Genomic DNA, 56735 nt, shown 5'->3' on the forward strand with positions numbered 1-56735 from the left:
TTCTTCTCTCTTCAGATAGGAACGTCATTTTTTATGGCGACACTACCAATGCGACTTCTTCCTGCTTGGTTGTGAGTTCAGGTTCACGGTCCTTAAGTGTATCCTCATACTCTGCCTTATTTATGCAGCCCGTGCAATATCTCCGAAGAATTAGGTAATTGCGCATCTGAAACAAAGCGTCCATGGTAGCCACATTCTCACACAATGTGCAGTATCTAGGCAAACGTTTTGATTCGGTGGGTTTTATTAGATAAGGTCTTAACATGATTCCTAATATACAGATTTGACTAAATGCATTGCACCCAGACAGCTCCTATTTGTGGTCCTTTCGACTAATCTATCGCATAAAGCGGTTTTTTGGTTCTCATTGACCAAGGTACTGACGTATGGCGCGCACACACATATGGAGTAATTGCATTTGAAAAGAAACATTCTAGCGGCGGTTTAGGGAGGAAGGATAAATGCTAATGTGTTTGCCAAAAGAGAGCATTAGCATAGACTATAACGTAGTTACGGTTATGCCCTGAATAGCGCAGAGGCTCATTTCACATTTGGAGTAGCAGAAGACAAGCTGCAATAGTGATATAACGCATATGCAGAGAAATCAGACCTTTGTCTTGCTGTTGTTGTCATCATCGGTCTTTTTCTGTTCTCGCCTCAAGGTGTGACGTCTAATGATTTCCTTATCTATTTCCTCATGTTTTATCTGTTCACCCCTCCTTCCAGGTGTTTTCATACCCTGCTGTTTGACCTCATTTCTCTCGATTTCTAACTCGCTATCGCGGTCATCTTGTTTTTTCTTTTTCAACTCGCCCGCATACCTTTCGCGAAAATGTTTTTCCTCTTGAGTGTCATCAACCATGTTATCTATTCGCCATATGTAGATTTACTCAAAGAGCAATTTATAAGAAACTATTTCTACTTTTGTATCTTGCCAAATAATTCTTTCTACACGAGCGCATCAAGAGGAGAGACAATGGGCCGGAAACCAAGATTATCATGAGCCACGCAAGTCCTCCTCAACCATCACCACCGCCGACACTTGTCTTGCATTTCATAGTTATTTTCTTATTTTAGAGAAAACTTGGAATAAGCCAGAACATACGTAGGATAGGATAAACATTTTATCTCCACACAAGCTACCGGTCTACAAATGCCCATAGTTACAGTTGCCATGTACAGCGGAAGAACCCAAGCTGAAAAGGACAGACTAGCAGAGGCAATTACAGAGGATATTGTAAAGATATTAAAGGTGCAGAAAAAAGACGTTACTGTAGTCTTTCAAGAAGCAGATCACGGGAACTGGTATAACTCCGGAGTCCGGTTGTAATGCTAGAATAGATTGTCTATACCTTGACTTTGAGGACAGAATCATCGAGAAGAATGCGAGTGTTCATTTGAATATCGCCGGCAACTTTTTCTTCAAATTCACCAATAACTATGATTGAGGGTTGGTTAGCCGGGCCCTAATTTCCATCGCCTATTAAGAGAGAATCGAGTCTCAAAATAAAATTTTTGTAGTGGCATAGGAAGGAGTATGTTTTTCTATAGACAGAAGGAGCGTAAATACCAAGCCATCGCCTCCTCTCCTCCAAAAAGTCACCAGGATATCCCCGAGAGTCTACAAAGCATGTGTGGGCGCGTCGGGATATGCGTGAAATAGAGCTGGTGATAGTAGCAGTTTTACTCAACCAATTCTTGACTATGAGAAAAAATATCGAGCCCGGTTCATGTTGAAAAGTAGTTGTAACTTCCTCCTGCAAAAACAAAGCCGCGATCATGGTCATTGACAATGACTTTGGAAACATGCAGGTCTTGACTGTGTGTACCTACGGTAAGTATCAGGGTGACAGCAGAAGTTTTTGAGCAGTTTGAATCTTGTTTTGAAACCGAGCGAAGTCGGCATCTGGATAAGAAAGCAACAGCGAACCTGACCTTTAAGGTTCTACAAGTATGTGATTGCAGAACATTCAAGACTTTCCTTGACGCTTCTTAGGATAGATTGGAAATGAAAGCTCCTATCGTCGTCAACATGAGGGAGGATGGCTACGAAGTCTATATCGGCCGCCCGTCAAAATGGGGCAATCCCTTTGTCATCGGCAAGGACGGCTCCCGGGAGGAGGTCATGGCCAAGTATCGCGAGTATATCCTGACCCGCAAGGATCTGCTTGACAGCCTGCATGAGCTAGAAGGTAAGCGCCTTGGATGCTTTTGTGCTCCATTGTCTTGCCATGGCGATGTGTTAATCGAACTTGTCTCACAACGTCGGTAAGACCGGCCTCTACTTCTAGCCTTCTTTTATGCGAGGCGCTCTCCAGCCCTGTGTAGGATCAGGATGAAATCGCAAAGGCAAGATTCACAGAGATGGTGCTCAGAAGGCCTGTGCATATATACGCAGCTATCATCCGTATCTACAGGTACCCGTTAGGTAGGAAGAAATCTCTTCAACAGGATGATGTCAGAAGCAAAAACGTGCCCAAGGCTTTTGAGGGACCCTGGAAAAGACACTACCGACGCCATTCTTATGTCGCTAAATCTAGATCGGCAAAAGATGATGGCAAAACAAATAACATCTGCAGAATAGTAGGGCCGATTGACATTCTGGAACTGATTAGAGATACTATTAGGTCCCGGATGGTGAAAAGACCATAACAAGAAGCAATTCGGTTCAAAAGATCAATTAAGACGCAGACATAATGCCATAGGGATTTAGCGAAGATCGGGGTAATGTCAAGTCGAACAAATGAACCTAACAGGAAGACGCATGAGCAATTGACTCAAACTGACGATTTTGTGCAGCAGGCCAACGTAGAAAGAATAACAAAAGAGATTTACGACTCTCTCAAAGTCTTTGGAGTAAATGTTGTCGCATTGAAAAACTTGCATTTATCGTTCAACGAACTGGGGTATTTGTACCTCCAGGTCATGCATCTGGTTAACAGAGAAAATGGACTGATGGGACCGCCAAACTAATGAAACACAATAACCTATGTGAGAGTATGGACACACCATACACAATTCCATAGACCGTCACCATATGCCCCGGTTGCGAATGCTGCTTAAATTGCACCGGGTATACGAGATACGACGATGGCGTCTGCTGTCCTTTTTGTAATGGTGCCAGAATACATGTTATTGCCTTCCGAAATGAAGAGAACAATCAAGCTTCGTACGGATGTAAAACATGCAAAGGCAGCGGCAAGTTAGTCAGATTCCTTCTTGGTACTTGGGGTACTTTGTGCGTTCAACTGAAAATTAGGAACCACTCACTAACACTATAGAATTCTAGCCTCGGCCGGCAGGCCAGTTTTTTGGATGACTGTAATCCTCTAATTCTATCCTTCAACTCGATAGAGCATCTGCACACTCTCTATGCAAATTCACATTGTATGGGTTTTTCTGGCCTTTGACAGTCGGGCCCATGAATATACGCCTCGTCCTGCAGTTTGCAATGCCGCAAAACCCAAAAATAATTGAATGTGCCAACCACAATCGTGGCCATGAGCGGACCTGCCGGCGAGGTGGAGATACGCATTATAAGCGAGAAGGACATTCCCGGCATCATTAAACTCCAACAAGAATCATTCCCACACATGGCAAAGGATGGGACTATATGGAACGCGCGCCACCTGAAAAGCCATATCCAGATTTTTCCAGAGGGACAGTTCGTGGCAGAATTTGAAGGAGTCTTAGTTGGCTCATCGAGCAGCTTTATAGTCACCCTAAGCCCTGACTATGCCCAGCACACCTACACACAGATAACTGGCGCAGGCATGTTCACAACTCATGACCCGAAAGGCGACAGCCTATACGGGGCCGACGTGTCGACTCACCCTGAGATGAGAAGGTTGGGAATTGCGACCGCACTATATGATGCAAGAAGGAAGCTTGCAATAAGGCTAAACCTGCGCCGCATAATCGCCGGCGGCAGGCTTTTCAACTACTGCGAGCATGTGAAAGAGATGTCTGCCGAAGAGTACGCGAGAAAGGTGGTCGCCGAGGAATTGTCGGATCCCGCGCTTTCATTTCAACTCAAAAACGGCTTTCGGTTCATTAAAATACTCCCGAACTACCTAAAGGACAGGCGCTCGCTCAACTATGCGGCCTTCATTGAGTGGAAAAATCCGGAGTACAACGCTAGATGAGGATAATCGACTGTCACGTCCACCTCAACCACTACGACGGCACGCCGTTCAAGCCCCTTGAAGAGCGTGTGCAGGACCTTGTCAACACGATGCATGCAAGCGCAGTAGATTCTGCAATAGTCTTGACGTCATATGTCGTGAACGAAGACAGACCTTCACTTACAAAGGTACTCGAGGCAACAAAAAAACACGACAACATCGGAGTAGTCGCAGGATACTCTATAGACAACCATACCGACGAGGACATCCGGTTGTGCAAAGATTGTCTGAAGGATGGCCGAATAAAGGGAATGAAACTGTACTGCGGCTATGAGCACTACTACCCTTACGACAAACGTTATCAGAGAATTTATGACATGTGTGTGGAGTACGACGTGCCTGCGATGTTCCATACTGGCGACACGTTCAGCGCCAGGGGAAAAGTGCGATATTCTCATCCGCTCAATATCGATGAGGTAGCAGTAGACAACCCTGCCCTCAAGATAGTGATGTGCCATTTGGGCAATCCCTGGATTCTTGACTGCCAGGAAGTGATATACAAGAACAAGAATGTTTACGCTGATATATCCGGGTTCGTGTTGGGAGATTTTACACAATTTTATGAGGAATTCATGGCGGACAAGATAATCGAGCTCTTGAACTATGCCGGCGAACCGCGGTACTTACTTTACGGCACGGACTGGCCCATATCCAACATGGAATCGTACCTAAAGTTCGTTGCCGGCCTAAATCTGTCGGAGCACACACGTGAGCTTCTGATGTACAAGAACGCGGCAAGTCTATTCAAGATATGATACGAGAATCGGGATGTATAAGTTAGTAAGGTAGGATATGAGCATGCTGTCTATACCGTCAGTACTTGCGTAATGTATAGAAAGTTTAGCGGAAAATGTCGCAAGTGTTTTTACAGCTTAGCTAGAAAATCATTTTGGCTGCATTTTGACCAGAATTTCAAGGAGATAGTTATTTACCCGTTTCTAAAGCCGTTCGGTTTATCGAACATGAATGACCAGTCATGTGTATGGGCACGATTAATTAAGTTAAGTTCAATGTATATAGTCGGTGGTTGTATTGTGAATATGGCCACTGAGAATGTCGCTTCAGTCGTTCCTGAACAGTCCCGCAGCAGTAGCGTAGGGCAAGTTACGGGGACTGGAACACCTGCGGAAGATAGGGAAGAAGAAAGAGCACTATACAGTTTGTGGAATCTTAAAGAGGACGCGAAATGGGGCAAAGATGTTGACACGCAGAAGAAAGCCATTCGGGATTTAGCAAGAATTGGTACTCCTGCTAGGAGTTACTTGGAGGAAGTCTTGTCAGTTCTTACTCAGGGCGACACAAGGGACTATTGCCAAGAGGCCATAAACAACGTCACCCGCCTTGAGCTAAGTGAAACCAAAAAGAACGTCAAGGCTGTCAGGTAAAATCCCTGCATCCTGTCGTCCTACTATGCCATATTTTTCCATTGACAGCCAGTGTGGTGGCCGGCGAAAAGACCACCAGACGGCAAAATCGATCCAAAGGACCAAAAAGGACGCAGATATAGTGCCGCAAACACATATCATCCATAGAGGCCCAAGATGCGGAGGCAGACTGAATATTGCCTTCCTACCCTAAATTATCAATTCCTGAGACAGGCCTCACCAGCCTGTTACTCATCTCAACGGGTCCGGTCATCCCTCGGTGTGTATGAGCAGTTATGCAATCACAGCAGCAAATGTGCCATCCACTGCGCTTCGAACATTCATCAGGTCAGAACCTACGGGCAGAAATCTTGCTATGCCTCAAGAATTCGAAATGTCAAGCTCTTCTTGCAGAAGTTGCTTCTTGCCACACCCTAAATACATCCTGATTTGCTTCAATTCTGGTTTGTGTCTTTTCTAGAGTTACCAATTCTTGTCAAGGCGGGAATCGTGTCTTTCCATAAGTGATGCAATCCGGCGATGAAAATCCTCAAGATCGTGTAACGCAAGGTTCATTTTCTGTACGGCGTCGACATTTATCCCCCACGCCGCGAGCTTGTCGTAAAGCTCCTCAACTCTTTGTTTCTCCTGGATCGATAGTGTCATTATTACTCAACCATACTTCCACGGACGCCGTTTATCAGACATGAATACGAAGGGAAGATCTCGTTAAATATCATCATGCTCTGCACCAAGCAAACAGTCATCACAATATCGCTGAACCACTATGCAATTTGTCAGTTGGAATAAGACATCTGCAGTAGCTGCGTTTGAACATGTTGAGCAAGAGTAAGACATCTTATTTTTCTTAAGCTTTGCAGGTATGACCTGATAGGGTTTTAGCACGACTATTAGTGGGTTATCTTCGGTAAATGATTTGGGACCGAATCATGGGGCGGACAGGTCTTTTGGCTCACACTATGTGCTATGAGTTGGTTTTTTGCACCACGCGTTTTGGCGACCTGAGTTGCGAGAAGGGAAAAAGATAACGAGACCATAATTGAGAGAAATATGAGCATATGGTAGATTACTACTGGTATGGATTCAGTTGCTTGATATTTTATTGTCTGCTATCAAAACATTCAAACAATTTCACATTGAAAAGAAATCTGGACTTGGCTGTAAAACAAAGCCGCGCTCATTACTGACAATGGCAGAGGGAACACGCAGGCCTCGACCATTGAACTTGCAAGACAATTCAAGACTAGACCGGCAGAACCAGACAGAGGCAACTTTCCTTCATTATCTAGTCTTTTGTTTCGAAAAACAAACTGCTTGAAGCAATCGCTAGGGTAAATGCAAAGTTAGAGAAGGAAATACAAGAGCGGGGAGTACAATCTATGAAAGGCAGGGAATGGGGGAGAACAGCAATTAGAGGCCAAGACTTGGAAAAGCTAGTCCGAGCGTGATATCCTTCGGGCCGAGCTTGATGCACAGGATTGGTTGAGAAAATATCGTTAGGAGAAGATGGCAAAAAGACTACAAAAAGCAGCAATAGGGTTCAAAAGACCACCAGGACGTGGATTTCAAGCCATAGTCATTTAGCAGATAATGAGATAAGAGAACTTGGAGAGAAAAGAGAATGAAATTAAGGCCGACAGGGATAGCATTACTAGCCATAGGCATACCGTTGACAATTTACGGAGTCATAACTTATTCGAACATCGTAAACCAAGTAAATGCGGGCTATTGCTCTCTCAACCCAGTGTCGAATCTTCCAATGTGCGAAGATGCTACGGGTTATGGAGTGGTATTTGTAGTAGGTTTGGTAATCCTTGCCGGCGGGATCGTATCTTTGGCGATGTCTAGGAAACGCGCCGCGGTAACAACTATGTAGGTTTTTGTTGATTAGAATGTACCACGGCCGGTTAAAGCAAGACACCATTTCAGGCCTGATTTTAACAGGGATGCGGAGAGATGGAAAGAAAAACCATTTGAATTCTGATTCGCAAACATACAGGAGGTTCAGATATTGAGTTGGCTGATAAAGCAAGCCATTCTAACTCGAAGCGGATTTTTGTAAGCTATAAAGAGATTTCAGTTTCTGAAGACTCGCTTACGGCTGCCGAGATATTGATAAGAACGGGCTTTCACCCTGCAGCATACGAGCTTTCTTTCTCGGATACCGGAAAGAGAGTTAACTATGATAGAGAATTGAAAATAAGAGACGGCATGAAGATGGAAGCCACCGTAAAGTCGTAGGAGCCGATTATTTGGGGGGTCCCCAGTAGGGAGACTCTGCTAAAGGCTTTTCTCGCTTGCAGCTGCCAGTAGTATACTAGTCCTTTCTTGTCCGGGCCAGTCATCTTCTGATAGTGAGGTTCATCCTTCGGCGTGTCTTTGAACCCATTAATGATTATCTCGTCATAATTTTCGTATCGATGGTGTAGTCGACAAGCACGTCCATCAGTCGACCCTTCGGCGCCAGCCGGAGTATTTCGAAGAAACCCCAAATGGGACTCGCTAGATTTACCTCTTCAGCCTGTAATGGCCAGAGAGCCATTCTCATAAAATTCCACAGACAGAAGTCACAATAATGGAAACTACACACGGTGTCAAATTGGCCGCTAATATGACCGTTTGGAGAAGAAAATTGGGTCAAAGGACCAGAGAGGAGATAGATATCATGCCGCAAACATTTATCCTCCTATAGCGCAATTAAAGCGAAGGCAGATTCAGCACTGCCTTTCTACCCTAAATCAATCCCCGGGATTGGCCTCTCCCGCCTGGTACGCATTCCGACGGGACCGGCCATTCTTTGGGGTATGATTGGCTACAAAGAATTCCAAATTGCTCTTTCCTTCACTTCGATGGACTCACGAGAATAAGACCTACTGGCGATGAAACGCTGCCATGGATCTCCCTTGTCTTTTACCATCCATTCCTATTTCCTATTTGCTTCGACTCTAAATAATGCTTTTCAAGTAAGCATGCAATAACTATTGTCAGAGTGTAGGGGCCATGCCTTTAGGAAAGAGAATCTCGCGGTGAAAATTCACTAATTTCCATATTGAACAAGTTTGTCAATGATGTCCGGCGACACCGACATTTTCTTCCCGATCCAGTCCACAATCTCACTCCATATTACGTCCCGTACTCCCTCCATCGCCTTCACCTCCTCGAGCAAATCAAGCAGTTCTTTATTGTCCCTGACTATTACCTCTACCCGCAAGTCGATGGTGTGTTCCCCCACGCTTCTTGCAGCGTAAACTACGTTATCCCTTGAGAGCAGTTTCTTTGCCAGCGAGACGGTGGTCCCGCACGTTGTATAGATAAACAGGTCTATTCTTCTGTACCCCAAGCCATCAAGCTTCAGCCCGCATGAATGAGTCAGATAACTCGCATTCAATAAATGGAGTCTTTCGTGGATTTCTTTGGTAGAAATTCCAAGTTCTGTCGCAAGTGCTTCCGGTGAAACCTTGCAATCACCAAGTACGCGTTTTAGAATCTTTCTATCTAGATCGCATAATTGCATCATATATTATATATCCTAATAACATATGCACGCTCGCCTTATACATAGATGCGTATTTGCGCACACGCATCATCTCCCCTTTTCTAGAGATTGTCTATTATCTCGCTTGGGATTGACCTCTTTACCCCGATAACCTCGACAGTCTCGCTCCACACCACGTCCCTCACCCCGTTCATGGCCTTTATCTCTTCGGTCAGGTTGAGCAGCTCTGCGTTGTCCTTGACTATCACCTCCACCTTCAAGTCGATGGTATGCTCTCCGATGGCCCGGGCAACGTAAACCACCGGGACCCGCTTGAGTAGTTCTTTTCCAATCGAGACCGTATTACCACCCTGGGCAAATATCAGCAGTTCCACGCGCCTGAACCCCAGCGATTTCAGATTTAACGTGTATGCTATGGAAAGCAACTCCTTTTCCAGAAACTTCCGCCTTCGTTGCACTGTAGTGCGAGGAAGCCCAGTCAACTTGGCCAATTTGTGGGACGACATTCTGCCGTCTGGATCAAGCAGGACATTGAGTATCATCTTATCCGCCCGCGAGAGAACGTACGGAGGAATCTTTTCCTCATCATTCGCACTAGTGCTTGACACTTGTACGATATCACATGTATGTGGCTATTAAGATGATCGCATGAACGTAAAGAAATAACTCTGACAAAACACTAGGGCTCACGATATCAAGGGATAATGCCGAAGAAAGAGAGGTAGAGAATCAAAGTATTATGATAGGGCGCTTTCAAGATTTGGCATGCAACGACACGGCTATGGAAAATCCCTTGATGCGGTCCTAACAGCTCGGAAGAATTTTGTAGCCATTGCAGAGCTGTTTTTTCTATCTTGTGTGAATCAGATAGTATCTCGTTATCCTGTCGTCGGTATGCCGGAGAACGCCCTTCGCATCAAGACTGTCCAGAACCCGCTCCACTAACCCCCTCTTCTTCAATCCAGTATGCAGGGCAATTTCATGAGGAGTTGAACGGGAACGAATCTTCAGGAAATCTATGACTAGCTGCTCATCTGGTGTAAACAGTTGCTTCATTTACTACCGGTACATATCAGTAAGGACGGCTTGCTCTTATATTGTGTCAGGTAAGTAAAATGGACTATTGACAAGAAGGGCACTAGATAAGGTTAAGGCGCTGAATAACACAAGTATAGCATACACATGATATTCGGCCGCCTGTTCAAGAAAGGAGCATTGCATACGACCGCAAACGGTCCCCTTATCCTTGTAAATGAGGATAATGTTTCATACCAAGTGGATAAAGATGATGCTGCACTATGGAATCTATGTACGGGCATTACATTTGAGCAGTTGCGCGATAGCATCTCCACTAAACTTGGTTGGCAAATCCCTGCAGATGTCCTGTCTCATCTTGAAAGATATGTAAACTGGTGCATTTGGGCAAAATTGATAGAAGTTAGGGACTTTACGTCCGATCAGTTTACAGAGCTGGTGCAGCAGAATAAGGCAGACTCGGATACATTCAGAAAATTGATGCTGTCGACGCAGGAGAAAATCCAACTTTAGCGAAGACAGTCAGATCGGGCAAGACGGTCAATTGACCTTATTTTTCCACACATATTGAGAAAATATTAGAAGACGCCTTTACCCTTGCACAGTTTTATCCAAGTAATTCCTGCAACAAACGTCGGTACAGAAATATAGTGAGCCTTGTGTTGCCGTTGTATATGCCACTCCATTAACAAAGTCTTGGAACTCCTTACCGCATGATTTGCAATTTCTAATCATTTTTCATTATTGTGTAGTGTCTTCTGTCATAAAAGGGATCTGTTTTATTTCGCGCAGCAAAGAGCGACGATGGACATATGCATATATCGATGTTAGCATATTAAATAACAGAGAATGTTCTACAATGGCAAAAATTAGAATATACAAGAGAAATTCAACCTTCGTCGATCTGGCCGACCTTGTGGAGGGTATTGGCGAGATGGGATTGACAGAGACTTTGAAAAAGTATTACAACCAACCATTTGAGCATGATGCCAAGAGCATCGTTGCAGGGCCAAGCTTTATGCAATACCTGAACCGATTGTTCAAGACCCAGATCGCGGCTGGAGATGTACTACAGTTTGAATCAGGCGATCACGGCAAGTACTTTATGTTCTCGCTAACGGGAACATGGGATGAGATAATCAAGCTACAGTAAAAATGTGAAAATTATTGCAAGGCTCTAATCTCTTCCGATAGCAGGGTTGTACTTGATGATGCAACCCTAAAGTCAAATCCAGCTGATTAATAAGGGCGAGATGGCTACAGTTACATAGTTACATCCAAATGCCTATTTCCAAAGACGAATTTGACAAAGGTCGAAGGGAAGATCCAATAATTGACAAAATCCAGGACTTCCTGGGGTCAAATGGAGAAGAGGCATTTACAGAGGATGAGATCCTCAGACGTCTTTATCCAGACCACACGGCATGGCCAGGTGATCGTATTGGTTTCAATAGCGCGATACTCATCTTGGCCTACGCAGGGAAGATTGAGACAAGATTAGTCACTACTCGTGCCGGCGTCGAAATTTACTTTAGAGCAAAATAAGCACGCGCATATCTACCCTTTTCCGAAGCATTTAATGAGAAATAAGATGGATCCAGATTTACTCGTCGATACACCCATCAGTCAGACCTCTTGTTTTACCAGTTAAGTACCAGATACACGCATTGAACCATTATGAGCGACAAAGAAGCTGAACAAGAGGAAATGAAAGACGAAGTTCATGACGTGGAAGATAAGGAACAAGAAGAGGAAGAAGAGGAAAGGGTAGAAGAAGAGGAAGAATAACCAAATTTCCCTTGCCCGAAGTGCTCTAATGAGTCAAGAGAAGTTGGTGAGTGGTTGCGTCTATAGCCTTTATGCTATCCATCATGCGCAAATTATCAAAACACCAAAGACTTGCAACTTCCTCTTATTCGTTACACAATGTCCCAAGTCAGTGACAGATGTGGGAGCTATTCGTTGTTTGGTATTGTACGCATTTTGCGCCGATGACATTTATCCTTACATAATGCAATATCCACATATGCCCATACCAACGAAAGCTAAAACCGACATCAGCAATCCAAATTGCAGAAAAGGTAAGCGAATACGGGATGGTTTCTTGCCTGTTCATATGATGTCGAAAGGCCACTTACACCATGAGGACTTCAAGTTAAAATGCAATCGCTGCTTGGACGACTGTCAATAAACACAGCTGATAACACAAGATGCCACTCATCTGCATGAAATGTGGTAATCCACCAGAAAGTGCATTAAGATGTGTAAAATGCAAGCAAATTACAGGTAGCTGCGCAATTTGTGGTAATAAATGGGAATGTTGGTGCGAAATCCGTAAGATGCGACTAAAGGATTAAAGTTTTGCAATCTGCATATGTTCTAATTCTGCATTGACATTCTTCCCTAGTTCTCTAAAGAAGAGTCGGCAGACCTTATCCAAAGTGGCATTTCTGTCCTCGTCACGAACCTTTGCCTTTTATTCCGATCTGATCCTTCTAGAGACGAGGCAAGATGTACAAGAAGATTCTGGTGCCATATGACATGTCAATGCTCTCTGACAAGGCTCTTGAGCACGCTGTAAGACTATCAATGGTAATCAATAACGACATGGCCGAAGTAATACTATTGCATGTAGTTGCCGAAATACCCATGTATCCTCTAATAGGCATAAAAGAATCTTCATCTCAGGCTCCCAGAGTTGCACAGTTGGTAAAGCATATCGAGAAGGTTCATGACGAGGCCATCAAATACATTGTTCAGATGATCGAGAAAAAGGGAAAGGAAAAGGACGTATTGTCAGGAATTGCCTTTAGGGTAGACGTGCTGAAAGGCATTCCTGTCGAGAAAATATTAGAATATGCAGAAAAAGAAAAAGTCGATCTGATAGTCTTGGGGAGTGAAGGCTGGGGAGAAATCTCAAAATCAAAGACTCTAGGCAGCATCGCAAGAGGCGTGGTTGAGAAAGCGCATTGCCCAGTGACGGTTGTTCATTAGTAAGGCCCCAACAATCTCTCACCAGCTATGAAGCCCGTAGCAGGTTTGTTAAGCCTTGTTAGTTTAAAGGATAGATGCAAGCATAAATTACTATATGAGAGAAACAGTAGGAGAAATAGAAATAGAGACGGTCAGGATGCAAGCCAGACTTTTTGCAAGTTTTAGGGAGCAACTTGTACGTCAGGCTGCTCGATATCATGGCCGAGGCAGATCAGAGCTTGAAGAAATACTGCAGGAGGCCCTTCATTCCGACTAACTCCGCGCTCTACTTCTACATGGTTTTCTCTCCTATTTCCCTGACGCTTGTTTTGACCTTCCCCTGCTCTTGACATCATAAAAAGACATATCTCCTCCCTACTTTGCACTTGCGAAGTAGTTCACCAAGATCATCAGGATGATCTTTCAGAATAATTATTTCTGACCATTGAATGTAAATCATAAACAAGAGGTTTCCGAATTAGTTAACGCGATTCATCTTACGACCAGTACGGGACAGGGCGAATATGCCAGTACACCTGCTGCGACGCTACCTAGAAATAATTTTTCAAGCTCTGATTTGCCTCTTGAACCAACCACAATAAGGTCGATCTTATCCTCTTTGGCATATCTTGTTATTTCTGCAGGAATTGATTCTGCGGTCTCTTTCATTCTGGAACCAATATCAACTCCATTTTCCTTCCCTCGCCTCTGAATTTCTGCAAGCCATCCGCCAGTATCCTTATGAATATCATCTATAAACTCCTTGTACCACACAGAGCGCGGATAGAGGCTCTCGCCAAAAGGTATGTGAATAACGTAGAGAGCGGTCAATGTGGAGTTGTATTTTTTTGCCAACGATATGGCTACGTCAACAGCCCTTAGAGATTGAGAAGATCCATCGGCTGCCACAAGGATTTTCTCGAATTCTTTTGTCATTGTCATTGCAGGATAATGATGTTAGTCGCTATACTAAAAAGTAGTACCCCATACTCTAAATAGAATTGATGATTTTGTCTTCGATGGTTTCTAGGGCCCTTCGGACATATGCATTTGTAAACATCGAGGGCAAGGTCAATCTTATTCCCTTTGGTAATGAACTGTTCAATGTCTGTAGCATAGCAACACGTGTATCAATGTTCGATGCCTCCCTAGCGGCAGAAATTTGAATTAGGATATCCTGTCTTAAATTTATCATTGTACCATTTGTACGTCGAATCTCGCTTATAAGCAGAAGCACCAACAGCTTGATCGCTGCTGGTTTTCAAGTAGTTAGGCGGAAGAAACAGGACCACTCAGTTTATTTTGCACATCTTTTGGCAAAGTCTCGAACTGTGATTTTGCTAGTGTTGCAATCTGACTTTCTTCGATCTTGGCTGAGCGCAATAGAGTTGTTCTTACGTCTGTGTTTGCATCGTTGTATTTTGTTGCTGCTGTTTGTGTTTGTGACATATGCATTGTTAGATAACATTGTATTGCACTTAATACTTCCTCTATCAAATAATAGCCTGCATACCAACTAACTGGGTTATACATACATGAGAGCGCAGGAGAAGTAGAGTTGCGCCTCCGTCCATATTCAACCAAGTTAAATGTGTGGAAGAGAAGGAGGCAGGCGATATCTCTCATGCGCGACATTGCCGGAACCAAAGTGCAGATTGGCAAGGCGCCAATGTGCTTTGCCGCAACAGTCCTGTACATAGCCTGCAGAAAAAGCTGCAGTGGCATAACCCAGAGGACCATTGCAGAAGCAGCAGGTGTGACGGAGGTCAGCATCAGAAACAGGGTTAGGGAATTCACAAAAGAACTCGACTCCATCGACACTGTTGTTGTTATCTCTCCCAGTATGCTTGACCTGACATAACGATCTCCCCTCGTATTCATTAGCTGGGGTTATAAGCGGGCCTACGCTACACCTTCATCGGTAAGTAAATTTTCTTTGCAAAATAGTTTTCCGATGAAAGAACGGCATGTGGAACACATGCAAAAGACTGTTGTAAAGTACGTAAAGGGCCTGTCCGAAAACGCTTCTTCCTTTGAGAAAAGCCGGTAGTTTACGAGAATTGAAACAGCTAGAGCGATGCCTCTCACATGTACAGAGTAATTTGTTAATCTGTTCCGGAAGAAGATCCTAGTCGTACAGGCTCTGCACATGCGACGTTCTCGGGCTTGTGGAGTTGCCTCAAAGCACATTGAGGCTTTGCAGCCCTATATTTCGATCCACACATTGGCGCGCATGCGATGTACATATAATACCTGCAAGCATGATGTTCGCAGAGAAAAATAGATGAAATATCACAAAAAAATCTACTTTGTAAATCTTGCTTTCAATGGCTACCCTTTAACAATCTAGAAACGTCACATTACAACAACTATTCTACTAGATCCAGAGCAAATTTCAGGTCGTCAATTTCCTTCTGGATAATCTGTCTTTCCGATTCGTCACCATATTTCAAGAGACGTTCGCATGCTTGAAGCTCTGCAATCATTATCTCCTTTCTGTCAAGACAGAGTGCGTGGTATGTATCTACAAAGGAATATGCCACCCTGCCAGAAGCCGTGCAGCCGCACGTTTTTGCGATAAGAATATGGTTTACCTCAGAATCCCCGATGTTCATCGAAAGAGCACTGGTCTCATGGCATATACGACGTTCTGGATAAAAGTTAAGTACCACTAACCTATTTTACATTATTTGCACATAAGAAACTCGTATGCCACTTGTTAGCAGGGTTATTTATATACTCGAATCACGTATTTAAAACTACTAATACGTAACATGTTCTGAGAAGTTAATTCTTCTCCTCACCCGTCATTGTAATGCAAACTTCAACCCTATGTTGTATGTGTAACAGCGGACGCATGATTACAGACACAGAATGTGGCGAGATCATATGTAGCAGTTGCGGCCTCGTATCGCAGGATATGATGACAGATGGCCGCGCAGAATGGAGAGTCTTTGGCTCGGATGGTGATAATAATAACAACCGGCAAAGGGTCGGCGCGCCAAATTCCCTTGCATTCCACGATATGGGGCTGTCCACAATCATCGGAACGGACCGCAGAGACTCTACTGGACACAAATTAGACACATCAATGAATTCTGCGATGCAAAGGTTACGGACATGGGATTTCAGGAGTCTGGCTCGTTCCTCTGCCCAAAGAAATCGGATGACGGCCTTTAGCGAACTTGGCAGATTGAAGGACAAGCTTGGCTTATCGGCTGCAATAGTGGAAAAGACGGCTTATATTTACAGAAAGGCCCAAGAGAAGCAGCTGATAAAAGGAAGAACCATCTCATCCATATTGGCCGCAGCCCTATACATGGCATGCAGGGAGATGGGCGCTCCAAGGTCACTCCGCGAGACTGCCGAGATCACCAATGTCAAGACCAAAGCGCTTTCACATCACTACAGGCTACTAGCTCGTGAGCTCGACATCAAAGTTCCATTGATAGACCCGGCGAGATATATTGCAAAGATAGCGAGTAAGACAAGGATCAACGAAAAGACGCAGAGAATTGCAATTGATACAATGAAAGAGATTATCAAAAGAGAATTATCGGCCGGAAAGAACCCCGTGGGACTTGCAGCAGCGGTTTTGTATAGCTCTTGTTTGAGCAACAATGAGAAGATAACCCAAAAAGAGATAGCGGATGCGGCGGGCATAACAGAGATAACTGTCAGAAACAGATTCAAGGATCTGAAGGTCAACCTCTCCATTTTGAATTAGATGAGGTGGATGACAAATGCCCATGCTGATGTTAAAGTGCAAGAGTTGCGGAGAAGTGTTCCCAGGGATTTACGTGCCAGAAGGGAGCACCGCGAATTTTAAGTCAATTGCTACAAGCTCGGATACCTCACATGTTTGCTCCAGAGGACACGAGAACGCGTATCTTACAGAAGATTACATGGATTGGTCCTAGAAAGTTGTCGTCCTCTCCCTCGTCACATCAACCTTCCTTCTCATCTAGCAAGCCCATGAAACCTGTAGTTCTTGTAAGCTATCCGGATGTCTTTACGGTAGAAGAAGCAAAAAGCCTTGTAGATTCCTCAGGTCGTGCTATCGCCAGGGCGTTTACTCAAAAATATCTGAACCATTCGCGATATGGGATTGGATCGGGTAAAGCGGAGGAGATAAAAGAATTTGTAAAGGAATCCAAAGCAGAACAGATAGTAGTTGACGAACATCTTACATCGAGACAGATATACAATTTGGAAAAGCTTGCCGGTGTGCAGGTGATTGACAGGGAGCGCCTAATACTTGACATATTTTATTCTCGGGCCACTTCGACGGAGGCAAAGCTGCAGATTGAACTTGCGGAAATAGAGTACGAAATGCCACGGGTCAGAGAAAACGCCAAACTGACTTCTGGCGGAGAGCGTGCCGGCAAGGGTGGCATGGGAGAGTATGTAGTAGATGTACGATTCCGCGACTTGAAGAGACGCATGACTTTTGTAAAAGAGAAATTGAAGAATGCTCAGCGAAAACGCGAACTCTACCATCAACAGAGAATGAGGACGGGGATGCCGATTGTTTCTCTAGTGGGATATACCAGTTCAGGCAAGACTACATTATTCAATCTGCTGACGGGCGAACACGGGCAAACTTCTGGCAGTTTGTTTACGACCCTCTCAACGACAACCAGATCATTAAGAATCCACAATGAGCATCAAGTCTTGCTCACCGATACTGTCGGCTTTATCAGCAGGCTTCCGACCTACATGATAGACGCATTCAAATCAACGCTGGAAGAATCACTGGCGGCTGATCTGATTCTGCTCCTCATAGATGCATCAGAAGGCATTCGGGAAATTAGAATAAAGTACGCTGCTTGCAAAAGCGTACTTGAAGAGCTAAAAGCGGATAGTTCAAAGGTGCTTGTCGTGTTTACAAAGTATGACCTGCTACTAAATCCAGAAGAGACGATGAAGCAGATTGCGGAGGATTTAGGAATGTCGAATCCGGTTGCTATATCCTCGAAGAGTGGCTATGGGATTAGGAAGCTTGGGGCTATTCTCAGCCAGCATCCCTATGTTGTCAGTGCAAGTAAGTGACTGATATGAGAGATATTGTAGCTTTGAAGCGACATTACGCTAAATGGCTGCTAAATTAAGATAGCTTTTACACGTTTACAGGTTGTTTGTGCATTTTCTTTTATCTAAGGTTAAGAGTCGACATTTGGAACCCAAATCAGATTAATTATTGCCAGTATATGGCGATTTGTACGTGCTCATTTTGCTCGCCATACGCCCAATGTTTATGGCCTTTCTAGAGTCTGCGACTCGATAATGAGAGAAAGGGGGGAGAGAGAATAGCATCACTGTAAAGCTGGTGCATGTATAGTCATACACTTAAGCGCGGTGTGTGTATCTATGATTGGTCTTTAACATAGGAAAGCGAAGAGTACTCAATGAAGCTCAGTTAAAAGAAATGATGGTGCCCGGCCAGGGTCAACTTTTTGGACGCGTGATAAAGTTGGTCGGAGGAGATAATATCGTAGTTAAATGCACCGACGGCAAGGTAAGGACTTGCAGGATCAGAGGCAAGATAAAGCGTAGGATGTGGATACGCGACAACGACCTCGTGCTCATCGCGCCGTGGGATTTCCAGTCGGAAAGAGCGGATATCCTCTGGCGCTACATCTCAGCGCACGCAGAGAAGATAAAGCAAGATGGTCATCTAGCAGGTCTTGATACATAGTTATGTCATCGCTATCTTTGGTAGGAAACACAAGGGAGGGTATTCCAGTAGTTTTATTGAAGGAAGGGACTTCAGATACAAGGGGAAGAGACGCTCTCAGGAATAACATAGAGGCAGCAAAAATCATTGCATCGATGCTAAAGTCTGTCCTTGGGCCGCGGGGCATGGACAAGATGCTTGTAGATTCTACTGGAAATGTAACAATAACAAACGACGGTGCTACTATTCTAAAGGAAATGGACGTGCAGCACCCGGCGGCAAAGATGATGGTTGAAATAGCCAAAGCAGTAGATGATGAGGTTGGCGATGGAACCACCTCTTCCGTGATCATCGCCGGTGCCTTGCTGGAAAAAGCGGAAGAGCTAATCAAGCAAGGAATTCATCCAACCATAATTGTGGATGGTTATCGCAAGGCAATGAGACAGTCTGTCGACATCATGAACAAGATCGCCGAAGATGTAAAGGTTGACGATCATGTGGCTCTCAAGAATGTGGCAAGAACCAGTATGGAATCAAAAATCGTTTCTGTTGACAGCGACGTTCTTTCTGACCTTGCCGTAAAAGCCATACTTGCAGTGGTAGAGAAGCCAGGGCATATTGAAACCCAAAAGGACAATTATTTCATGCCGGTAGATCTTGATAACGTAAAAGTACAAAAGAAGCCAGGGGGTGCAATGCGTGATTCAAGCATCATCGAAGGCATCATAGTTGACAAGGAAATCGCCCACCCGGGAATGCCGCGAGTGATCAAAGACGCCAAGATTCTTCTTATAAATTCTCCACTCGAGATCGAAAAGACCGAATTTGAGGCTAAAATCATGATAGACCGCCCAGAACAGATGAAGATGTTTCTTGAAGAAGAAAGCACCATGATAAGAACGATGGTGGAGAAAATAGCAAGGACAGGTGCGAATATCATAATTTGCCAAAAAGGGATAGATGATCTGGCTTTAGGGTATATGGCAAAGGCAAACATTTCGGCATTAAAGAGAGTAAAGGAATCAGACATCGCTGCACTGGAAAAGGCGACGGGGGCAAGGGCAGTTACAAATCTAGACGATCTATCCCCAAAAGATCTTGGATTTGCGCAGTTGGTCGAGGAAAGGAAGGTAGAGACAGACAAATGGGTCTTTGTCGAAAAATGCAAGGATCCTAAAGCTGTGTCGATACTTATCAGAGGTGGTTCGGAGAGAGTAGTTGATGAAGCAGAACGGTCCATGCACGACGCGCTCATGGTTGTAAAAGATGTCGTTGAGAAACCAGCAGTTGTTGCAGGCGGAGGATCTCCGGAGACATATGTGGCACAGAAGCTTAGAGCATGGGCAACTAGCGTTTCGGGAAGAGAACACTACGCCATCTTGGCATTTGCAGATGCCCTCGAATCGATTCCAATTGCATTAGCGGAAAATGCAGGCATGGACGTAATCGACACTCTCGCGGCAATACGGTCAAGGCAATTGTCTGAAAACAATCCCCGGATAGGAGTAGATGTAAAAGAATTAAAGATTGCAGATATGAGCAAGATACACATCATAGAACCGCTCAGGGTCAAAGAACAGGTGTTAAAATCGGCTACGGAGACAGCCGCGATGCTATTAAGGATAGACGACATACTTTCGGCATCACGCACTGGTGCAGGGCAGTAAAGACTTCAGCATATGCCAGTAGACGGGACAATAATTTAGCCGGCCAACAGTAACTGAATCAATTTACAATAGTGAGAGGCAGATTTGCATATGCTTAGAGGCCGGCCACATTTAAGAAGAAGACGACGACCTTGATTACCTATCGGTACTGTGACATCACTGCCTTCCCGTCTGGCTTCATTTCTCTTTCTTTTTTGATTTTCTTTACAGCCTCCTCAAAGTGACGCATGGTTATCTCTGCCTCGGATATATGCTTCGTCGCCTCTGCAGGCGTAGGATACTTTGCAAGATACTCTTGAACTACTATTGATACCGCCGTGTTTACTACCGCACTCATATCCGCACCGCTAAATCCATCTGTCAGGCTCACAATCTTTTCTAGATCTATTTCAGGTGCCACATTTTTCCCCTTTACGTGAATGTGTAGGATGCTCAATCTCGTCTTGCTATCGGGGTTTGGAACAAAGACTATCTTGTCGAATCTTCCTGGCCTCAACAAAGCCTTGTCAATCATATCTGGCCTGTTGGTGGCAGCTATCACAACGACGCCTTGAAGTTCATTGATGCCATCCAATTCCGTCAATATCTGTGACACCACTCCTCCAATACCGATAGAGTCTTCACCTCCCCTGGCTGCTGCTATTGAATCTATCTCGTCAAAAAAGATTACACATGGAGATGCCTGTCTGGCTCTGCGGAATACCTCCCGGATCCCTCTTTCCGATTCCCCCACCCATTTACTTATCAATTCCGGACCGCGGACGCTGATAAAGTTAGCTTCTGATTCGGTCGCCACTGCCTTTGCAAGCAGGGTTTTTCCAGTACCTGAAGGTCCATAAAGGATGATGCCTCTTGGCACACGGTAGCCAAGTGTAGAATACAGGTCGGGATACCTTAAGGGCCATTCCACTGCCTCTTGCAATTCTTGTTTTACCTCGTCGAGCCCGCCGACATCATTCCAATTCACATCTGGAGAATCCAAAAAGACTTCTCTCATTGCTGAAGGCAAGACATCTTTTATGGCTTGTTCAAAGTCCGCCTTGGTTATTATCAGCCGGTCAAGATTTTCTGAAGATACTTTTTCATCCTCCAAGTCGAGCTCCGGCAACATCCTGCGCAGGCATTTCATGGCCGCCTCTTTGCAAAGATACTCCAGGTCGGCACCAACGAATCCGTGAGTAATTGCAGCGACCTTGGATAGGTCCACGTCTTCATATAGTGGCATATTGTGAGCGTGGATCTGGAGGATTTCTAGACGTCCGCGCTTGTCTGGCACCCTGATCTCTATCTCTCTGTCAAACCTTCCGGGGCGCCTCAAGGCTGGATCCAATGCATTTTGCCTGTTGGTTGCGGCAATCACGATGACTTTGCCCCTCGCTTCAAGGCCGTCCATCAGCGACAAGAGCTGAGACACGACGCGCCTTTCAACTTCTCCCATCACCTCTTCTCTTTTTGGAGCAATCGAATCGATCTCATCGAAAAAGATGATAGAGGGCGCCTTGTCCCTTGCCTCCTTAAATATTTCTCTCAATCGAGCTTCCGACTCTCCATAGAACTTGCTCATGATCTCGGGGCCCGAGATGCTGAGAAAGTGTGCATTGGTCTCATTGGCCACCACCTTGGCAAGCAATGTCTTGCCTGTTCCAGGGGGCCCGTACAGCAGGACGCCTTTTGGAGCCTCTATCCCCAGTTTTTCAAAGATTTCGGGGTGCCGGAGAGGGAGCTCTATCATTTCACGGACTTTTTGTATCTCATCCTTCAGGCCGCCAATGTCCTCGAATGTAACATGTGCGATCCCACTCCGGACCACTTCGCTTTCGGTAATGTGAAATATCGTCCCTTTGTTAGATAGAGTTGGAACAGATGCAGGTGTTACGGCTATTACTTCAAAGGTAAGCCTTCCTCCAAAATATGGTACCGTGACCTTGTCACCCTTGACAATTGGGATATTGTCCAGCGCGTCTGTAAGGTACTGCTCGTCAATCTGGGGCACTGATTCCACAGCAGCCAGTGTTACCTTCTCAGCAGCAACCGCCTTTACCTTTGTTATGGTTACAGCATCGCCTATGGCTACTCCGGAATTGCTTCTCGCCAGGCCGTCTATTCTAATCACTTGCCTGCCTTCATCGCTTGGGTAAAGGGGCATGCATTTGGCAATGATCAGTCGCTTTCCACCTGCTATTTCTATGATATCGCCGGCGGACGCCTTAAGCGAATCCAATGCCTCATAATCGATGCGAGCGATGCCACGTCCTACATCCCTCGTATACGCCTCAAGGATCTTTAATGAAAAACCAGTTTTTTTCACAACAGTAATCGAATATACTGGACATGAACAGACCCTTAAAGCCTCGTATTTGCGATCTGGATACGCCTGACGCATCAGATCCTAAATTATGAGGCAACTCAGGATTCGATGAAAAAAGACTGCAAGCCAAAGATTAAGAGCCTGAGAAGATGCACATGCTCTTAGAGGAGTAGAAAAGAAGCATATGGATGAACGAGAATACGATCAGCTAGATGCGCTCGCTTCAAGTACTACAATGGAAATTAGCAGATTAAGCCTCATAGTAAGGAACTTGAGGGAGCGAATCGAGTCATTAGAAAGGAATCAGACGGAATTGATGGACAAAATCAACAAACTGGAAAAAGAAAAAGAAGCAAGTAATGACGAAGACGATAACGAGTGATAAACAGTTTCTACAGATACAAAAAGATCTACTTGATTAGAAGCACTGGAATGAGGCATATGGCATGCATACGAAAAGGTTTAGCATACGGGTCGAAAAACTCGCGGTACAGTGCTCAAAGACCAGCAGTGCAGGGATTTTGTGATTCCCCGCATTTCGAAGCTGGATGTGACCCCCTCGACTCTCTCTACTTCTTGGCAAGTTCTTCAGGGAAGTATTCCTGGCAGATAACACACTCTCTGTCCAGCTCCTTTACTCCTCCTCTAAAGTCTGCATGTTCAGCCAAGTGCACCACCACGAATTCAAGATTCTCCCTTAGCTCATCTGAGCTGAAATTACTCAGTTCGGCCATGGAAAGTCTATTTGCAAGCATGACATTTGAAACTATCGCAGTTTGCCACTTTTACAAAGTGACAGAGAGAATTTACAGACAATAAAAGGAGAAGTTAGAGCTTGGCAAGCTCATCGGCAAAGTAGTTCTGACAGATTGTGCATTCCTTGTCAAGCTGCATTATCTTGCCTCTAAAGTCAGCATGGGAGGAGACATGTCTGATTACAACTTCAATTCCTATCTTGGCTGCCTGAATGTCTGCACCTGTTACTTTTGACATGTCTATAAGAAACGCATCAATAATTTTAGAGACTATCGGTCGTCCTCCCCTTGCGGCCATTGCCTCTTCAATCCTGTTGTCCATTTCCTCTATCTATCTTCCTCTCAAATTCCTTGTGAATCTCCTTCTTTAGCTCATCACGCAATTTGGATTCCATGCCCAACTTGGACTGGAGTTCCTTCACTTCCGCCCGCAGCTTATTCTCTGTAAAGATTGTCAGATGGTCAATTGCCTTCACGTATTCCAGCTGGATGTCCTGCTCTGTTGGCCTGTAGTAGCTGCTGCTCTTCAAGCCCACAATCTTCTGCAGTTACATCTTTACAACATTTCTTCCTTTTCGCAGATGACAGGCAGATGCCGAGACTCTCCTCTCTCTCTTTTTCTTTTCCCCATGCACTGCACGACAGAAAGGCGCATTCGCGCTATTGCCTCTTCTTCCAGAGGAATGGAATTATGTAGGCAGCAAGACCGGAAATCTGTATAGCCTGTATGCCAGTGCACCGCAATGAAGGTTTTTTTGATGCACAACTCTTCTCGTACACACTAGTCGAAACATGAAATAGAAGATTCCGGAACTTGTAGATATTATTATGCCATAGTTAATTCGTCTGGTCTTTCCTTACATAATTACTTTATTGTATTAAGCTCTAGTGAGAGGCACCACCATGCAAGCCTCTTCAAATGTACATGTGATTGCAGGCAGTATGACGCTGATGGTACTGGTCTTGGGTGGATCCATGGCTTACTCGCTCTCTACTTACTTTGCGATGTGGAAAAGTGAACAAGCCGAAGGTGCCAAAGCCCAAAATCTCACCATAGGAGCGGTCTTGCAATCAAACGGCAAACCGATAAGCGTACCTGTCGAAATTCGATCCGCCGACCAAGGTCACCAATTACTAAAGAAAGGAAACACCCCAATCGTCTTTTTGGGTGCAGAAAACACGAACTATGTCGTCAAGGTAGGTGACACTTTCCAGTTCGCGTTCGTCAAGTGGATGTCCGGAGATAGTACTAGCAGTGTTAGCAGTAATAGTAATAGCGATAACGTCAAGCAGGTCAGGCTTTTCAAATCAGTGCCTGCCATGGAATTGACCGCTTTTTTCAAAAATAAAGATCCAAGGCCATCTCCCACACCACCATCACCATCAACATTCCATCCGACATCCAAACTGTCAGTAAGTGCCTTCACGGCTAACGGTGAGCCATTACACATGCCTGCAACTATCCAATCAGGCAAAGCAATCGTAAAAGCCGGACTGCTAACCCCATTTACATTTCGAGGGACACCCGGTAAGACATACACGTTGACACTCCACGAAATCAACAATGACAGAGGCAAAGGTGTCGGATCGGCAGCGGCAGCATCGTTGTTTTCGCCACCACCATCATCGCCATCATCATCACCGCCACTACATGTCTTACCTCTTGGCAAACCTTTTAGCGACTCGAAGGATCACCGTAAACCCCTTCCACCTCTAAGTACGATATTCAATCATTGGCAGGACGACTCCGGCAACACGAATAGAGTACGCACTATTACACTGCCCGCAAACAGCGATGGAGTGCTGAACCTAGTTGGAATCTATAACAAAGGTGACAGGGTAACTTTAGAAGACCTGGGCATATTGCAGCTTGTGTCACATGACTTGTACAATACGATTCGAGACGGGCCTAACCCTGGCAGCATAGAAGACGAGAGGCTTAACCTCAGCACTTTACTTGACCACGGACAAGATCAGATAATTCAAGGCGGAGAGCCAAGGAATAGTGAAAATATAGCCATCCATACCGTGGCAGTAAACCTTGGCAGGATGTACCTGGGCCTAATTGCCGGTGGAGTCGAACCAGACGAAGCGAGAGAAAAGACTGTCAAGGTGTACCTGGCGATGCTCAAAAAGGCATACATCAATGCTTTCCATGAACCACTTCCTGCGGCAGCACCCAATCCCCATGACGAAAAGCCGGACGGCTCTGAGAACCTCACGGGCGACTTGTCATTGAGGGCCGTGCATTCGTACGTGCCGGGTCACATTATCGTAAATGGAGTGGACATGCCGATCCTCGACCCGTCACTCAGAGGCAAGACTCTCTCAGCCAAGGACATGCAGCAGCTGTCAAAGCCGCTTGATGGGACGTTTGATCCTGTATTTAGAAACGTCACCATATTCCTCCCGCCGCCAAACCCGCCGCCAAACCTCTTTACAATCGACCTCTTTGAGAGAGACAGCAGCTTTGCAAAGCAGTTTGGGACCGACGTTTCGTTCGAGGAGTTTATGGACGAGCTCAAGGACGGGCGTTTTAACCGGAACGAACAGGTAATGAACTATCTGAGAGAAGACATAGCGGCGGGTCTCCAGACTTCCTCCGGGGAGGATGGATGAGTAGAGACGCAGGGAAAGAGGAGAAGAAGTAGGACAAAAGGAGGAAAGAGAGGAAAGAGCGAGAGTGGCAGCCACGATCCCAAGTTTGAGAATAAGCTCGTATTCTACCTAAATCAAACGGATGGATTAAATTCGCAACCGTACCTGTAGATAGGGATACAATCCTTCTTTGAGTTGAAGAAAATATTTGAAAATAAAAAAGAAGTCGGGCCACGGCATGACGATGGTGGCGTGGCTACGACGGTATGGCATTTTACGTTCTTGGCTTGAGGGACTTTTCTTTCATCCTCTGCCCCCAAACCCGGACAGCACTATTCATTGTCCGTTAAACGTGGACAAGGATATGCCTGTATCGTCTCCTACGTTCTTCCAACCCAGGTATAGCTGTCCTTCGAATGTTGCCAAGGCCGGTTCGTCTGAAGTATCCTTGTCGTCCAGGACGTGATGTCTGGACCATTCCTCCCCGTCAAATGATGCCAGGGAAATTGCCGTGTCATCTCCTCCATGCTTCCAGACCATGTACAGCTTGCCTTGGTATTCAGCCAAAGCCGGCTGGTTCGTAGTTTCGGTGTTGTCCAGGACGTGATGTCTGGACCATTCCTCCCCGTCAAATGACGCCCAGGATATTCTTGTATCGCCCTTCGTACCCATCCACGCCATGTACAGCTTGCCCCCAAATGTCGCAAAAGCTGGAGCGTCGTCCGTTTCGGTATGGCGCTGTACCTCCGGTTCAGACCATTCCTTTCCGTCAAAGGTTGCTAGCGATATTCTTGCACCATCTTCTGTACCCATCCAGCCCATGTACAAAGTTCCATTGTATGCAACCAATGCCGGCTCATCTTTACTTGCGGCACCGTCCAGTTCTTCCGGATCCGACCACGATTTTCCGTCAAATGACGCCCAGGATATCGCCGTGTCATCTCCTTCATGCTTCCAGGCCATGTACAGCTTGCCTTGGTATTCAGCCAGTGCAGGGTTGTTTGACGTTTCGGTATCGTCCAGTACCTGCACTTCAGACCATTCCTTTCCGTCAAAACTTGACAATGATATTCTTGTATCATCATCTCTACCCATCCATGCCATGTACAGCTTTCCATCAAATGTTGCCAGAGTGGGAGCGTCCGCGGTAGTTCTTTCGTCAAATACCTCCGGCTCTGACCAGCCGCCGTTGGAGGAGCTTGCAAAAGCTCTTTGCGGAGTCAGAGCGCTAGGTGAAATTACCATTCCAATTGACAGCAAAGTGATAACTGAAAAAGCTACCACTAGTTTTTGTGCAGCAGAATGTTCTAACGCCATATGCATTCCCTGTTGAGAACTTTTGTCGCATTATAAATTTGCTACAAATTCACTCTATTAGTATTTATTATTAAAGAAAATGGTAATAATCAAAGTTTTTGCATTCTATCTAAATCTTATATTAAAATCATGTACGCGACATCCTTTTGCATTCAGATTCAAACGTTTAAGCTAACAGTACCTTTTCGGTCTCTGTTAGCTAACGTCGGCTAAAGGATCGTCTCAAGAACGTTTTGGCCGATGATAGGTTAACAGTATCGATTTTCGCACCCCTCGCCCTCAAGATTAATTAGGTTAGGATGAGGACGTTATGACTAGTTGAGAGCCAATTTTATAGATATTTTAGAACTTTTGAAATTAGCGAAGTCGCTTGGCCCCATCGTCGCAAGTAAAGAAGGTGCCAATAGTGCGTACAAAAACCTTACACAATCAAGGTTATTTGCAAATCACAATTTGAATGAGCTTTCAGAAACAGAGGCTGCAGAATTGGTTTCTAAAACTGGCATTCAAGAAATAGACATTGGTTCGCCTGAATTTCTCGGCTTTTATGCTGCCGAACCAACCGCACAACAATTTGGTACCAAGTCACTATTCAACAAGAATCAAACTTTGCCGTTGTTATGCAAGTTATCTGAGATTGGGCAGCATAGCAACCTCAACTATGTGCAAGCAGTCAAGAACAACGAATTTGCATTTCATGTCCTGAAAATGCAAGGCAAATTCTACAAGGCGCAGCCAGAAGACTTGATAGAACTAAGCATATTGCTCTTGCCAGATTCGATAAGAGAAATATTGAAGAAATTTGGTATGACCGACGACGCGCTTCGCAAAATGCTTGCAAGCAAACTTAAGGGTACAGATTGAGGAGTGCTCAGGTCTAGTAACGGATTCTCAATTGATAAGATAATGACGTTGGCTTGAGCGGGACAATAACATGTCCTATGAACAGCTTTGTTCTCATGCTGTCTCTAGTTGGCAGTAGTTCTAGTCTTGGCGCGTGATGCTTAGCATCAAAGGCATAGGAAAATTTACAGAGTTACAAAGTTCTTGCTTTTCTGACACAGAGAGGCAAAATTCATGTCCTTAACGCAATTTGTGACGTAAAGTGGTTTATTATATCCTTATTTGCTGCTAAAAATGCATGTTTTGGGGCATGTGGTGCTCAATATTCATTTTTATAACAATTGCGTACCATCTTCTATCAGGTGCACCACAGGGCTTGCATCTGACTCCAAGACAGAGAATAGCCACGAATGCCCTGCCGTGAATACCCCTCTTGCGGCAGGGCCGCTGCAACTGAATCACACTCGGACCATGTACGGGGCTGTCATTGCGCCCTCGCCCGCTCTCATGCATGACTTCTAAATGATTGCCCGGGCGAGGGCCATTATCCGTTGATTATATATGCGTCTAGCAGCAGGCTCGACTGTTTTACTTGCTCATTTTCGTCATAGAAGAAGAAGGCTTCTTTGCGCCGACTGTGATCAAGCCAATAGGTTAGGGCGAACCGCAGATTTTGCAGTAGACGTGGCAGCTAACTTTTCGCCAAGTTTCATAAAGACTTGTTCTTCCTGTTCAATCTTGTCGAAAACTTCTCTTGGAAGGCCGCAGCCGCGACACGAGCCTAGTGAATATTCGTTAGGCTTGCCACAATTGGGGCAATCAATCGCTTTGTATTCAACCATAGAGCATGTACTATCTCATAGTATAGAAGCATAGCGGTTCATGTTATAGAAGTTGCAACAGTATTTGTAAGATTTACACGATTTATTAGATTGACACACTCGAAATACATTACGCTGCGAACTAGATCTGTCAATGAGAGTACCAGACAAGATAGATTGCCTTTGCGAAAAGTTCGTTTTTGACCAGTTTATTGTTATGACAAACATGTTCTATAATACTTCGTCAGGTGTGTGTGCCTTAATACATCTGAGCGTTAGGTGTCTTGTAAGCCCTCGCCGGCCTTGTTGTTTCGACGGCGAGGGCCAAACTTACTCTTGTAGTCTAGTATAGACACATCATGGCAGAGGGCTATTCAACATCAAGGTTTGTGACTGTTGGCAGTTCAAATAGAGCGCGATAAAACCAACTTACCTGCTCTATAATACAATTATTGACCATTAATGCGTCCTAAGTGCAGTTGGGCTATGACAAGTGTGCGCAACAGCCATTTCTATAACTCTGAGGTAGCATTACACTATCTGGTACACAATTGCGCCTTGTCATCAGGCTTCGTCATGGCTACACCTGCAAGCGTCTAATCAAGCGCCCCCTCGTTTGCTACCCCGCAGCGAGGAGGAGGGCTTTTAATCAGTAATCAAGCAGGCGGAGTTGTCTGTCTGTCCGTCTGGACGTCTGACTCTTTAAACAATGTCGTTGCAACTAATTGACAGCAAAATCTTCTATCATCAAGGTCTCAAAATCAGTCCATATGTTGTTGCTGTTGTTGCTGCTGCCATTAAAGACAAAGACATGAAAATGAAGATGCGGGACAAAGGTAAATCCAGTCATGCCAGTCTGGGCGATGAGCTGCCCTGCTTGAACTTGTTGGCCAACACGGACTTTGGCGCTCATGTGTGCGAGGTGATCGTAACGAGAATACTCTCCGTGCAAGTGTTGTAAGACTATAAAGTTGCTATCAAACCAGTAGTTCATGGTTGGGCCGCCTTTTCGAGAGTCACTTTTGACATATGTGACTATACCATCAGCTGCGGCTAGAACTGGCGTATTCTCGGGAACAAGAAAGTCAACTGCATTTCGGAGTTTGCCTATATGGGCAGGGGATGATGTCCTATCTATGGCAATCAAAGCATCTTTTGGGACTGGCAATCGATACCTGTTACGCGACTTCATCAAGAGTTCACCAGTACGGCTCATCTGTCGTGTTTAAGCGTTATATAGCTAGAATGAATCATAATTGAAGAGCTTGAAGTCCTAAAGATACTGCCGGCAAGTCCCTGCCGTCTCAGCCACGAAATGCTGTACACAGCAGGTACTAGAGTATTATTAACTGCCACCGCGGCTTTATGAATACACAATCCGCACATTCTTTACCCTCCGACTAGAACATTACGTGTAATGTTGTACTCTTGCTCTCCAAGCAACTCGGCATGCGAGTGGGGAGTCCTTCCAAGGCTCTGAAAGTATTTCTCTGACTCAACACTGCTAACTGCAACCAAGTCATCGTCGGGTCCGGGGATTAATGGACTTCCTCCGAAGTCGTGTAGCCAGTCGCCGGCAATCGTGTAGTATTTTACGTTTGGATTCATTTGTGCTTTGGTTGCGTTGGCTCCTGTTCGGATGTCCAGTGTAGCAGGCATGCATATGTTTGCAGAGTCAGCAAGCGGGCTGCCTGCATTTGGCGTTCCAAGCATAACAAGATTTGATACATCCTTGGTTCCGTTGGCGAGATATACCCGTGCGTCAATTCCTCCTTTGCTGTGTCCTACAATATTTACTCTGTCTGAGCCGGTCTGCTTTTTGATTGTTTGAATCTGTTCGCCTAATTCTGTAGCATGTCCAAGTGCCGCTCCGCATTTGTCATCTGACTTTTGAAAAGTAATGGGATAAAAGGAAATGCCATCTTTTTTGAGCAATTCCTCCCATTTGCCCCATATTGATGCATCTTCATTCCATCCGTGAACTAGCAAGACCGGAAGGTGTGTGCTGTTAGTAGTAATAGTAATAGTATTAGGCGAGGAAGCAGCAGAAGCAATTGCAGGGGTCTCGAGAATAGTCGAACGAACAGCCACAATAAAAGAGGTATTATAAACAACACTAATACTGATAGCAACTGCCAGCGTAAACGCTACTGCTACCGTTGTGGCAATAACGACACTATTTTTCTTAATGCTCACAGCATATCAGCTTGCAAGCAATTAATGTCACTTTCGCCATATAATTATGGTATTTTGATCGGTTGAAAACTGTATGTAATCGTTCTCTCTTGCATTACTATATCCTGCTTTAGAAAAATACCGGCCATTAATCTCCTTCATTATCATATGGATTGTAATCTCTTGCTAGCTGCAGAATGGTATGTTAGATTCTCTTGCATACATTCTACCATCCAGATTTTTTACACCCAGTAGCATCGAGGCGACGCACAACTCACTGTGCGCCGATGCTATCCTTTCTGTCCAGAACCTCTTACGGTCGGCGCTGAGGTAGATTTCTTTCTTGTACGTTGGAGCTAGAAGAAAGAAGGCATCCGCTACCGACATTTCCCGCTCGTCTTGCGATCCTTTTGCCTTTGCATCGGCAGACTCTTTTGCTCCCACCGCGTATGGTTCAAGTAGGCGTTATTTTTCTGCTGCCTTCTACACTAGGATGTCCATCCTCCCAATTACTTTCGAGCGGGAAACAGAATCTTCTTTTTATCTATGAAGAAAGAAAAAGTCCCTTTACGAATCCCATTATTATTTCCTCTACGAAAATGATCCTATGTCAAGCGAGAATAACGCATTAGATTTTGTAGACTGGAAGGAACTGAAGGGAAAAGAGGCTCGAGGAGTCGACAAAAAAGTTGACCTTGGAGAAATTCAAGGCATTGGAAGGACATATGTCGTAACCAAGAAGGGACTTGTAAGCAAGGACAAATTCTATATCCCAAAAGCACTAGCTGAAAAATACGATGGTAAGACAGTATGGTTCAATGTAACAGAAGCGCTGAAGCAGCAATTCATCCGCGAAAATCCACCGGCAGACGAGGAGATGGCAAAGTACAGGACGGCACAATCGCCAACATATGTTGATGACAAAATAGTGATAGTGTCAGAGAGTCCAGTTGTGGAGGAAGGAGCATTAGCGGCTCAGAGCAGAGAAGAACTGCCCATACGAGACTGGAGTAGAATAGTCCACAAGAATGTCCGTACCATGGATGGCGAGCCCATTGGCAATATTGTCGCAATATACCCCGATTCATTCCATGTGGAAACCCCCGGGTCACAGATGGCATATGACATCCCGAAAACTGAAGTCGAAGGGTTTGACGGAGGAGAGGTGCGGCTGAAGGCGCCGATAGCAGACCTGGAGCGGTATGTAAAAAAGCGGTAGGAAGGAATCCCTCTAATCTACAGATTCCTTTACCTTTTCCTTTCGATATTCTGCATCAATATCCTTACCTGAATCCTTGACCTTGTTTGCCACCGCTTTGGCTGCCGCAGTGACACTATTTGCAGCCCTTTCCACATCGTCCAAATTGCCAGAGGCCGCGTCCTTTGCATCTTCTTTCATTTTCTCCATCTGGTATTCGGCCTTTAGGTCATTAGGGGCATCTGCAATCTTGTTTGCAGCCGCCTTTGCACCGGCCTTGACTTTGTCTTCGGTATCTACCATATCCGGCTTTCTTACTCACGATGAAATAATAATGAATTTCGGATTTATTGATCGAGCCTTAAAAGAGAGATAGTGACGCACCAGACAAGGTTGTTGTTTTTGTTGCCATTCTCTGCTCTAATGAGTAGAATCTAACGTAATAATTAGCAGGAGCGCCGATGCGGTGTGAATAATAACAAACTACGCAATAACACAAACTACAGCAAGTGACTTCACAATATCCGCGCTCCTCCTAAGTATACTCTGGACAGGCATCTCTTATGGGGCGCGGATATCTTACTTCAGAATCCCTTTATTTAGAATTGATAGAGAGGCCTCTAGGCTATGATGACCTTCTAAGTTTTGCATACTCAGAGATTATTTACCTTGTCTTTCTTGCAAATATCTCTCGTAAAAAAGAAGCGAGCACATCTACCCGCGAGCGCTTCCTCCGCATGCCTCCGATAGAACTCTGTCTTGTTGGAGGGGCGTGGAGGGGCCGCGGGTAGTATATCTCACAACAGCTGACAGGAGAAAAGAAGAAGAAGGAGGTCAGAAGGGTTCTGGTGCTTTTACAAGGCCTCTGCCCGCAAACCCGGCCCATTTCTGATCCCGGGTTCACTTGATGCTGCGCGCAATTTTGAATGCTCTGCTCTCTTTTTCTCGCATTCTTGCGATTGTAATAATCTGTAATGATATACTGCAATACCTGACCGGGGCGCATAACCTTAACTCCATCTTGAAATTGATAAAACAAGCCACTCTCGACCGTATTTACCGAGTATTCTCAGTCTTTTGAAGAGCATTTTTGTAAAGCGCAAGTTGGCAAGTGACTATTTGGCGCTTAATTCTTTTTGTAACTTTGAAATCTGACCTACGCCTTTAATGCTAGCATTATCGACTAGCCTTTTTGTAATAGTTCAATTTATTCTGCTGGCTGGTACGTGCCTTCAAATTAGAAATACTGCATTGTATGCCGATCTTGATTACTTCGCAAATTTGCTGTGCGTTTTCTCTGCCCAACCACTTTTGCAATGGTTTTTCAATGTCATTAATTGAGTAGTAGCACTCGGCATGAAAGACCAAGCCGTTTGCCTGCAGTATCTTTGCAATTACTCTGCTGAATTCCTCTCCCCATAAGGTCGTCTAACGCCTTTTGTAGAACGTCGCCACGAACTGGCTGTGCAGAAACCTTGACTCTGACCAAATGTATGTGTGCGCGCGAAAACACTTCGCATCTTTTAGTCTCATAAGTCTTACGCATCTAAAATTCACGCTTTTTTCTAATTATGAGAATTTGTCTAAACTTGGCTTTTCACCGGTCACATGCGCCCTTGCTCTTTCCAACACATTGCTTTGTTCGTTTGACAAGCCTGCAGTCATTTCTTTGAATTCGAGTGCGTTTACAACTGCCTTACCCGCGTAGTGATTGTTAAAGTAAATTCGCAGAGTTTTGATTTGTTCTCTAATGGCTTTTACCTTCTCTGCCCAAAGTTCTAACTCGTTCTTGTCATACAGATAATTATACCAAAAGCCTTTGTTTCTGCCATGAATTCTGATGAAGGCATGATTCGCTGTTATTGCCGTCTCTGACAAGAATTCGATTTGTTTTTCTGGCGAGTCCGTCATTACGCATGCGATATTGTGCTGCCTCAGCAATTCTAATGCGCCTTCTGTCTGCCAGCTTGCATGGCGAAATTCTAGCGCATAGTCATAGTCCGAAGGCAATCTTTCCAAGAATTTTTCAAGATTTGAATAATCCTCTATCGTAAAGTTTGGCGACATTTGAAATAGAACCGCGCCGAGCTTTTTGTTTTGTTTCAAGCGCGATATTCGCTCCAAGACCTCGTCAAAGGCAGACATAGCGCCCAAATCAATGCGTAGTTTCTTTTCTTTGGTAATAGTTTCAGGCACTTTAACCGAGAACTCGAAATTGGCTGGCGTGGCGTTTATCATACCGGCGAACGTGCTTCGGCCCATTTTTGAGTAGAATTCTTTGTAATAAATCGCGTCAAACTCGGCTGTGTTAAAGAACCGAGAGTAATATGGCAGCTTTTTAGTCGTTGAATTTGGGTAAAATGAGCCTACCCAGCCACCCTTTTCTGCTTTGTCGCCATATGACCAGCCAGAGCAGCCTACTAGAACTTTGCCCATTCAATGTCCACCGTATGCTGACAGTACCTCTCTCATATCGCCCTCTTGAACTTTACAGCCGAACGGCAACTTGCTCGATCTTAACTTTTACAATCCCTCTTTCTTGATAAGAAAGACCTGCCAGCCCCAGTTTGCAACCATGAAGGCAAAGAAAAGCAAAATGATTATCTTAGATTGCCATACCCGTTAAGTTATGTGTACCGAATTAGCGCCTTTCTTTGTATCTCATAGTGGTAAAGACAAGGCAATACTTGACGGTGTAATAGAGGCGTTTGATTTTTACAACAAGACCCAAGCATGCACCCCTCATAATAAGCGGCATTATATCATAATGAATGAAGATAGGTTGAAAGCTAGTCAAGAACCCTATTGGCAACAAATCAAGAATCAAATCGAAAGGTCTGATGCACTGATATTAATTATTTCAGAAGGCATAACTCAAAAAGAATTCACGCAGAACTGGGTAGCTTTTGAGGTCGGCGTGGCTGCTGGTTGCAACCCGCCAAAGCCGGTAATTGCAATTCAAGGTCAGGCTGTGCGCGTACCAATACCTTACGTTACCCATTACTTCTCCTATTCTAATACTCTGCCGCCTTCGAATGTAAAGAAGCCAGAATCATGGCGGGGGCAATTCAACATTCTCATTTACACGCTGTTTGCTAACACCGAATACAAGCCAGAACAGCCAATAATACACTGCCCTATGTGCAATTCAAAATACCACTATCATGGGCCAGAACTCATTATCAAATGCCCGTGCTGCCCATGCATTATTCAAAAGAAGTTGACACCAGACGCTGAAAGAGAATTGACTTACGAAAAATGGTGTGCTGACGGCAAGCGATAGTTAATAACGCCTGCTTGCATCTCGTATTCAAACGGCGTCGTAGCCGAATTGCTTAGTATTTTTGCCAAGTCTACTTTGAGGCTCGAGATTCGTACATTTTTTTGTCTTCTTTGCATAAGAAAAGCTCAGTGAAGACACACATGTGTGTCTAATAGTAGATAACTCGTTTATCTTTTCATTGCGAAGATTTGGTTGTGAGGTTAGGAGTTGTTTTTCTTTTACCGGCGACCGCATTTTTGGCGCTTTTTCTAACGGTCTCGGCAAGTGACAACAACAATGCCTATGCTGATTGTCTCTTTTATGACAATAACGAATTGGCGAACTGCAAATCTGACCAAACGGTCTTGAATGCACCCGTGATTGCACCAGCATCTAACATTTACGAACCCCTATTAGCACTTTCAATAGCTGGCATGGCGTGCGCATCGGTAGCGGCCTCGGCCGTAGTAATCTACGGGCAAATAAGTCACAAGTCTGACGGCCAATGTTCATTATGAAGAATCAAGTGCACACGTCGCTAATAGAAAAAGAGTTAATGTGCTAGCGCGTAGAGCTAATTAAATGGATTCACTCGTCGAAACAGGTCAGGACAAGTTTATCTCATTATGTAAGTAAAGCTAGCGCGGCGGCAAAACTGTGATTGTGCCTCGCAGCCAAGGGTACGGCTCGCTATGATAGCCGAACGTACCGGGCTTTGTAAAAACGAACTCGAATGTCTGATTCGGCAGCAAAGCCGTTGCGTTAGTTGTTGTTGCAGCATAAAAGTCAGGGTCTGTTGTATTATTGTCTGCTTTAATTGTCACTGCAGCAATGTCTTTGTTAACCCATACTACCATATTATTTTGCCCTATCATAACCGTCAATGATGCCGGTTCAAAATTCTTGCTTGAATTTTGAGTCGAAGCGCCAGAAGGTATAGTCACGTACGAAATGTCTTTGTGTGCATATTTGCTCTGAAAAGAAGGGCCAGCGTCAAGAATGTAGAATGCGACAACCAAAGCGATGCCCACAAAAAGACCTGCGGCAATTGCAGGCGCAATACTAGCCATTGGCCATATTTGGCGATTCGAAGTTATCAAGTTTGTCTGAATTTGACAGAAAGAGACTTTGCACACAGCGTACAAATTGAACGATCATAGTATTTGTGACAAAACAGGTGACAAGAAGGATAACTTCCTCAGCCTGGTAAAGAATAAGGGCTATAACACAGAAAATTAACTGCCGAATTGAAAACTTGATGGCTCCGCCGGATGTGAAATACGGGGGCTACGGAGACAGCACCGGCGGAGCGAGCGAAACGATCTGTCGGCATTTGATATTCGTCGGCGCGAAATTAAACAGTCTAGTGTACATTGCAACTGGATGCAGGGCAGAGTTTACCTCTAGAATGTCGTCTTAAACCCTTTAATGAAATTTGTACTTATCTAATCTAGAGTAAAAATGGGATTGTTGACTTGGGTCCTAATCGCGGTAATAGTCCTAGTGATAATTGGGATAGGTGCCAGCACGTTCTTTTCAGGTCTTTGGACGGGAGCGCAAAAAGTCGGCAACAATCCAGTTGTTCAGAATCTTACCGACCAAGGCAAGCAGTTTGCCAGAGAAGCAGTTCAGAACGCTACAAGCAAGATTCAGAATACTACAATTGGGATACCGAAGTAGTCAAATCATAGGATCCGAGTTTTTCGAATATTCGTATATATTGCGTATTTGCATATTTGAATATGGGAGTGTATTAGGGGGTTTTAAACGATAATGGGCTCGGTAATGTTTTGCCAACAGTCGATGCAATAATCCCCTTCGGCTTGAAATATCTGAGCTTCTTTTCCACAGTCATCGCATTTGAATTCCCATTCGAGGAGTTGCATGTGCTCTAGTCTTGGTATACTTCGCGAATATTACATTTAACAGTGCACGTTTCTAATGCAATCAAAAGCATTTGCTTGTTTTATTTGTGTGTACTAGACTATACTCCGATAGCTAGCCAAGGTAGGAAATTAAGTAAACAGAGCCCGCAAGGTTAGAGGTCCTTTATGAGTTTGATAATGCAGGAATAATGCATTGCCTATGGGAGAGTTGCTTCAAGCAAATGCAAAACTCATTAAGATAATGGCTGGGAAAGCTGGCCGGACGATTTGGGTTGTCGTAATGTATGCGAAAGACATCCTGATGCCACGCAAAAGCTCGCTAACTATTCTACAGGCTGGTGGTGCAGGCTATGCGAAAGATCTTTTACCATAGGACCGCGCTGTCCTTGCTGTGGAATGTTAATGAGAGCCGCGCCTAGACGCGCCAAGGGAAGGATGAAAGACCATGTCCCCGATTTTTTGCGCGAAATGTCAGCTCTGCATTTTAGTGCAGAGGCTAGCTCATGATGCCAAGACAGTGAATAAGCTCTGCCTATCCTTTCAAAGCCAGCTTGACGGGGCAGGGCGTAGCGGTGCAGCTCTTCTTGTGGGCCTCCAACCTGTCTAATAGTTTGAATAATACCTTATCAAGAATCGCTTCTTTCTGCGCTGCTGTTCTGCCGGCGCATTCAAAATCTAATGCACTTGGAGAAGTTTCTCTAAAGATGCCCTCTCCGTACTGGCCGGAAAGCGCGGAAAGGACTCGCCTAAGGATGAGTATAGGGACCTTCTTGAATGTCGGCACGTTCTCTCCGTTTTGGAAGGTCTGACGCTTTGGAGATTCCCTTTTCGGTCGTTTTGGCCGAATCGTCAGAAATTGTCTTTCTATCGCTGTAGCGTGAAAGCAAGACCAAGGCATCTTCTAATGATATGGTCAGGTTGAAGGATACATTAACTTCTTTTGGGACCATCCGTCAAAAATTGTCTGCGGAAAAATGGAATAATCGAATGTGATAGAGGCCGATGCGAATAAAACATCCATACGGGACCCCTAAACTCGGGATCCCAGCCTTTCGGTCGATTTCTTGTCTATACTTGCTCCCTCATTCTCGACGAACGGTCTGTAAGCTCTCTCGATGTACGTGCTACATTAGATACCGTGTCGGCATACACCCGTGCCATCTCTCTAGCGCTTTCTCTGAATTGATCGAGACTAAGTGATGCCGCCTCCAGGTTTGCGAATATGGTTCTGTTAGCCGCCTTCGACGCGACAATTGCTGCATCAGCGAATGAGGTGGCCATCCTTGAATATTGTTCTGCTGCAGCCTCTGGAGACATGGGGAAACCCCACCATGATTCCATCTGTCGTATATTCTGGTTCCATGTGGATTGCATAGAATTTATTGCACTCTTTTGAGAATCGAAATAGCTCTCTGCAACATCTCGTGAGACATTGATACTCTTTGTTTGGTAATCCTTTGCTACCTGAGTATATCTTGGAATTTCCTGTTCTGCTTCGTTAAGGCTCCTTCTAATATTTTCTTTGCTTTCGTCGAAAGACCTAGAAATTGCGTTGCTCTGCTCTCGGCCGATCTCCTCTAAACGTCGAGAAGGTTCACTTCCGCTTTCTGGTTTCACGGGGGAAGCAGCTGTATCTTTTTTTTCATCTTTTCTTGATGCCATGACTATGCTTCTCACGCTTATCTGTTAATACAGTTTTGATTAGAATTTACCTTTTTAAGGTAATCAAGGGAGGGAGTATTAATCAGTAACATCTGACAAGGTCATTTTTTCCTGTCAGATTTATCCTAGTCCGGGTAATAGGCCTACTACAAATGTAACTTCTGATTAGTGACAGGAAATGTTAGGAGAAAATCGACTTCGCGGACAAGGCTACCGGAGGGCACCTAGCGTGTCCATACGCCAATTCTGAACGGGAAACGGACGATGGACAAAATCTTGTCCGCTGACAAAACACTAACTTTGTCCGTCCGTCCGCATGATTTTCTCCAAACCTTGCACATAGTACATAGTACATAGTACAGTGAAACCTCTTATCACCTCTTCAGAATGCATTTGGAAGGCGAAAAGAATTCTTTTCAAGACAATTAGACTAGAATATCAAGTTAGTCGTACGACGAATCTCATTATAATTATGAAAGGGGAAAGTAGCCATGACTGATGATAGCCCGATAGACCACGTAGACTGGAAGGAGCTCAGAGGAAAGGAAGCCAGAGGAGTCGATAAGAACGTGGATTTGGGTGAAATTCAGGAAATTGGGACTTCATATGTAATCACACAAAAAGGGCGTGTGAGCAGAGACAAGTTCTACATTCCGAAATACCTTGCGCAAAGATATGATGGGAAAAAGGTATGGTTCAACGTAACTGATGCAATGATGGCGGAATTCAAACGAGAAAGCCCCCCTATTGCCGAAGAATATACACGATACAAAAAGCCTGATACGCCCATGGATATCGAAGATAGACTCGTTGTCGTTTCACAGGTACCTGTAAGTACCGAAGGAATAAAGGAGGTGGAGACAATTGAAGAAATAACCATACCAGCCAAGGCGACGACAACAACAACGACGACACCTGCTACTTCCGACTCGCCAAGAGATCTACCAGTGCTGGAATGGGAAAATACTCTTCACAAGGGTGTTCGTACTATGGATGGTGAACCGGTAGGAAACGTGATAGCTCTCTATCCCGATTCAATCCACGTTGAAAGTGAAGGTTCAAAAATCAAATATGATATACCCAAGAACGAAGTCTCAGGATTTGACGGAGCAGAAGTACGATTGAAGGCTCCGATTGTGGATTTGGAAAGGTACGTTACTGAGCGTTAACGTGATACTGTCCAGGCCTTGCTGCTTATTAGAGGATTGGATGTACAACAAAACCCATTACCACAGTAAGCATGTTATAAAAATTCAAGTCTAAAAAATTGTGTTTAGGACTCAGCGAAGTGGCTATTCCTATCTTTGTTTAGATTCTGAATCAAGAACTCTGTAATCTCTGAAACCAATTCTTCATGGTAGTACGGAGCCCTGATCATTACGGCCAAAGTTGCCTTTCTCCCATAGTCTACGATATATCTCGACATAGGAAAGAAGTACATGTCAAAATAATCAAAATACAAGCTGAATAGTTTGGGTTGTCCAAAAAAATCAGCATTACTCTCTGTCATACTGGCGATGATCTCTGTCTGCAAAAATAGAGCCTTGAACTTCTGCTCATCAGGAATGGGCGTTTCGTCGCGTGCGTACATTGCAAGCAGATTGGCATTCTCAATTATGCCTACTCCCATTATGTTATCCCGTAGATTGCATATGTCTCTACACAACTGGAAGTTATCCAACACGATGATTCCTCCAGATCACAATATCCGGTATGATCTACGTTCCCCGTTTATATCAATAGGACTCGTTAAGAAACAGTGTCTTGCCCAAAAAATGGACAAAGAACGGGGGCGGAAACCATCATGACCATCGTAGCCGTGATGTTACCACCCCTCTTCCAGCATACAAACTTGAAATTGCGCTGATAGAAAGCTTGGATGTATTGGGTGAGAAGAGCATTCTAGGCATCTTGATCGAACTCGCGTTGAATGGTATCAACCTTTCAGACCCTTCCGCATACTATTCCTTGGAACAACTTGAGCCTGTTATCCACAAAGTGTTAGGTCGACAAGCTACTCCTATTCTGCTAGAAAGGATCACACAAGAGCTGGATAGACAGGAAGAAGCTGACGAATAGTATTTGTCCAAAGTCCTGTCCAGAGTGACCCTCAAGTACACACACCAACGAACTCATTACCACAGTAAGCATGTTACAGAAATCGGATTTCCTCTATAAGTCGCCGATATACTATCGGTTCATCGCTCTGCCCGCCTTCTTATACATCGTTTGAAGTCTGTTAATCGCCTCCATACATGCTTGACGCGTTTCTTCTTGCGTGCTGACAGTTCTTATCTCTTCTAAATAGGGAATGGCCTTTTCTCCATACCCTGCCAATAACTCGAGCGATATCGTCTGGATGTCGGGGCTTTCTCCCCATTTTACATCTTCAGCGAGAGCTTTGAGGTAGCTTTCTTCGCTCACCGTCTACAATACTCAATTTTAATAATAATGGGTTTAGCCATTTTAGTTTCGCTATCTTTTGAATGAGCGGACAGGCAGACACAAAGGCACTGTTTTACATTATTTCTGTCCAAGCAATAACCCTGCAAGACAGCAGCTTGGGTTTCGGCTCCGTTCGCCAGAACTCGCTATTACGTCAGAGGAGAAAGGCCAAACATGAAGCTGGCCGATAAGAGCCCATCTGCCTGGAGGAGTTTTTGCATAATCGTTGTTTCATGACTAACTTTAGGCAGATCCCTTTCTTGATTGTGGGCGCACTTTACCTATGCGTAGTAGATTTTGATTCTGGTTCAAACTTGTGGCCATTCTCGCTATAAGCAGTCTTGAAATCTTGAAGCATGGATTGCTTGAGATTGTCAGCAAGTTCTGCTAGCTCGTGCTGATCATTAAGTTCCGACTTGCGCCTCGGATCCAGCCCAAGCGACCGCAAGTCATCTAGGATTTTCCCTTCTATCTCCTTCTGATCCGGACGTGACATGGAGGGTTTTGCGCAATCACAGCTGATAAAAGTTGCTTAACCATCGCTAAAAACTTGTGTTGTCAGCCTTTAATGTCTCTTAACCATCTGTCCTAACGCGGTTCCGCAAGACTCTCTATCGCTCTTGTCTGCAGCCGCCTTTGCACCGGCCTTGACCTTGTCCTCAATGTCTCTACCATATCCGGCTTTTTCTTATCTACAAATAAATAATAAGAAATTTTGGCGTTATTGGTGAGCGAGCAGCAAAGAGGAGATAGTGACACACCAGACAAGGTCGTTGTTGCCATTTTAATCAAAGTAATCCATCATAGTATTGGAATTGATTTTCCCGTTCCCATTGCAAGTCTTGCATATTCTACCGTATTCGTACCCACCACGACATAGCCCCTCCCTTTGCAATTCTGACACTTTTCTTTCTCCATGGGCCGCGTATGAAAATTGATGTGTTATTTTATTGAGGCTCCGAGTTTGCGCGCAGAGTAATAGAAAAGTAAGACGTCAGCTATCTGGTGAGCCAAGGTTTATGATCATGATTTCCTTCAAGAAAATGGGGAGTTGCAGCCTCTGGCTACCAAGTCACTTTCCAGAAGGTGCCTCGACATTGAATCGTGCCGTTGCCGTTACATTGGATTCATCCTTCGCGCTAATGGTATGGCCGCCTTGCGTTACATTACTTGGAAGTGTTGCATTGGCGAGAAATGCGCCGGCTGCATCCGTCTTAGCAGTAGGAATCGCATTCTGGGTCGCATTGTCCAGCATAAAAGTCACCTGCTGGCTCTTGCCAAAATCAGATCCTGCAAGAGTTAGATTTCCACCCGGCTGAACTGACTGGGGCGTAATGATTAACGACGCATTGGTATTAGGTACAAGTGCAGTTTGGTTTTCAGATAGAGATAGACCTCCTGCTGCGGTTCCATTCCCTGTAGCGTTAGTACTGTTGTTGCCCGATCCTTGCGCTAGCGCTTGCGATGGAGCGGTTGCTGCCCAAAGAGCGATTGCCAGTCCTAGAGCCAGGATAGATGAGGCCAATATTTTGCCTATTCTTAGATTGTTTGACATCATGAGATTACCGTATTAAGGATTGAAATGAGTTGGGAGTACAGTGCAACCAACTTGGGGAAAAAAATTTGTATTTCAACCTGCAAGGGCCCCGCCCTCCCGAGCCGCGCTGCACACCCAAAGATGGAGGACGGGGTAAACAGACCTTGCTAGTCAAAGACACACACAGTAGCTTCGTGCACACGGGTAGCTGCAAGCCACGAAGGTGCGGGTAAACGGATACGGGCGTTAAGTCTCTACCTAGCGCATACGTAACCGACGGCCTTCATGCGTTTTTAATCTTCTTCAGATAAGCTGCACTGATGGATATTCTCTTCTCTTGCAGGTTGGAAAGGTTTTTGTTTTTAGTCTCGCCTAGTTGTTCATCTTCTTGAAAATAGCGAAGCTCATTATTACTTTGACGGCGAAGGTCTATCTAAAAAAATATGCTCTCATGCCCTGATTGTGGCTTACTTTTGGAAAAAGGCTCATTGGACGCTGAAGATCTAACATATTTCTGGAAATGCGATTCATGTCAGAGAGGGAGTTCAAGTTGGACCAGTTGAAACAACGAATTGCTGATGCCTAGAGGTCGCCATGGTAACGACCAGCATACTTGAAGCTGAAGTGTAGTCTCACTCTCTCTCTTTCTCTATCTCTTTCTCCATCTATCTATATATCTTGCACCATATGGTGCGAGCTGAATTAGATGATATGATGACCCATTTAATTGTGGAATTTTATTCTGTACTCAGATGTAGTAAGTTACTTTTTGCATTGATAACGACGAGGCCAGGCTAAGCAGGATCTCCATCGCAATACCCCATATCGGACACGACAACATTCCACCTCTGCTCCCGTTGGCCCTTCTTTATTCGTCTAATCATAGCAAAGAGGGAGAGCTGCGGGAGAGAACGAATTACTGCCTTTTTCCCATTCCTTTCGGAGTAGATTTCTTTTTACCAGTCTTCCGGGTTGAAGTGCTCCGCTTGTTTGATTCCTTCGAGGGTTTCTTTGCGCCGGATTTACTGCTCTTCTTTGCCATTCCTCGAGAAGGCTTCTTTTGATTTCTTGTCTTTGGTTGTGCAGCTCTATTCTTCTCCCCTTCTCGAGTGATGTCTCTTATTACAGTTTCAACTTCTTTACGAATGTCATCCTGAGCGGTTATAGTCCTTACCTCTTCCAAGGCTGGAATCGCCTCTTTACCATGCGAGCCTAATTCCTCTATTGACTGTTTTTGTGTCTCAGGGTCGGATGCCCATTTGGCTTCCCTTGTCAAATCTTTAACGGAGTCTGTAGATTCACTCACAAGGCATATTCACGTTCAGAAACTAATAATGAGTTACGTTAATTGTCCAATATGATGTCGGGTGACATCATGAGCCAGGATACAGGCCATCAAACAATCAGTTTCGTCAATTTTCCCTGACCTCCGTATCCATTTCAATGCGTTTAGCTCAACCCTCAAAATTTCCCACTCTGGAAACTTGATTTCATTATTGAACGTCTTCTGCTTCATTGCAATCTCTATTAGCAGTTTGTTGATGCTGTGGGGTGCTGTTTTTCTGCCACTTTCCAATAATCCATCCGCAGGGCTCGCCAATAAGCATTGAACTTCGGACTGATGCTTCTTTCTTATTACACCACGCTGGTAGCACTTTTTCCAAAGTACGCCTTGACATGCGGTCTGTACAGATAGTAGATAACTACACCAGCTATGATGATGTTGACTATCGCTCCAAAGTTCCCACCTACTAGAGATACAATTCCCATGATGACGCTGATGGCTGAGAGGATAATAGTGACCGTCCAAGCCCATCCTTTTCCCTTGAATAGGCCCCATGCCACTATGAAGGAGACTATGCCTAGTACGATGAGAACTGCCCCTACTGCTGCAGCGCCTCCACCCAAGAGTCCTACAAGGGCCATCTGTCAGCCTGCGTTTGGATTGACAGTACTCATGGTCGGGAGTGCAGAACCTACCGCCGCCAATCCTACTCCGCCTATCAGCATGATAATGCCGCTGATGACGTTCAGGATGGCGATTATGCTCACGCCTAAAGGTCTCGTTCCCGTTCCCGTTGTCGTTCTCATGATGATATAGCGATTTTATGATATTAATGAGATTGGCTTTATTTCAGGATACAATTCTCACGAGAGCCCCAAAGTGAGGAGGACTGTTGTTTCGGCTGTCCGTCTGTGTGACACTACCATAAATAGAGAAAAACAACACGGGCAAAAAGCAGAATCAATGCTGCGCTCTGTCTCCTGTTTGCTTGCTCGGTTCATGGGGCAGGGCCGTTAATCAAGTAGAACCTGTAGAACCCTTCTTTTCAAGATATTGTAAACTCATCAGCTGATGGAGTTATTCCTCCGAACGAAATGAACGTGATCAGCTGCAGAGTAAACTATCAGCTACAGTATTCTTATAAGTTAGAATACTTCTTACGATATTCGGGTTATTGTTATGCCACAAATCAATAACGACATTCTAGCCGATGCCATCTTGCATGAAATGCAGTCATTCTTAGGTCGCATAGTATACGATGTTGTAATGACTAGAATAATAGACGATTACTTGGGTGGTGATGCGGACTTGCGGAAAGCAATATTGCAAAAACCAGAAGCATTCGAGAGTGCATTTCTCGGTTTGCTAGGAGATATGGGCGTTATTCTACTTTCCAAGACTTTAGGCCAAATTGAATTCAGAAGCAATCATGCATCTTATTCTAAACAAGGTGATTTTGCGCGATATGTTACCGCAATAAAGCTGCACAAGTAAAAGCATTCATTACTCTCATCATGTCTACATTTACACCATTATTTCTCAATGATTAGGTAGTAGTCATTCTTCGGCAGAATCTTGATGACTTTTCAAGATAAACACATCTTGAGAGGGAGAGAATCCTTTAACCCGTTGTTTATCAATTTGATATTCGAGACCGTTTCTTTCACGACCGGCGCCGTATGTCAACACGAGGGCATGCGTATATAGTGTGCCGCAAAGATATGGTCTTTAGTATCATGGCTGCCAAGCTGTACTTGGCGAGATATCAAAATGGCGAAACTGACCGTCCACCGGAAAGGACATACAAGAAAGGCGTATACCGCAAAGCGGGGCGGCAAGACGGTAAAAGTTGGCAAATCGCATGTTAAACCTTCAACGTTCAAGGCTAATGACCGCGGAAAGAAAGGCAGAGGCCCAAAAGTCGTGCCACCACTTGAGAAAGGCGCGCTGGGCGGGCCGGGCTTTTTCGACCGCTCAAACGCGGAGCAGGAACAAATAGTGTTTGAGCGCGCAAAGGAGCTTGGCGAAAAAAAGGTGGTAGGCGAACTGCGTGCCTTGCAGGTCTTCTTTAAAACAACCGACTCTCAGAAATCAAAACGCGCCTTGGAATTGAGCAAGAGGGTTGCTGGCAGCTTTAAGGGCAAGCAAGAGGTCGGGTATCCAGAGGGCTTTAGCAAGAAGCAATAGCTAGCTCCTTCTACTGACTATGAACAAGATAGCACATATGACTTCCTGAGCACGAAAAGCTGACAACCTTCGTAAAGCGTAAAGCTCGATAGATAATTAATGGCAGCAGCTTAACCTTCTGCTTCTTAAAGATTGATGGCGCAAACATGTCAGGCTCTGCTTCTGGTATACATTGCATTTGAAGAGATTACCTTTTCCGCAATTCTCGAAAGATGAGGCCCTTTCTGACCAAGACAAGAAAGGTCAGGTATTCTGCATCTTCATAGACCATGATCCAAGACGACCAAACAAGCATACCTTTTGAAACGTGGTCGGTATACGCTGTGAGAAACTCGAATTCGTTCAAGAATGAACCATGGTAATTAGGTTCGATTGATGCTTCAATGTTGTCATTGTACCGCGCATAGCCTCTATCTATCGCGATCATCATCACGATTGCAACGATGGTAATGGCGATGCTTATCCACTGAAACTTTCGGGAAAACCAGTATCTTAACACCCGCTTGAATCTCTTGTCATGCTTCTTTCCATAGCTACTCTTGAGGAAGATAGTGACTATTAGAAATGTCATTCCCAATGCACCTAGACTGCCCATCCAATGAAGGCTGTACAAGATGATACGAAGAGTAAGCGATATGCCGAGCCAGAACCCTAGTACTACCACCTTATCCTGAAGGGATATAGTTTCAGTACTAGCCTCGCGCATTGGCTCTTCTGGCCCGAAAGTACTACACACAATCATATTCTATATGCCGTATGGGCGATTTTCACTCCGAATACAGCGGTCTCCTTGACATGATAGATAGGAAATCTGTGCAGAAGGATTTGATGATGCCAGACTTGACATGGGGCAGGATAGAGAAGATGGGATGTGAGTGAGAGAGTGAGAGTGAGAGAACTGTAATATCTTGGAAGAGGCTATTTCATGCATGGAAAATTCTGTCGAGGCAGCAATGTCAAACAATATAGAGACAATAAGCATCTCCGACACTGCAGAGCAGGCTGCAAAGAAAATGCGCGACTCAAAAGTAGGCTCGCTGTTTGTGGTCGACAAGAGCAAAGGCGAGCAACAACAACCTGTCGGAGTGATAACCGAGAGGGATTTGGTTAGGAGGGTGTGCGCTGAAGGAATAAGCAGCAAGGATATCGGAATTGAGCGCCTGATGTCCTCGCCTATCGCAACAATTGAGCGCAAAGCGACGCTTGGCTCGGCTGCCAGCCTGATGTCATCTAACAAATCAAGACACCTGCTCGTGGTAAATAACGGGGAAGACAGGCTGCCCGTCGGAGTAATCAGCAGCACGGACCTTGTTAGATACCTCAAGGCAAACATGGACGTCAATGAAGTAAACGCGCGGATTCTCGAGGCGCTGATGGAAGACGAGGAGCTGCCGCAGCCTTGACAGAGAGGCTTTTGGGGGAAGCGGCTTGTCCCGGCCAGAGGCCATTTGGAAGGCAAATAGCGCGCATGTATGTATGCATGCATGCATGCAGGTATGCTGGCCATGTTCCAATGGTTGATGGCTCCACGGGAACAACTGCTCGTACAGCAGAGCATCACCGGTCATTCTTTACATTTCTGGCCCGATATTGAGCATAATTCTAACGCATAGATGTTTGTTGATGTCGTCGTATTGTTTTCCTCTCCCTCTGTAACTTGTTTCCTCCTACTCTCCCTCTCCCCGGGGTGTTTGCTAGATTATATCTGGCAGATTTCAGAGCATGTCATGGCATGTCGCAACATGTGCGCAAGAATGGAAGGGACTTCAAATCATTGTTTCCCATCTCCCTATCAGTCAGGATATGCATACTGCCAGAAGTGTACCGTGTATATAAAGTCCGAAGAGAGGCGTTGTCCTTGCTGTCACATCAAACTTAGACGAAGAGCCAGAGGCTCCGCAAGAACCAAGACTTGGATTCCATAGAGTTGGGCATGACTGCTTACCATTAGCAGCTCACCCACCCTGCCACACACCTCGCACCCTAACGGAGGATGAGCAATTCTACCTTGTCCGGATTGGAGCATATAAGATGCCGAGGAACTACCCGGAATAGAGCCCGTCGCAAATCATCCCAGGATATATGCCCCTACTTCTCCTAGAGATGTACATCGCCATGATGCTTGGCCTTGTTTTTGTGCCGTTCGAGTGAGTCCTTAGTTGTGAAAGCCATTTTGCATACCTTGCATTTGAAGCCTTCAGAGTCCTTAGCACGACTAAATGGGTTTTTCATGATTGGGTAAGTGCTGATTGACAGGGGTTATAAAATATCACTAAACAGGGTTAAGTGAAGTGCCCAGTGCCTTAACTCTGTCGATATAGAAGCGCCTAATTTCGAACACCGCCTGATTTGCGATGAGGCTCATGGTGTAGAAAAAATGCTTGAGGAAATTATGGTTGATGCCAATTTGAAGCATTTGGATGGCTTGCGTTTAACGGCATTGCTAAAACTCACACTAGGGAAATTAATGTAAGGGAATTAGCTAATTTCCTGCAACTAGTCCTCATTTTACCTATCTTTTTTGCAACTATTAGTTATATAACACTCCTCAATTGCTTCTGAAGGGATGCAAAAACCAATCACTGTCAAGCCAATAACGCGTGAAACGGGAAGACTACTGCCAGGATGCTTTACGTGTGGCGGTTATGCCACCATGGAGGCGCACTTTGAAGCAGGGAGCTGTATCGTGCTGCATCGCTACTGCGAGGACTGTATTCAAACTGCAGAATATGATGATGATGCTTCCTAGCACCAGCTCTTCAGAGCATGGTTCCCAAGCACATCTCGTCTTAATCGTGACTTTTGGAGGAGAAACGAGTGCATAAACCCGGGATGTGAAATTTAATGGATTGCGAATCCAACAGATTTGAAACTATCACACTTAATCTTTCTCGACATTCTCTACTCTTATCGGGCATATCGGCGTTGCATCCCCATATACGCCCGATGACAAGTGTCATAGAATAACCCCGCTGTCAACTTGACCTTGATGGCGGGGTTGTTTAATGACTTCCGCTCTTTCAAGACGCAAAATCTCAAGAAATTAACGCGTTATCGATATTCTGCCTCTTATAGCAGAAGATTTCTCCATGATTACTAGAGGATACTACTGATGGCTTGCAGAGGCATCTGCGATAGACACAAGGCAAAGAAACCTGAAGATGGCGCTCGATATGCAGACGGGCAGCGAAGGTGCCAGACTTGCTCGCTCTTTCTAAACTGGTCGGGAATTTACTGTCCTTGCTGTGGATACAAGCTCAGAAGTACTCCAAGGAACAAAGTGTTCAAGAAGCGGTTCAAGGAGCTGATCAACGAACAAAGACGTGGGCCTCCCATCAGAATACTTTGATTTGGCTTAGCTCGCAGAACTGAGAATACGCAATTTTCTATCATGTCGACCGGCCCGATCTAAACAATTCAAAGGAGCCAAAAACCACTAATGACTGACCGGGAAAGTTCTACGAGGTCTCTCCCTAGTGACCGATTCGACCAGCATTTTATAAAACTCTCAAGAAGAATGCTCATGCAAAAGCCAATCAAGGTAACAAAGTTGCAATGGAAACCTGGTCGAGGTTTCCCATATTGCCAAGATTGTGGTGCATACGCCCGCTCCGAAGCGTTGTTCGACTTGGGAGTCTATATCGTTGCAAGGAGATATTGTGAAGAGTGCTTGCCAACCGCTCAGTGTGGCAACTAATGCACCTGTATTTAGCACATTTTGAAGCGTCCGTTGATAGCCTTACATAATCTGAAACAAGTTGCCAGGTGATTCAGAATGCGCACGGAATCGCTTGACGGCAAGTGTCATAAAAGAGCCCCGCCGCCTGCTCGCCACCGGCGACGGGGTTTCTCATGACCTTCAATTTTTTTTCACTAATGGATGCGGCAACTTCCATGACAGTGACACAAAACACATCTCTTTTAAGCAACTATCGCCACATAATTCCTCGCCTTGAGGATACTCGTAGCTGAAGACGAAAAGAATATCCTTTTGATGTACAGAGTGTTTCTCGAAGGTGAAGGGCATGAAGTTACGACTGCCCGCGATGGTGAAGAATGTCTCCATGGATACATGCTTTCTGATCATCAGGACAAGCCCTTTGATGTTGTCATTTTGGACTACAGGATGCCAAACAAAAATGGTCGCGATGTTGCCAGGGAAATACTTGCCAAACATCCCGGACAGACAATAATCATGATAACGGCCTTTAGCAAGGAGCTTACTGATTTCTCTGGAATAGAGAAAATCGAAGTTCTGCAAAAGCCATTTGAACTTGAGGACCTGACAAGGTTGTTGATAAAATTGTTTGAACCAAAGATTCACTCTGAAATACCTTCGAAAAAATCTGAATCAGTTTAGCCTTTCCTCCTCTACTCTAAATAGCCTAAAAGAGTCTTGAACGCATTGCACCAATTTTTTTATTACAACTCGGAATTCCGAATTCGAATTATCAGTCTAATCTATTCTAGGGTGTCCACTCTGCTAGAGGAAGAACATATCGACCTCCAAAAGAGACTCTATCTTATGATCTTAAGAATTGAATAACCTTGTCCAAAAGCTGTCGAAAGACCTGAAAAGCAATATTGCAAACGCGATTACCATGATGCCGATAGACCGGGCATCTATGTACCACCTTCCAAAGAGCAAGAACAGTAAGACGTTCATTATTACAAACAGCCCAGCTGCCAGTGCAGTGCACTGAGCAAATATCGTCAGGATCAGATTCCAGTTAAGCGTTGTGTCGCTGACCATGCCTTCGTACGAAGTGCTTTTCAGCAATCCAGGTTTTCGCTTCCAGACACGCCAAAAGATCGTGACATTCATGACCACAAATGCGATTATGCTGGTAAGCGTAGAAAGCAACAGCCAGTTAACTTCGTCTTCGCCCAAATCCGGCCACACCTACTAGTAATATCCAATAGAAGTATTAAAACAATATGTTGTCGCATGTTTGAACATGTTATAACATAATATTGATATATACATGCTTGAACAGTATAAACACATGTCTTCACATGTCCACAAGAGGAGATTGGTAGTAGCATGGTAAAACGCGGAGGCAAGGAAGTAGTAACAGTCGAGATCTTCAAGCAGACGTATGACCTCATGAAGTCTACTGCGGAAAAGATGCACTGGAACACCAAGGAGTACATCAACTCGGTGCTTGTTGACGCAATAGAGCGCGACAAGTTCCTGCAGAGCTACGCGCCCTACCTCTCAAAGATTGGCTATCAAGACAACATACTGTTCATCCGCGACGCAAAGGCAAGCAAGACTGCAGAGGTGTTTCTGAAGGACAGGACGCTCTACTGCGGGCTGTGCGAATCCAAGGACTGCAGCCACATACACTATGCCTTTGTGCTGCCCGAAGTGTCCAAGATGTTTCTGAAAAAGCCGAGGCAACAGTAGGCAGATAAATATCCCAGCGCCATGTAAGAGACGTTATTGCTCCTTGGCACCTGCGGGTGGAGTTACCAAGAATGGGTAGGGCTTTTCTACCCGAACAACAGGGTCGCCAAGCTCCCGTTTTACGCCAAGGTTTTTGACACTGTCGAAGTGGATTCGTCGTTCTACCGCATGCCGACCAAGGCTATGGTGAGAGGATGGGAAAAGGCGACCGGCCCCTCATTTCAGTTTTCTCTGAAACTCCCAAAGACGATAACGCACGACAAACACCTTGCAGGCGCAGAAGAGGATTTGCAGAAATTCTTGGATGTTGTCAAGCCGCTGGAGGACGCAGGCAAGCTCGGCTGCTTGCTTGTGCAGCTCGCGCCCAGCTTTTCCTACGATGAGGCAGGCAGACTGGAGGCATTTCTGAGGCTGCTGCCCCTACACATGCGCTTTGCAGTCGAGTTCCGGCACGAATCGTGGGACAGGAAGGAGACGTGGGACCTGCTGAGGAAATACAATGTCGCAAACACGATAACCGAGTCACCGATAGAGTTTCTGTCAAGGCCGGTCGTGACTTCGTCTACCCACGCGTACGTGAGATGGCACGGCAGGGGCAGGCCCATCTGGTACGAATACACCTATTCGGAAAAAGAATTGCAGCCCTGGGTCGACAGGCTGCAAGAGATAGAGGCTCAGGCCCCTGTAACGTATGCCTACTTTAACAACCACTACAGCGCCGGCGCGCCGCGCAACGCGCTCCAGTTCCTAGCCATGAGAGGCGAGCTTACAGAAATGCAGGAAAAAACAAAGGTGAGGATCGAGCGCAGACCCCGCAAGAGGCCGTCAAGGATAACGGACTTCGTTTAAGTAATTTATGATCACGATTAGGCGCGCATCCCAAGTGCTCGTTTGCGATAGAGTTGAGGGTGTATCCCAAGCACACGAACGGCTTTGGTATCATAATGGGCTATGGCGCGTCCGACACCGCGGCAGTCGCGCTGGAGCAGGTGCCCTGTGTCGACCTTGCAACCATACCGAAAAATAATAACAGCAGCGGAAAAGATAGAGCTGCCCAAGTAGGGCCCTCTCTACTTTTATCTTTTTTATAGGCTCGGACTACAGAAAAGGTATATCTATTCTTTTGAATCCGTCGCCATGCCAAACCTAGGCAAGATGCAGACGATAGCACCGATAACGGTTGTTGCGTCGATTCTTGTGGGGTACGTCGCAGTGGCATCTTTTACGTCGCAAAAGCTCTCGGCCAGCGAAGCGCTGCTCGGGATGCCTTCTGCTGACGCTGCCAGCGTCGACTACTTCCTAAAGATAGACGGCATTGAAGGGGAATCAACAAGTGACAGGCACAAGGGCGAGATAAACATCGAATCGTTCAGCTGGGGCGCATCCAACGCAGGCTCGTCAAGCGCGGGCGGCGGTGCAGGCGCGGGAAAGGTGTCGTTCCAAGACATCAGTTTCACCAAGGCAATTGACAAGTCGTCTCCAAAGCTGGTGCTTGCGACGGCGACAGGCCAGCACATCAAACAGGTTGTGCTCACAGGCGAGGTGAGTGGCAAAAAGGGTCAGCAGTTCCTCCAGATAAAGCTGACAGACGTTTTCATATCCTCGTACCAGCAGGGAGGCAGTTCGGGAGCAGTCCCCATAGACAGCTTTTCACTCAACTTTGCCAAAATAGAATTCACGTACTATCCTACGAATCCCGACGGCTCGCTTGGCGCGCCGGCGACCGGAGGTTGGGACGTAAAAGAGAACAAAAAAGTCTGAGATCCTTCTTTTTCCATTTTTTATTATTTATGATGCCGCAATTGTCAGAGCGTATTTATGCAACAACAATCCCTGGCGTGAAACTACTGCCCATCCCGCCGCGTCATTTTGGACATGTTGCTGTTATCTGCAGCCGGGGTGATAATGCGCATGAAGCCAGAGATGTGCAGGTACGCGCATGTTTGCAGGCACTTTGACGACAGCTCTGTGACATGCTACTCTGATGAAGAAGCTTCTGGCTATTGCGGCGCGTACGACGACTTTGACAGCTACAGGTCCGCCTTTATGTCAAAACTGGAAAGAAAGTTATTTACGCGCTGATTGCATAAAAAAAGCCGACACAACAGACGCCGGCAACAAAATATATTGCGACCCGTGTTCGTCAATTTAAAGAGAAAGAATCTATAATATTTATTAAAAGGATTTTAGTTTTGTAAATTTGGTTGTATCTCGTATTGTAATACTAATATTTTTGAATATATTGTTAAGCAATCCTTAATTATTTGATATGCGTTAGGACAATGTCATGAAGCACGCATTTGAAGATGGTTCGCTCGGCCTAAAGCTGAAGGGCTACCTCATAGTGCCGAACGATGCGCTGGAAAACAAGATCGCAATCTATACTCTGAGAATCGTCCAGGATATACTGTCAGACAATCCAGAGGTAGTCGACGGGTGGCTGGGCAACATACACGAAGATTACATGGCCAAAAAGAGGGCGTGCGACTTTGAAAACGACCCGGTAGCGTGCTTCAACCTCTCGATATACGAGGAGTTTGAGAAGCACCTGAAGAGCTGGGACGACGGTGGAATGCTGACAATATCGCTTCCCGGCAACAGGACAATACGCGTCAGTAAAAAGCCGCTCTTTTCCGTCTCCAAGAGCCCTGCAGAGAGCTGTGAGGAATGCAGGATGACGTTTGCCACGGTAAAGGAGCTCGTAAAGCACTACAGGGAAAAGCATCCTGCCAGCATAGAAAAGGTCATGATCCCAACCTGAGAGGAGCGGCGGGGAGAGAGAAATGCTAATCAATATAGAATATGTAGATCATTTAGCATAGGGTATTATACGCTGCACCCACGTAGTCCGTGTAGATGACAGGCGGCGGCTTTCTCTCATGGATTCGCTCCAACGACAGAGAGATAATCGACGCGCTAGAGCAGCAGGGCGCAAACGTGCTTAAGGCCGCCAGCTCCCTCGTAGACCTCGTTTCAAATTTTGACAACGTAGGCGAGCGCAAGGTCAGCATAAAGGACATCGAGCACAAGGGCGACGAGATAGCCCACGGCATATACCTTATCATGGACAAGACGTTCGTCACGCCGCTGGACAGGGAGGACATTTCGAAACTGACAAGCGAGGTGGACGAGATACTCGACTACATCGACGGCGCGGCAGACAGGTTCGTGCTCTTCAAGATAACCAAGCCGACCCCGTACATGATAGAGCTTGCCAAGATATTGCTCTCTGCCACGCAGGAAGTGTACGCTCTGATGACGCGTCTGCGAGGCTTCAAGAACTCTGCAGACTTGGTGGAGCACTGCAGGAACATCAACAAGTACGAGCACGAGGCAGACACCATCTACAGGCTTGCGATTGCAGAATTGTTTGAGACCAGCGACGCGATAGAGATAATCAAGTTCAAGGAAATATACCTGCAGCTGGAAGACGCGGTCAACAGGTGCCAAGATGTGGCCGACACGTTTGAGGACATTGGCCTGAAATACGGTTGATGATGTAAAGTGGCCGACCAGAGCATTGTCCTAGTGGTTTACGGAGCAATAGGCGCGGCGCTGTTTTTTGATTTCGTAAACGGCTTTCATGATGCGGCAAACTCTATTGCGACCGTAGTCGGTACCAGAGTGCTCAGGCCCATCCAGGCAGTCGGGATTGCGGCCGCAGCCAACTTTTCAGGTCCATTTATCTTTGGAACAGCAGTCGCGGCGACTGTTGGAAAGGGCATCATCATGCCCGAGTTTTCAACAGTGGACGTCATAATAGCGGGGCTTTTAGGGGCAATAGCGTGGGACCTCATAACGTGGTGGTTCGGCCTGCCGTCATCAAGCAGCCACGCGCTCATCGGCGGCTTGGTGGGCTCGGCGCTCTTTGTCGGCGGCCTGCAGGCCATAGTCGCGCCCGGCGTTGAAAAGACGCTCACGTTCATGGTGGTGTCGCCGGCCATGGGTTTTGCAGTAGCGGGCGGCTTTGCGCTTGCAATGATGTTCTTTTTGCGCAAGAAGGTGCCAGGCAGGGTCAACAGGGTGTTTGGCAGGCTGCAGATAGTGTCCTCGGCGTTTTTCTCGCTGACGCACGGCGCAAACGACGGGCAAAAGACGATGGGCGTCATAACGGCGCTCCTGATAGCAGGTGGTCTGCTGCACTCGAAGGAATTCGCAGTCCCATTGTGGGTCATAGTGAGCGCCGCATCTGCCATTGCGCTTGGCACGTTCTTTGGAGGTTGGAGGATAGTCAAGACCATGGCGTTTAGGCTTACCAACCTAAAGCCGTACCAGGGGTTCTGCGCAGAGACGGGCGGAGGCGCGATTCTGACCTCCATGGCGTGGCTCGGCATACCGGTGAGCACTACGCACGCGATTTCCGGCGCAATAATGGGCGTCGGGGCGACAAAGAGGTTCTCTGCAGTAAGGTGGGGGCTTGGAAAGAAGATAATTTATGCGTGGGTGATAACGATACCCGCAAGTGCTGCAATAGCGGCGGCATGCATGTGGGTGATAAAGGCGCTCAGTGGGTGAGAAGAAGCGACTTGCAGCCATCGCAGCATCTCTTTAGCGCAGGCACGCCTTCGACTGTGCCCTTGACATAGACGTCATATGTCGCCTTTTGCGCGCCGCAGAGGTCGCAAGAAA

Annotated in this window: 65 protein-coding genes (1 of these 65 running past the window's edge); 35 read left to right on the forward strand and 30 right to left on the reverse strand. The window is 45.5% G+C overall.

Features of this window, described 5'->3' with window-relative positions; genetic code table 11:
• Nucleotides 1-604 precede the first annotated feature (604 nt).
• Nucleotides 605-862 carry a hypothetical protein gene (locus ACYOR7_RS10225; RefSeq protein WP_479913844.1) on the reverse strand — a complete coding sequence of 86 codons (258 nt, stop codon included), beginning with the start codon at nucleotides 860-862 and terminating at the stop codon, nucleotides 605-607.
• A 291-nt stretch (nucleotides 863-1153) separates the two neighbouring features.
• On the opposite strand from ACYOR7_RS10225, the gene ACYOR7_RS10230 reads away from it, so the two are divergent.
• The 7 genes from ACYOR7_RS10230 (at nucleotide 1154) to ACYOR7_RS10260 (ending at nucleotide 7810) form a co-directional block, all read left to right on the forward strand.
• A complete protein-coding gene (locus tag ACYOR7_RS10230; protein WP_479913845.1) occupies nucleotides 1154-1330 on the forward strand; it encodes a tautomerase family protein in 177 nt (58 codons plus the stop codon).
• Nucleotides 1331-2008: 678 nt separating this feature from the next.
• Nucleotides 2009-2272 carry a DUF4326 domain-containing protein gene (locus ACYOR7_RS10235; RefSeq protein WP_479913846.1) on the forward strand — a complete coding sequence of 88 codons (264 nt, stop codon included), beginning with the start codon at nucleotides 2009-2011 and terminating at the stop codon, nucleotides 2270-2272.
• 1207 nt (nucleotides 2273-3479) lie between these two features.
• Nucleotides 3480-4145 carry a GNAT family N-acetyltransferase gene (locus ACYOR7_RS10240; protein WP_479913847.1) on the forward strand — a complete coding sequence of 222 codons (666 nt, stop codon included), beginning with the start codon at nucleotides 3480-3482 and terminating at the stop codon, nucleotides 4143-4145.
• Nucleotides 4142-4939, forward strand: coding sequence for an amidohydrolase family protein (locus tag ACYOR7_RS10245; protein ID WP_479913848.1), 798 nt, complete (start codon nucleotides 4142-4144; stop codon nucleotides 4937-4939). The genes ACYOR7_RS10240 and ACYOR7_RS10245 overlap by 4 nt, the downstream gene beginning before the upstream one ends.
• Nucleotides 4940-5224: 285 nt before the next feature.
• Nucleotides 5225-5569 (forward strand): hypothetical protein, encoded by a 345-nt coding sequence (locus tag ACYOR7_RS10250; RefSeq protein ID WP_479913849.1) that lies wholly within the window; start codon nucleotides 5225-5227, stop codon nucleotides 5567-5569.
• A gap of 1478 nt (nucleotides 5570-7047) precedes the next feature.
• Nucleotides 7048-7194, forward strand: coding sequence for a hypothetical protein (locus ACYOR7_RS10255; protein WP_479913850.1), 147 nt, complete (start codon nucleotides 7048-7050; stop codon nucleotides 7192-7194).
• 391 nt (nucleotides 7195-7585) lie between these two features.
• Complete coding sequence (locus ACYOR7_RS10260; RefSeq protein WP_479913851.1) at nucleotides 7586-7810, forward strand: hypothetical protein; 225 nt, start codon at nucleotides 7586-7588, stop codon at nucleotides 7808-7810.
• A 796-nt stretch (nucleotides 7811-8606) separates the two neighbouring features.
• Here ACYOR7_RS10260 and ACYOR7_RS10265 read toward each other — a convergent pair.
• Both ACYOR7_RS10265 and ACYOR7_RS10270 read right to left on the reverse strand, forming a co-directional pair.
• Nucleotides 8607-8909, reverse strand: a complete 303-nt coding sequence (locus ACYOR7_RS10265) for a hypothetical protein (RefSeq protein ID WP_479913852.1) — start codon at nucleotides 8907-8909, stop codon at nucleotides 8607-8609.
• Nucleotides 8910-9166: 257 nt separating this feature from the next.
• Nucleotides 9167-9673, reverse strand: a complete 507-nt coding sequence (locus tag ACYOR7_RS10270; protein ID WP_479913853.1) for an Lrp/AsnC family transcriptional regulator — start codon at nucleotides 9671-9673, stop codon at nucleotides 9167-9169.
• 1286 nt (nucleotides 9674-10959) lie between these two features.
• Here ACYOR7_RS10270 and ACYOR7_RS10275 point away from each other — a divergent pair.
• The 3 genes from ACYOR7_RS10275 to ACYOR7_RS10285 all read left to right on the forward strand — a co-directional run bounded on the left by ACYOR7_RS10275 (nucleotide 10960) and on the right by ACYOR7_RS10285 (nucleotide 13423).
• Entirely contained in the window at nucleotides 10960-11253 is a 294-nt protein-coding gene (locus ACYOR7_RS10275) for a hypothetical protein (RefSeq protein ID WP_479913854.1), read from the forward strand.
• Between the two features lie 1358 nt (nucleotides 11254-12611).
• Nucleotides 12612-13094: a universal stress protein gene (locus ACYOR7_RS10280; protein ID WP_479913855.1), complete on the forward strand. Its 483-nt coding sequence runs from the start codon at nucleotides 12612-12614 to the stop codon at nucleotides 13092-13094.
• Nucleotides 13095-13267: 173 nt separating this feature from the next.
• Nucleotides 13268-13423, forward strand: a complete 156-nt coding sequence (locus ACYOR7_RS10285; protein ID WP_479913856.1) for a hypothetical protein — start codon at nucleotides 13268-13270, stop codon at nucleotides 13421-13423.
• 142 nt (nucleotides 13424-13565) lie between these two features.
• Here the strand turns inward: ACYOR7_RS10285 and ACYOR7_RS10290 are convergent, their stop codons facing one another.
• On the reverse strand, nucleotides 13566-14009 hold the full coding sequence (locus ACYOR7_RS10290; protein WP_479913857.1) for a universal stress protein: 444 nt from the start codon (nucleotides 14007-14009) through the stop codon (nucleotides 13566-13568).
• 622 nt (nucleotides 14010-14631) lie between these two features.
• Between ACYOR7_RS10290 and ACYOR7_RS10295 the strand changes: the two genes are divergently transcribed.
• On the forward strand, nucleotides 14632-14934 hold the full coding sequence (locus tag ACYOR7_RS10295) for a hypothetical protein (protein WP_479913858.1): 303 nt from the start codon (nucleotides 14632-14634) through the stop codon (nucleotides 14932-14934).
• Between the two features lie 508 nt (nucleotides 14935-15442).
• Here ACYOR7_RS10295 and ACYOR7_RS10300 read toward each other — a convergent pair.
• A complete protein-coding gene (locus ACYOR7_RS10300) occupies nucleotides 15443-15688 on the reverse strand; it encodes a hypothetical protein (RefSeq protein WP_479913859.1) in 246 nt (81 codons plus the stop codon).
• Nucleotides 15689-15993: 305 nt separating this feature from the next.
• On the opposite strand from ACYOR7_RS10300, the gene ACYOR7_RS10305 reads away from it, so the two are divergent.
• From ACYOR7_RS10305 to thsB, 4 genes are all read left to right on the forward strand, one after another.
• Complete coding sequence (locus ACYOR7_RS10305; RefSeq protein WP_479913860.1) at nucleotides 15994-16800, forward strand: transcription initiation factor IIB; 807 nt, start codon at nucleotides 15994-15996, stop codon at nucleotides 16798-16800.
• A gap of 248 nt (nucleotides 16801-17048) precedes the next feature.
• A complete protein-coding gene (gene hflX / locus ACYOR7_RS10310; RefSeq protein WP_479913861.1) occupies nucleotides 17049-18125 on the forward strand; it encodes a GTPase HflX in 1077 nt (358 codons plus the stop codon).
• Between the two features lie 334 nt (nucleotides 18126-18459).
• Nucleotides 18460-18771: a translation initiation factor eIF-1A gene (locus ACYOR7_RS10315; RefSeq protein WP_479914470.1), complete on the forward strand. Its 312-nt coding sequence runs from the start codon at nucleotides 18460-18462 to the stop codon at nucleotides 18769-18771.
• Between the two features lie 2 nt (nucleotides 18772-18773).
• Nucleotides 18774-20417, forward strand: coding sequence for a thermosome subunit beta (gene thsB, locus ACYOR7_RS10320; protein ID WP_479913862.1), 1644 nt, complete (start codon nucleotides 18774-18776; stop codon nucleotides 20415-20417).
• A 139-nt stretch (nucleotides 20418-20556) separates the two neighbouring features.
• On the opposite strand, the gene ACYOR7_RS10325 is transcribed toward thsB, so the two are convergent.
• Nucleotides 20557-22725 carry a CDC48 family AAA ATPase gene (locus ACYOR7_RS10325; protein WP_479914471.1) on the reverse strand — a complete coding sequence of 723 codons (2169 nt, stop codon included), beginning with the start codon at nucleotides 22723-22725 and terminating at the stop codon, nucleotides 20557-20559.
• A 184-nt stretch (nucleotides 22726-22909) separates the two neighbouring features.
• Between ACYOR7_RS10325 and ACYOR7_RS10330 the strand changes: the two genes are divergently transcribed.
• Nucleotides 22910-23107, forward strand: coding sequence for a hypothetical protein (locus ACYOR7_RS10330; RefSeq protein ID WP_479913863.1), 198 nt, complete (start codon nucleotides 22910-22912; stop codon nucleotides 23105-23107).
• Nucleotides 23108-23294: 187 nt separating this feature from the next.
• Here the strand turns inward: ACYOR7_RS10330 and ACYOR7_RS10335 are convergent, their stop codons facing one another.
• The 4 genes from ACYOR7_RS10335 to ACYOR7_RS10350 all read right to left on the reverse strand — a co-directional run bounded on the left by ACYOR7_RS10335 (nucleotide 23295) and on the right by ACYOR7_RS10350 (nucleotide 25150).
• Nucleotides 23295-23459: a hypothetical protein gene (locus ACYOR7_RS10335; RefSeq protein WP_479913864.1), complete on the reverse strand. Its 165-nt coding sequence runs from the start codon at nucleotides 23457-23459 to the stop codon at nucleotides 23295-23297.
• A 94-nt stretch (nucleotides 23460-23553) separates the two neighbouring features.
• Nucleotides 23554-23802 carry a hypothetical protein gene (locus ACYOR7_RS10340; protein WP_479913865.1) on the reverse strand — a complete coding sequence of 83 codons (249 nt, stop codon included), beginning with the start codon at nucleotides 23800-23802 and terminating at the stop codon, nucleotides 23554-23556.
• Complete coding sequence (locus ACYOR7_RS10345) at nucleotides 23786-24010, reverse strand: hypothetical protein (RefSeq protein WP_479913866.1); 225 nt, start codon at nucleotides 24008-24010, stop codon at nucleotides 23786-23788. The genes ACYOR7_RS10340 and ACYOR7_RS10345 overlap by 17 nt, the downstream gene beginning before the upstream one ends.
• 654 nt (nucleotides 24011-24664) lie before the next feature.
• On the reverse strand, nucleotides 24665-25150 hold the full coding sequence (locus ACYOR7_RS10350; RefSeq protein ID WP_479913867.1) for a hypothetical protein: 486 nt from the start codon (nucleotides 25148-25150) through the stop codon (nucleotides 24665-24667).
• A 358-nt stretch (nucleotides 25151-25508) separates the two neighbouring features.
• Between ACYOR7_RS10350 and ACYOR7_RS10355 the strand changes: the two genes are divergently transcribed.
• On the forward strand, nucleotides 25509-26099 hold the full coding sequence (locus ACYOR7_RS10355; RefSeq protein WP_479913868.1) for a hypothetical protein: 591 nt from the start codon (nucleotides 25509-25511) through the stop codon (nucleotides 26097-26099).
• Between the two features lie 315 nt (nucleotides 26100-26414).
• On the opposite strand, the gene ACYOR7_RS10360 is transcribed toward ACYOR7_RS10355, so the two are convergent.
• A complete protein-coding gene (locus ACYOR7_RS10360; protein ID WP_479913869.1) occupies nucleotides 26415-27323 on the reverse strand; it encodes a sialidase family protein in 909 nt (302 codons plus the stop codon).
• 390 nt (nucleotides 27324-27713) lie between these two features.
• Here ACYOR7_RS10360 and ACYOR7_RS10365 point away from each other — a divergent pair, with 390 nt between their 5' ends.
• Entirely contained in the window at nucleotides 27714-28259 is a 546-nt protein-coding gene (locus tag ACYOR7_RS10365; RefSeq protein ID WP_479913870.1) for a hypothetical protein, read from the forward strand.
• A gap of 1521 nt (nucleotides 28260-29780) precedes the next feature.
• On the opposite strand, the gene ACYOR7_RS10370 is transcribed toward ACYOR7_RS10365, so the two are convergent.
• The 3 genes from ACYOR7_RS10370 to ACYOR7_RS10380 form a co-directional block, all read right to left on the reverse strand.
• Complete coding sequence (locus tag ACYOR7_RS10370) at nucleotides 29781-30251, reverse strand: M23 family metallopeptidase (RefSeq protein ID WP_479913871.1); 471 nt, start codon at nucleotides 30249-30251, stop codon at nucleotides 29781-29783.
• A gap of 197 nt (nucleotides 30252-30448) precedes the next feature.
• The gene (locus ACYOR7_RS10375; RefSeq protein WP_479913872.1) at nucleotides 30449-31255 is read right to left on the reverse strand and encodes a lipase family alpha/beta hydrolase; all 807 of its coding nucleotides are present in this window, start codon (nucleotides 31253-31255) and stop codon (nucleotides 30449-30451) included.
• A gap of 165 nt (nucleotides 31256-31420) precedes the next feature.
• Entirely contained in the window at nucleotides 31421-31678 is a 258-nt protein-coding gene (locus ACYOR7_RS10380) for a hypothetical protein (protein ID WP_479913873.1), read from the reverse strand.
• A gap of 163 nt (nucleotides 31679-31841) precedes the next feature.
• On the opposite strand from ACYOR7_RS10380, the gene ACYOR7_RS10385 reads away from it, so the two are divergent.
• Nucleotides 31842-32453 carry a hypothetical protein gene (locus ACYOR7_RS10385; RefSeq protein ID WP_479913874.1) on the forward strand — a complete coding sequence of 204 codons (612 nt, stop codon included), beginning with the start codon at nucleotides 31842-31844 and terminating at the stop codon, nucleotides 32451-32453.
• Between the two features lie 12 nt (nucleotides 32454-32465).
• Here the strand turns inward: ACYOR7_RS10385 and ACYOR7_RS10390 are convergent, their stop codons facing one another.
• Complete coding sequence (locus ACYOR7_RS10390) at nucleotides 32466-32735, reverse strand: hypothetical protein (protein ID WP_479913875.1); 270 nt, start codon at nucleotides 32733-32735, stop codon at nucleotides 32466-32468.
• Nucleotides 32736-34001: 1266 nt separating this feature from the next.
• Nucleotides 34002-34868, reverse strand: coding sequence for a DUF72 domain-containing protein (locus ACYOR7_RS10395; RefSeq protein ID WP_479913876.1), 867 nt, complete (start codon nucleotides 34866-34868; stop codon nucleotides 34002-34004).
• Between the two features lie 331 nt (nucleotides 34869-35199).
• On the opposite strand from ACYOR7_RS10395, the gene ACYOR7_RS10400 reads away from it, so the two are divergent.
• Nucleotides 35200-35715: a hypothetical protein gene (locus ACYOR7_RS10400; RefSeq protein ID WP_479913877.1), complete on the forward strand. Its 516-nt coding sequence runs from the start codon at nucleotides 35200-35202 to the stop codon at nucleotides 35713-35715.
• Nucleotides 35716-36332: 617 nt separating this feature from the next.
• Here the strand turns inward: ACYOR7_RS10400 and ACYOR7_RS10405 are convergent.
• Nucleotides 36333-36764 (reverse strand): cupredoxin domain-containing protein, encoded by a 432-nt coding sequence (locus ACYOR7_RS10405; RefSeq protein ID WP_479913878.1) that lies wholly within the window; start codon nucleotides 36762-36764, stop codon nucleotides 36333-36335.
• Between the two features lie 400 nt (nucleotides 36765-37164).
• On the opposite strand from ACYOR7_RS10405, the gene ACYOR7_RS10410 reads away from it, so the two are divergent.
• Entirely contained in the window at nucleotides 37165-37374 is a 210-nt protein-coding gene (locus tag ACYOR7_RS10410) for a hypothetical protein (RefSeq protein ID WP_479913879.1), read from the forward strand.
• A 738-nt stretch (nucleotides 37375-38112) separates the two neighbouring features.
• Here the strand turns inward: ACYOR7_RS10410 and ACYOR7_RS10415 are convergent.
• Nucleotides 38113-38364, reverse strand: coding sequence for a hypothetical protein (locus ACYOR7_RS10415; RefSeq protein ID WP_479913880.1), 252 nt, complete (start codon nucleotides 38362-38364; stop codon nucleotides 38113-38115).
• A gap of 284 nt (nucleotides 38365-38648) precedes the next feature.
• On the reverse strand, nucleotides 38649-39242 hold the full coding sequence (locus ACYOR7_RS10420) for a hypothetical protein (RefSeq protein WP_479913881.1): 594 nt from the start codon (nucleotides 39240-39242) through the stop codon (nucleotides 38649-38651).
• 491 nt (nucleotides 39243-39733) lie between these two features.
• Here ACYOR7_RS10420 and ACYOR7_RS10425 point away from each other — a divergent pair, with 491 nt between their 5' ends.
• Nucleotides 39734-40411, forward strand: coding sequence for a hypothetical protein (locus ACYOR7_RS10425; protein ID WP_479913882.1), 678 nt, complete (start codon nucleotides 39734-39736; stop codon nucleotides 40409-40411).
• A 104-nt stretch (nucleotides 40412-40515) separates the two neighbouring features.
• Here ACYOR7_RS10425 and ACYOR7_RS10430 read toward each other — a convergent pair whose 3' ends face one another.
• On the reverse strand, nucleotides 40516-40872 hold the full coding sequence (locus ACYOR7_RS10430) for a hypothetical protein (protein ID WP_479913883.1): 357 nt from the start codon (nucleotides 40870-40872) through the stop codon (nucleotides 40516-40518).
• 134 nt (nucleotides 40873-41006) lie between these two features.
• Here ACYOR7_RS10430 and ACYOR7_RS10435 point away from each other — a divergent pair, with 134 nt between their 5' ends.
• Nucleotides 41007-41321 (forward strand): hypothetical protein, encoded by a 315-nt coding sequence (locus tag ACYOR7_RS10435; protein ID WP_479913884.1) that lies wholly within the window; start codon nucleotides 41007-41009, stop codon nucleotides 41319-41321.
• A gap of 111 nt (nucleotides 41322-41432) precedes the next feature.
• On the opposite strand, the gene ACYOR7_RS10440 is transcribed toward ACYOR7_RS10435, so the two are convergent.
• The 7 genes from ACYOR7_RS10440 to ACYOR7_RS10470 all read right to left on the reverse strand — a co-directional run bounded on the left by ACYOR7_RS10440 (nucleotide 41433) and on the right by ACYOR7_RS10470 (nucleotide 45315).
• Nucleotides 41433-41666, reverse strand: coding sequence for a hypothetical protein (locus ACYOR7_RS10440; RefSeq protein ID WP_479913885.1), 234 nt, complete (start codon nucleotides 41664-41666; stop codon nucleotides 41433-41435).
• A 298-nt stretch (nucleotides 41667-41964) separates the two neighbouring features.
• Nucleotides 41965-42183: a hypothetical protein gene (locus ACYOR7_RS10445; protein ID WP_479913886.1), complete on the reverse strand. Its 219-nt coding sequence runs from the start codon at nucleotides 42181-42183 to the stop codon at nucleotides 41965-41967.
• A 576-nt stretch (nucleotides 42184-42759) separates the two neighbouring features.
• Nucleotides 42760-43245, reverse strand: coding sequence for a hypothetical protein (locus ACYOR7_RS10450; RefSeq protein ID WP_479913887.1), 486 nt, complete (start codon nucleotides 43243-43245; stop codon nucleotides 42760-42762).
• A gap of 895 nt (nucleotides 43246-44140) precedes the next feature.
• Nucleotides 44141-44530, reverse strand: a complete 390-nt coding sequence (locus tag ACYOR7_RS10455) for a hypothetical protein (protein WP_479913888.1) — start codon at nucleotides 44528-44530, stop codon at nucleotides 44141-44143.
• A 33-nt stretch (nucleotides 44531-44563) separates the two neighbouring features.
• Nucleotides 44564-44824 (reverse strand): hypothetical protein, encoded by a 261-nt coding sequence (locus tag ACYOR7_RS10460; RefSeq protein WP_479913889.1) that lies wholly within the window; start codon nucleotides 44822-44824, stop codon nucleotides 44564-44566.
• 35 nt (nucleotides 44825-44859) lie between these two features.
• Nucleotides 44860-45150 (reverse strand): DUF7144 family membrane protein, encoded by a 291-nt coding sequence (locus tag ACYOR7_RS10465; protein WP_479913890.1) that lies wholly within the window; start codon nucleotides 45148-45150, stop codon nucleotides 44860-44862.
• Between the two features lie 3 nt (nucleotides 45151-45153).
• Nucleotides 45154-45315, reverse strand: a complete 162-nt coding sequence (locus ACYOR7_RS10470; protein ID WP_479913891.1) for a hypothetical protein — start codon at nucleotides 45313-45315, stop codon at nucleotides 45154-45156.
• 373 nt (nucleotides 45316-45688) lie between these two features.
• Here ACYOR7_RS10470 and ACYOR7_RS10475 point away from each other — a divergent pair, with 373 nt between their 5' ends.
• Complete coding sequence (locus ACYOR7_RS10475; RefSeq protein WP_479913892.1) at nucleotides 45689-46003, forward strand: hypothetical protein; 315 nt, start codon at nucleotides 45689-45691, stop codon at nucleotides 46001-46003.
• Between the two features lie 276 nt (nucleotides 46004-46279).
• Entirely contained in the window at nucleotides 46280-46696 is a 417-nt protein-coding gene (locus ACYOR7_RS10480; RefSeq protein WP_479913893.1) for a hypothetical protein, read from the forward strand.
• A gap of 187 nt (nucleotides 46697-46883) precedes the next feature.
• Here ACYOR7_RS10480 and ACYOR7_RS10485 read toward each other — a convergent pair whose 3' ends face one another.
• Complete coding sequence (locus tag ACYOR7_RS10485; RefSeq protein ID WP_479913894.1) at nucleotides 46884-47402, reverse strand: hypothetical protein; 519 nt, start codon at nucleotides 47400-47402, stop codon at nucleotides 46884-46886.
• Nucleotides 47403-47625: 223 nt separating this feature from the next.
• Here ACYOR7_RS10485 and ACYOR7_RS10490 point away from each other — a divergent pair, with 223 nt between their 5' ends.
• Complete coding sequence (locus ACYOR7_RS10490; protein WP_479913895.1) at nucleotides 47626-48099, forward strand: CBS domain-containing protein; 474 nt, start codon at nucleotides 47626-47628, stop codon at nucleotides 48097-48099.
• A gap of 2549 nt (nucleotides 48100-50648) precedes the next feature.
• Nucleotides 50649-51056 carry a response regulator gene (locus ACYOR7_RS10495; protein ID WP_479913896.1) on the forward strand — a complete coding sequence of 136 codons (408 nt, stop codon included), beginning with the start codon at nucleotides 50649-50651 and terminating at the stop codon, nucleotides 51054-51056.
• Nucleotides 51057-51227: 171 nt separating this feature from the next.
• Here ACYOR7_RS10495 and ACYOR7_RS10500 read toward each other — a convergent pair whose 3' ends face one another.
• Nucleotides 51228-51587: a hypothetical protein gene (locus tag ACYOR7_RS10500; protein WP_479913897.1), complete on the reverse strand. Its 360-nt coding sequence runs from the start codon at nucleotides 51585-51587 to the stop codon at nucleotides 51228-51230.
• A 153-nt stretch (nucleotides 51588-51740) separates the two neighbouring features.
• Between ACYOR7_RS10500 and ACYOR7_RS10505 the strand changes: the two genes are divergently transcribed.
• The 8 genes from ACYOR7_RS10505 (at nucleotide 51741) to ACYOR7_RS10540 (ending at nucleotide 56621) form a co-directional block, all read left to right on the forward strand.
• Nucleotides 51741-52106: a hypothetical protein gene (locus tag ACYOR7_RS10505; protein ID WP_479913898.1), complete on the forward strand. Its 366-nt coding sequence runs from the start codon at nucleotides 51741-51743 to the stop codon at nucleotides 52104-52106.
• A 36-nt stretch (nucleotides 52107-52142) separates the two neighbouring features.
• Nucleotides 52143-52955, forward strand: a complete 813-nt coding sequence (locus ACYOR7_RS10510) for a DUF72 domain-containing protein (protein ID WP_479913899.1) — start codon at nucleotides 52143-52145, stop codon at nucleotides 52953-52955.
• A gap of 53 nt (nucleotides 52956-53008) precedes the next feature.
• Nucleotides 53009-53197: a hypothetical protein gene (locus ACYOR7_RS10515; protein ID WP_479913900.1), complete on the forward strand. Its 189-nt coding sequence runs from the start codon at nucleotides 53009-53011 to the stop codon at nucleotides 53195-53197.
• Nucleotides 53198-53243: 46 nt separating this feature from the next.
• Nucleotides 53244-53867: an Hcp family type VI secretion system effector gene (locus tag ACYOR7_RS10520; RefSeq protein ID WP_479913901.1), complete on the forward strand. Its 624-nt coding sequence runs from the start codon at nucleotides 53244-53246 to the stop codon at nucleotides 53865-53867.
• Nucleotides 53868-54011: 144 nt separating this feature from the next.
• Nucleotides 54012-54188, forward strand: coding sequence for a hypothetical protein (locus ACYOR7_RS10525; RefSeq protein ID WP_479913902.1), 177 nt, complete (start codon nucleotides 54012-54014; stop codon nucleotides 54186-54188).
• Between the two features lie 205 nt (nucleotides 54189-54393).
• On the forward strand, nucleotides 54394-54867 hold the full coding sequence (locus ACYOR7_RS10530) for a hypothetical protein (RefSeq protein WP_479913903.1): 474 nt from the start codon (nucleotides 54394-54396) through the stop codon (nucleotides 54865-54867).
• Nucleotides 54868-54962: 95 nt separating this feature from the next.
• Nucleotides 54963-55601, forward strand: coding sequence for a DUF47 domain-containing protein (locus ACYOR7_RS10535; protein ID WP_294807569.1), 639 nt, complete (start codon nucleotides 54963-54965; stop codon nucleotides 55599-55601).
• 9 nt (nucleotides 55602-55610) lie between these two features.
• Nucleotides 55611-56621 carry an inorganic phosphate transporter gene (locus tag ACYOR7_RS10540; protein WP_479913904.1) on the forward strand — a complete coding sequence of 337 codons (1011 nt, stop codon included), beginning with the start codon at nucleotides 55611-55613 and terminating at the stop codon, nucleotides 56619-56621.
• On the opposite strand, the gene ACYOR7_RS10545 is transcribed toward ACYOR7_RS10540, so the two are convergent.
• Nucleotides 56611-56735: the 3' portion of a hypothetical protein gene (locus tag ACYOR7_RS10545; RefSeq protein WP_479913905.1), read on the reverse strand. Its footprint extends 76 nt past the window's final position; 125 of the gene's 201 nt are visible here — the last part of the coding sequence; its start codon lies off the right edge, out of view; it ends in the stop codon at nucleotides 56611-56613. The two genes, ACYOR7_RS10540 and ACYOR7_RS10545, sit on opposite strands and share 11 nt — an antisense overlap.

This window comes from Candidatus Nitrososphaera sp. 86-2 (assembly GCF_056726185.1).

What these genes read in the sequence shown, in the direction of transcription:
- ACYOR7_RS10305 (WP_479913860.1), top strand. Translation starts at nt 15,994, where the DNA reads ATGATGACAGATGGCCGCGCAGAATGGAGAGTCTTTGGCTCGGATGGT.
- ACYOR7_RS10530 (WP_479913903.1), top strand. Translation starts at nt 54,394, where the DNA reads ATGAAGCACGCATTTGAAGATGGTTCGCTCGGCCTAAAGCTGAAGGGC.
- ACYOR7_RS10360 (WP_479913869.1), bottom strand. Translation starts at nt 27,323, where the DNA reads ATGGTAATTTCACCTAGCGCTCTGACTCCGCAAAGAGCTTTTGCAAGC.
- ACYOR7_RS10520 (WP_479913901.1), top strand. Translation starts at nt 53,244, where the DNA reads ATGCCAAACCTAGGCAAGATGCAGACGATAGCACCGATAACGGTTGTT.
- ACYOR7_RS10475 (WP_479913892.1), top strand. Translation starts at nt 45,689, where the DNA reads ATGCCACAAATCAATAACGACATTCTAGCCGATGCCATCTTGCATGAA.
- ACYOR7_RS10335 (WP_479913864.1), bottom strand. Translation starts at nt 23,459, where the DNA reads ATGGCCGAACTGAGTAATTTCAGCTCAGATGAGCTAAGGGAGAATCTT.
- ACYOR7_RS10275 (WP_479913854.1), top strand. Translation starts at nt 10,960, where the DNA reads ATGGCAAAAATTAGAATATACAAGAGAAATTCAACCTTCGTCGATCTG.
- hflX (WP_479913861.1), top strand. Translation starts at nt 17,049, where the DNA reads ATGAAACCTGTAGTTCTTGTAAGCTATCCGGATGTCTTTACGGTAGAA.
- ACYOR7_RS10420 (WP_479913881.1), bottom strand. Translation starts at nt 39,242, where the DNA reads ATGGCATCAAGAAAAGATGAAAAAAAAGATACAGCTGCTTCCCCCGTG.
- ACYOR7_RS10230 (WP_479913845.1), top strand. Translation starts at nt 1,154, where the DNA reads ATGCCCATAGTTACAGTTGCCATGTACAGCGGAAGAACCCAAGCTGAA.
- ACYOR7_RS10430 (WP_479913883.1), bottom strand. Translation starts at nt 40,872, where the DNA reads ATGGGAGTAGGCATAATTGAGAATGCCAATCTGCTTGCAATGTACGCA.
- ACYOR7_RS10535 (WP_294807569.1), top strand. Translation starts at nt 54,963, where the DNA reads ATGACAGGCGGCGGCTTTCTCTCATGGATTCGCTCCAACGACAGAGAG.
- ACYOR7_RS10385 (WP_479913874.1), top strand. Translation starts at nt 31,842, where the DNA reads ATGTCAAGCGAGAATAACGCATTAGATTTTGTAGACTGGAAGGAACTG.
- ACYOR7_RS10225 (WP_479913844.1), bottom strand. Translation starts at nt 862, where the DNA reads ATGGTTGATGACACTCAAGAGGAAAAACATTTTCGCGAAAGGTATGCG.
- thsB (WP_479913862.1), top strand. Translation starts at nt 18,774, where the DNA reads ATGTCATCGCTATCTTTGGTAGGAAACACAAGGGAGGGTATTCCAGTA.
- ACYOR7_RS10330 (WP_479913863.1), top strand. Translation starts at nt 22,910, where the DNA reads ATGGATGAACGAGAATACGATCAGCTAGATGCGCTCGCTTCAAGTACT.
- ACYOR7_RS10290 (WP_479913857.1), bottom strand. Translation starts at nt 14,009, where the DNA reads ATGACAAAAGAATTCGAGAAAATCCTTGTGGCAGCCGATGGATCTTCT.
- ACYOR7_RS10300 (WP_479913859.1), bottom strand. Translation starts at nt 15,688, where the DNA reads ATGAACATCGGGGATTCTGAGGTAAACCATATTCTTATCGCAAAAACG.
- ACYOR7_RS10470 (WP_479913891.1), bottom strand. Translation starts at nt 45,315, where the DNA reads ATGAGAACGACAACGGGAACGGGAACGAGACCTTTAGGCGTGAGCATA.
- ACYOR7_RS10340 (WP_479913865.1), bottom strand. Translation starts at nt 23,802, where the DNA reads ATGGACAACAGGATTGAAGAGGCAATGGCCGCAAGGGGAGGACGACCG.
- ACYOR7_RS10525 (WP_479913902.1), top strand. Translation starts at nt 54,012, where the DNA reads ATGCGCATGAAGCCAGAGATGTGCAGGTACGCGCATGTTTGCAGGCAC.
- ACYOR7_RS10480 (WP_479913893.1), top strand. Translation starts at nt 46,280, where the DNA reads ATGGCGAAACTGACCGTCCACCGGAAAGGACATACAAGAAAGGCGTAT.
- ACYOR7_RS10465 (WP_479913890.1), bottom strand. Translation starts at nt 45,150, where the DNA reads ATGGCCCTTGTAGGACTCTTGGGTGGAGGCGCTGCAGCAGTAGGGGCA.
- ACYOR7_RS10245 (WP_479913848.1), top strand. Translation starts at nt 4,142, where the DNA reads ATGAGGATAATCGACTGTCACGTCCACCTCAACCACTACGACGGCACG.
- ACYOR7_RS10395 (WP_479913876.1), bottom strand. Translation starts at nt 34,868, where the DNA reads ATGGGCAAAGTTCTAGTAGGCTGCTCTGGCTGGTCATATGGCGACAAA.
- ACYOR7_RS10250 (WP_479913849.1), top strand. Translation starts at nt 5,225, where the DNA reads ATGGCCACTGAGAATGTCGCTTCAGTCGTTCCTGAACAGTCCCGCAGC.
- ACYOR7_RS10370 (WP_479913871.1), bottom strand. Translation starts at nt 30,251, where the DNA reads ATGAAGTCGCGTAACAGGTATCGATTGCCAGTCCCAAAAGATGCTTTG.
- ACYOR7_RS10425 (WP_479913882.1), top strand. Translation starts at nt 39,734, where the DNA reads ATGACTGATGATAGCCCGATAGACCACGTAGACTGGAAGGAGCTCAGA.
- ACYOR7_RS10505 (WP_479913898.1), top strand. Translation starts at nt 51,741, where the DNA reads ATGGTAAAACGCGGAGGCAAGGAAGTAGTAACAGTCGAGATCTTCAAG.
- ACYOR7_RS10445 (WP_479913886.1), bottom strand. Translation starts at nt 42,183, where the DNA reads ATGTCACGTCCGGATCAGAAGGAGATAGAAGGGAAAATCCTAGATGAC.
- ACYOR7_RS10400 (WP_479913877.1), top strand. Translation starts at nt 35,200, where the DNA reads ATGAATGAAGATAGGTTGAAAGCTAGTCAAGAACCCTATTGGCAACAA.
- ACYOR7_RS10405 (WP_479913878.1), bottom strand. Translation starts at nt 36,764, where the DNA reads ATGGCTAGTATTGCGCCTGCAATTGCCGCAGGTCTTTTTGTGGGCATC.
- ACYOR7_RS10280 (WP_479913855.1), top strand. Translation starts at nt 12,612, where the DNA reads ATGTACAAGAAGATTCTGGTGCCATATGACATGTCAATGCTCTCTGAC.
- ACYOR7_RS10390 (WP_479913875.1), bottom strand. Translation starts at nt 32,735, where the DNA reads ATGGTAGATACCGAAGACAAAGTCAAGGCCGGTGCAAAGGCGGCTGCA.
- ACYOR7_RS10235 (WP_479913846.1), top strand. Translation starts at nt 2,009, where the DNA reads ATGAAAGCTCCTATCGTCGTCAACATGAGGGAGGATGGCTACGAAGTC.
- ACYOR7_RS10450 (WP_479913887.1), bottom strand. Translation starts at nt 43,245, where the DNA reads ATGATGTCAAACAATCTAAGAATAGGCAAAATATTGGCCTCATCTATC.
- ACYOR7_RS10490 (WP_479913895.1), top strand. Translation starts at nt 47,626, where the DNA reads ATGGAAAATTCTGTCGAGGCAGCAATGTCAAACAATATAGAGACAATA.
- ACYOR7_RS10485 (WP_479913894.1), bottom strand. Translation starts at nt 47,402, where the DNA reads ATGCGCGAGGCTAGTACTGAAACTATATCCCTTCAGGATAAGGTGGTA.